This is a genomic window from Marinobacter sp. UBA3607 (assembly GCF_002375525.1).
Taxonomy (GTDB): Bacteria; Pseudomonadota; Gammaproteobacteria; order Pseudomonadales; family Oleiphilaceae; genus Marinobacter; species Marinobacter vinifirmus.
Map to the genome: position 1 here is coordinate 112359 of NZ_DFLY01000023.1, position 56017 is coordinate 168375.

The window sequence follows — 56017 nt, forward strand, 5'->3', positions numbered from 1 at the left end:
GATGGCGGAGCTCAAGCGTCACATGGACGTGCCGAAGGAGCGTGTTTTGGAAGGCCTTACCCGGTAGCAGCTCTTACTCCAAAGCAAAAAGAACGCGAACACCAAAATACAAAACGAACTCAAACGTAAAAACGGTGAGCACGAACATGACACAGAGGGTATTCATAACCGGCGGGGCCAGTGGCCTGGGCCGGGCGATTGCATTGCGGTACGCCAAAGAAGGCGCGAAAGTCTGCATCGGGGACATTAACCCGGAACAGGGCGTGGCCGTTGAAGCGGAGCTGAACAACGCCGGTGGCGAAGGCTACTTTGTTGAATGTGATGTACGCCGCCTGAGCGACTTCGAGAAAGTCCGCGATGACCTGGTACAGAAATGGGGTGGTGTGGACGTTGTCGTCAACAACGCCGGCGTTGCCTCCGCAGGCTCCATTGAAGACACCACCATGGCAGACTGGGAATGGATCCTCGACATCAACGTACTGGGCGTAGTGCGTGGCTGCAAAGCCTTCACCCCGCTGTTCAAGGAACAAGGCTCCGGCGCGTTTGTGAACGTAGCCTCCATGGCCGGACTCATGCTTGCCCCCTTGATGGACAGCTACAATGTCTCCAAGGCCGGAGTCATTGCTCTGTCTGAAACTCTCAGCCAGGAGCTGCGGGATGCCGGTATTCATGTCAGCTGCGTGTGCCCGGCGTTTTTTCAGACCAATTTGACCAGCACCATGCGTTCGGGCATTCCCGGTATCCAGCAGAACGTCAACAAGCTGATGAAGCGCTCCAGCATTACCGCTGAAGACGTGGCCGAGGATATTTTCCGTAGTGTGAAAGACAAGGATTTCTGGGTGCTGCCCCACGCCAAGGAGCGCCGTATGTGGGTGCTCAAGCGCCATGCGCCCTGGGCGTTTGACTGGCTGATGCACCAGGAAACCAAGCGCTGGATGAGCAAGATGGGTGGCAAGGCGAAAGCCTGAACACATCACAGGAGAAATTGAATGACACAGATCGACCAGGCCGTAGACATCCGCGAAGGCGAGGAGCTGGATGTTGGTGCTGTTGACCGGTTCATGAAGCAGGCCATTCCGGGCCTGGAAGGCCAGCCGAGCATCAAGCAGTACCCGGGCGGTGCGTCCAACCTGACCTATCAGGTGGATTACGGCGACCAGTCCTACGTGCTGCGCCGGCCGCCGTTCGGCAAGATTGCCAAGTCTGCCCACGACATGCTGCGGGAAGCTCGCGTGATGGAGGCCTTGAAGCCGGCGTATCCCTACGTGCCCAATATTGTCGCCATCTGCGACGATCACAGCGTTCTGGGCTGTGACTTCTATGTGATGGAACGGCTCAAGGGCATCATTCTGCGCCAGGATTTCCCCAAGGATTTCGAGCTGAGCGCTGAAGACACCCGCAAGCTGTGCCTGAACGTGATCGACAAGCTGGTAGACCTGCATACCGTGGATGCCAGGGCCGCAGGCCTGGACAAGCTGGGTAAGGGCGCCGGTTACGTGCAGCGGCAGATTGGCGGCTGGAGCGATCGGTTCCGGAAGGCTCGTACGGAAGACGTGGGTGACTTTGAAGAAGTGATGGCCTGGCTCAATAACAAGATGCCGGACGACATTGCCCAGGTGGTGATCCACAACGACTACCGTTTCGACAACGTGGTGCTTAACCCGGACAACCCGTTTGAAGTGATCGGCGTGCTGGACTGGGAAATGGCCACCATCGGCGATCCTCTGATGGATCTGGGCAACAGCCTGGCCTACTGGATTGAAGCGGACGATGAAGGCCCGTTCCAGATGCTTCGGCGCCAGCCCACCCACCGCCCTGGCATGCTGACCCGGAAGGAAGTGGTGGACTACTATATGGAGAAGTCCGGATTTCGTGCCGAAAAGTTCGATTTTTATGAAATCTATGGCCTGTTCCGGTTGGCGGTGATCATCCAACAAATTTATTACCGCTTCTACCACGGCCAGACCAAGGACAAGCGCTTTGCCGCCTTTGGCCATGCCGCCAACTACCTGGAGAAGCGCTGCCAGCGGCTGATCCGCGAGAGCACCCTGTAATGGCCACCATCTATCTGGTACGCCATGGCCAGGCCAGTTTTGGCAAGGAAAACTACGATCAGTTGTCTCCCCGCGGCTGGGAGCAGGGCAAGATCCTGGGCCGCTGGCTGGCGGACAAGGTGGAGCCCGGCGCCATTATTGGTGGCAACCTTCAGCGCCATCGTGAAACCGTGGAAGCCATCGCCACCGGCTATGGCTCGGCCTTGCCGGGGATGCAGGTGCTCGAGGGCCTGAACGAATTCGATCACCTGCAAGTGGTGGAGCGCCTGCGCCCGGAGTGGGCCGATAAACAGGTAATGGCGCGGGACCTGGCCAGCTTTCCCAAACCAGCCAAAGCGTTCCAGCAAGCGTTCGAGAAAGCTGTGGCCCGCTGGGTCAGTGGCGAGTACGACCACGAATACGCCGAAACCTGGATCGGTTTCCGGCAGCGGGTCGGTGCAGCGCTGGATGAGTTGATCGAGCTGGCCGGCGGTGCTGATGTGATCGTGTCCACCTCCGGCGGCCCCATTGCAGTGATTGCCCAGCATCTGCTGGAGCTCTCAGACCGCAAGGCGCTGGAGATGAACAACGTGATCGCCAATACCAGCGTGTCCCGCATCCTGTATTCCGGTCCCCGGCGCAGCCTGGCCGTGTTCAACAACTATAGCCACCTGGAAGCGGAGAACCCTTCCCTGGTGACATACCGATAATTCTTTACCCGAAAACCAAGAGGGAACCCTATGAGCAACCTGAACCTGTTTGATCTGAGCGGCAAAGTCGCCCTGGTAACCGGTGCCAGCCGCGGCATTGGCGAGAGCATTGCCCGCACCCTGGCTCATTACGGCGCCCATGTGATTGTCAGCAGCCGCAAGATTGACGGTTGCGAAGCCGTGGCCAGCAGCATCCGGGAAGACGGCGGCAGCGCTGAAGCCTTCGCTTGCCACATTGGTGAGATGGACCAGATTGAAGCGGTGTGGGAACACATTGCCAAAGAGCACGGCAAGCTGGATATCCTGGTCAACAACGCTGCCGCTAACCCGTACTTTGGGCCGGTGGAAGATACCGATTTAGGTGCCTTCAACAAAACCGTAGACGTGAACATCCGCGGCTACTTCTTCATGTGTGCCCGTGGCGCTCAGATGATGAAGAAGAACGGAGGCGGTTCTATTGTGAACGTGGCGTCGGTTAACGGTGTGAACCCCGGCCACTTCCAGGGCATCTACTCGGTAACCAAGGCGGCGGTGATTTCCATGACCAAGTCCTTCGCCATGGAACTAGGCCAGCAGAATGTGCGGGTGAATGCCCTGCTGCCGGGCCTGACCGACACCAAGTTCGCCAGCGCGCTGACCACCAATGAGGCCATCAAGAAACAGGCCATGGCCCACATCCCGATGAAGCGGGTAGCGGACCCGGACGAAATGGCCGGTACTGTGCTGTACCTGGTGTCCAATGCGTCCAGCTACACCACCGGCGCCTGCATAAACGCGGACGGTGGTTACCTGACCGTTTAACGATTGCATCGTAGCCAAACAAAAAGCCCGGATGACGGAAAATCATCCGGGCTTTTTGCCAGTTCTCCCGACCTTGCAGCCAGATTTCGGTTTGCCGGCCCCGCTCGGCAGACCAGGCCTCAACCAACGCCTGCTGCTGCGAATTCAGTGAACCCAGCCAGCGTTCCAGCCGCTCGCTGGTTCTTCTTCTCGCTTTATATGTCCTGCATCATGTCGCTGATGATCTCCGGCATTATCACCCTGATCAACACAGGAATGTCGGACGGGTTCTTGTCCCGGTGGATCGGCGCCTGGCTGGTGGCCTGGGCGATCGCCTTTCCGTTGGTGATTTTTATTGCGCCGCTGGCGGGCAAGATGGCCGATGCCACCGTTGCGAGGCTATCAGGCCCGAAATAACTTTCGGGCCTATTGAATAGAGGTACTGGTGGAATCTGCCCGGGACACGGCGGTACCGGTAGGCGGCCGGTAGTGCAGGGAGTGCAGAACCCGGTCGAGTACGGCTCGGCCGTTCCAGGCCGGGGAATTATTGACCATACCAACGATTGCCCAGGTGGTGTTGTTTTCATCGCGGGCAAAGCCTGCAATGGAACGTACGTCTGCCAGGGTACCGGTTTTGATGCGCCCTTCACCATCCATTCCCGTGTTGCGTAACCGCCTGGCCATGGTTCCGTCCATGGCAATGATCGGTAGCGAGGCCATCAGGTCAGAGGCATACCGGCTTTCCCAGGCATGCTGCAGAATTCGGGCACCCTGCCGGGCGGTAATGCGGCCATGGCGGGTCAGGCCGGAGCCGTTGTCGATCACCATGCCAGCGGTGTTGATGCCTTTCTGCTCGAGCCAGTCATAAATGGCCCGGATACCGGCTACCCGGTCATCGTTGTCCGAGTCTTGCCGCACTTCTGCGCCAATGGCCAGAAGCATCTGCCGGGCCATTACGTTGCTGCTCCACTTGTTGATGTCCCGCACCATGGTTACCAGGTCGGGCGAGGTGGTTCGCATGACCAGCCGCAGGTCTTCCGGAGTTTGTTCAAAACGGTCGCCGCCGCTCACGATAATACCCATTTCTGACAGTACCGTGCGAATGGTCGAGGCCGCGTAGTGATCGTGGGGTAGCAGTGACATATAGGTAGTGGTGCGGCAACCCTGAGGCAGCTCGCCGGTCACCTGCACGGTCACCCGCTGGTCGTCATGAAACACCGGTTGCCATTTGAAGTCCCGACGGGATGGGCAGGGGCCTTCCGGCACGGCTGTTACCCGGTTGTCGATGGTGACTTCGCCAAGGTTGGGGGTGGTCCAGGCCTGGGTGCCACGCTCGTCTGCCCGTACCTGGAAATGCAGCAGGTTCAGGTTGGTGAGGTAGGCCGAGGGCTCCACCAGGAAAGGCGCGTACGGGTTGTTGCCATTATCTTCAAAATGCGGGAAGCCGCCATCAACCTGAAAGTAACTGCCGTCCAGCACCAGGTCGCCGCTGATGCGGTTTATTCCCATGTCTTTGAGTTCCCTGAGCGTGCCCCACAGCCGCTCCAGGGTCAGCTTCGGGTCGCCGCCGAAGCGCACATAAAGGTTACCTTCCAGGGTATCGCCCACCATCTGGCCGTCGGTCAGAAAATCGGTATTCCAGTGGTGATTGGGGCCAAGCAGTTCCAGGGCGGCGTAGGTGGTTACCAGCTTCATGATGGAGCCGGGGTTCATCAGCTGGTCAGCGTTTACATACTGGTCGATGCCCGGGCCGTTCAGGGGCACGGCGGCAACGCTCAGGCCTTGCTCGTTGTTCAGGGATTTGGAGGCGTAGTCACGGATCTCGGAAGCCCACAGCCCGGAACTGGAGAAGCTTCTGGCCGCATCCTCCTGGCTCTGGGCCAGTGCCGGCGCGCTGAGTGAGAAGGCCGTAGCCGCAGCAATCAACAGACGGCTGGATTTTGAAAATCTCCAGAGTGAGCATGCACTCACCCTTGAACCTTGCAGTCGCATGGCCTGAGTCCCTTGTTAGCTTCTTTTCCTACCATAGCCCATCTTACGGGTTTGTACTATGCAAAAAAGTGATACATGACGTTAAAAAATGACAGTAGCCACGTTGTTTCTATTGAAGTTTTGTTTCAATTTTCCGCTGGGCTTTGTGAATCAGTGAGTTACTGTGACCCCGGGTTTGTGACCCTGCAGCCAATGGTGAGTGCAAAATATGTGGGACAATGCCTGAAATACTCAACAACAAAGGGAAACATCCATGTTTCGAGCCCTCAAGCATCAGGTTAACGTGCTGGAGTCTGTGGCCACATCTTCGTTTTCGGCCTGGCGCGGGTGTCTTGTGGTCAAGGCCGTGCCGCAACCGGAAAAGCCGCTGATTCTCTTTGATATTGAAGCCTGCCCGTTCTGCCGCAAGGTGAGGGAAGCGTTGACTGCCCTGCACCTGGATGCAGAGATTCGCCCGTGCCCGAAAGGCGGCCGGATTTTCCGGGCGGAAGCCGAGGCCGTTGGCGGCAAAAAGCAGTTTCCGTTGCTGGTGGACCAGAACACCGGTGAAACCCTGTATGAGTCAGACGCGATTGTGGAGTATCTGTTCCGTCAGTACGCCAATCGTCCTGTGCCGGGTTATTACAAAGGCAAATCCTGGCAAACCGCCCTTGGCGCGGCTGGCTCTGCCGCCAGTGAGTTGAGGGGCATGCGGGCGAGGCCTGCCAAACGCCCGGCCCAGACGCTGCATTTGTGGAGTTTTGAGGGCAGCCCGTTCTCCCGTTTGGTTCGCGAGCGCCTGTGTGAACTCGAAATTCCCTACACGCTGCATAACCTGGGTAAAGAACACTGGAGCGAAATCGGCCCGGCGGTTCAGCGCATCAAGCCCGGCCCCTACGAGCCCAAGGCTGGCGGCAAGCGTGATGCGTTCTTTCAGGCGCACGGCCGGGTACAGGTGCCGTACCTGGAAGACCCCAACACCGGTGAGAAGCTGTTTGAATCTGCCCGTATTCTGGCCTACCTGGAAAAAGAATACGCCATGTGAGGTGCAGGCTGCCCCGGGTATGGCAATCGTGCCCGGAGCAGGTATCATCGGCGCCGGTAACCTGACAGATGATTCCGGGAGAGTGCGATGTATACGGGCCAGTGTTTGTGTGGCGAGATCAAGTTTGAATACGATGGCCCGCTTGGCCCCATCGCGTTGTGCCATTGCAGCCAGTGTCGCCGAGCCCACGGCAGTGCCTTCTCGGCCAGTGCTCCGGTTCAGAAGGTGCGTTTTCACTTTACCCGGGGCGAGGACAAGGTGACCGAATTCGAGTCTCGTCCAGGCAAGTACCGGGCCTTCTGCAGCTGCTGTGGCAGCCAGTTATACAGCCGGGTAGACGCCATTCCCGGTATTCTGCGTTTGCGCATCGGCGTGCTCGACGAACCGGTCGGCAAGAAAGCGGCCCAGCATGTCTACGTGGGTTCGAAGTCTGACTGGTTCGATATTACCGATGACCTTCCGCAGTTCGAGAAAACCGAAAGAACCAACGACCCGCACTGACCGCCTACTTCGCCGGAACCATTCGGTAGACCTTGCCCCTTGGTGAATCTGTCAGTAACCAGAGGGCACCGTCTGGCCCCATGCGCACATCCCGGATGCGCTCACCCAGCTCGGTCAGTAAATCTTCCTCTTCGGTAACCTTCTCGCCATCAAGGCTCAGGCGCACCAGTTTGCGCATTTTCAGCGCACCAACAAACACATCACCTTGCCACTGGGGAAACAGCTCTCCGGTATAGAACGCCATGCCCGATGGCGCGATGGAAGGATCCCAGTAGTGCAGGGGATCGGTCACGCCCTCCATGGTGGTTCTGCTGGAAATCGGAACGCCGGAGTAATCGATGCCGTAGGTCACCTTCGGCCAGCCGTAATCGTTGCCAGCCCTGATGATGTTGATTTCATCGCCACCCCGGGGGCCGTGTTCGTGGCTCCAGACCTCACCGGTGTCCGGGTGCAGGGTCATGCCCTGAATGTTGCGGTTGCCGTAAGTGAAGAAGGTGTCGTTGATGTCCGAATTGCTGAGGAAGGGATTGTCAGGCGCCGGCTCTCCGGTAATCGTAATCCGGTGCACGCCGCCTGCATCATCCAGAGTGTCCTGGGCCCGCTCCATTTCGCCGCGGTCACCAACAGAAATGTATAGATAGCCATCCTGGCCAAACACCATGCGCCCGGCAAAGTGCCGGGTGGTGTTGCCTCGCGGCGAGGCTTCGAAAATGACCTCCGCATCACTCAACGCCTTGCCGTCAAACCTGGCCCGGGCTACCCGGGTGGTCATGCCCTCACGACTTCTGTGGGCATAGCTGAGAAACAGCATCTGGTTATCTTCAAACTCCGGATGCAGCAATACATCCAGCAGGCCGCCCTGGCCGGCAACTACTAAATCCGGCACACCGGTAACCGGCTCCTTGTGCAGCTCCCCGTCGCGAATCACCCGAAGCCGGCCGGCCCTTTCGGTGGCCAGTTGCGAGCCGTCTGGCAGGAACGCGAGGCTCCAGGGGTGCTCGAGTCCCTCGGCAACGGTTTCCAGCTGAACGCGCCCATTATCGGAATCAAAGGTCTGATCCGCGGTGGCCTGGGTTGCGGCGATAAAGACTCCCAAAGCCAGTGCCAGCGGTTGGTGAAGGAACATAAAAACCTCCTGGTGTGTGCTTCCAGTCGATGCTCTGGCTTTAACCATAGTACCTGGATGCCGTTTCTTCTGAACCTAAGCTCTCTGGGGTTTGTAAAAATAATCTACCAGCTATTTCAAATCATAATGATTCGCATTAATATAATTGTGTCAGGTTTTGACCTTTAATCCTCCCACTCTTGATTCGTTAAACTACGGAGTCGTTTGATGTACCGAAATCCGGAACCCCGTTTTCGCCGCAAGGCCCTGATCACCGCTATTGTGTGCACCAGCTTGTCCGGCATGGCCGCCGCGCAGGAGAACGAACCCACGGCATTGGATGCATTAGACGTGACAGCGCCCCGGAGCCAGGTTACTTCCGAGTCGACGGGCAGTTACATCAGCGGCACAACAACGTCTTCTACCAAAATGGAACTGACCCACCGCGAGACTCCGCAGGCCGTTACCGTGATTACCCGGGAACAAATGGACGACTTTGCCCAGAACGACATCAATGACGTTCTGGAAGGCACCACCGGTGTCACCGTCGAGTCGGTGGAAACAGACCGCACGTACTACACCTCACGCGGTTTCGACATCAACAACTTCCAGTACGACGGCGTTGGCATGCCGGCAGTATACGACAACGTTCAGGGTGAGCTGGACACCGCCTTCTTTGACCGCGTGGAGGTGGTTCGGGGCGCTAACGGTTTGATGGCCGGTTCCGGCAGCCCGGCCGCCACCGTCAACTTTATCCGCAAGCGCCCAACCGCAGACACCAATGCCTCGGTTGCGGTGACTGGTGGTTCCTGGGACAAAAAACGGATTGTCGGTGATGTCTCCGGTGCCGTGTCTGAATCCGGTGCGGTGCGAGGCCGTATGGTTGCCGGTTATGAGGACAAAGGCTCCTACCTTGACCGGTATAACAACGAAAAGCAGATGTTCTACGGGGTGCTGGAAGCAGACCTGACCGATACCACGTTGCTGACTCTTGGCCACGCCATTCAGACGTCTGATACGGACAGCCCGTTGTGGGGTGCGCTGCCTCTGTTCTACTCCGATGGCTCAGCGACAGATTTTGCGCGTTCAACCAGCACGGCTTCCGACTGGTCATACTGGGACAACACCCAGCACAACAGCTTTGTCGAGCTTCAGCAGGAACTGGCTGGCGGCTGGCGGGCCAAGGGAACCGTGTTCCGGCTGGAGAACGAAAGTGAGTCAGAACTGTTTTACCAGTACGGTACGCCGGACCGTGAAACAGGGGAGGGGCTATTTGCCTATCCGAGCCAGTATGACCTGGACGTCGAGCAGTGGGTGGTCGATGCCTACGCAACCGGTCCTTTCCAGTTGAGCAATCGCACTCATGAGCTGGTGTTGGGGGCATCCTGGTCTCGTTCTGAAACAGTCGATGAGTCCCGTTATGGTCAGGGCATCGGGACGGTATTGCCCCCGCTCAACGAATGGGATGGTAACTACCCGAAGCCGTCATTTGATAACGGTGTTCAAGGCTCTGACTGGACCGACCGCGAAACCTCAACCTATGCTGCCGCTCGCTGGACGCTGACTGATCAACTCACAGCAATCACAGGGCTCCGTCTGACCTGGCTGGATAACAAGGGGGAGAGCTACGGTGCAACCAAGGAAAGCAGCTACGATGCGGTAGAAACGCCGTATGCGGGCCTGATCTACGACATCAACGATGATCATTCGGTCTACGCCAGCTATACCGAGATTTTCACTCCGCAGACTGAGGTGGACATCAATCGCGATCGACTGGATCCGATTGACGGGGTCAACTATGAGCTGGGCCTGAAAAGTGAGTTTCAGAACGACCGTGTGAACACCACTATTGCTTTGTTCCAGACTGAGCAGAAGAACGTAGCTGAGGCAGCAGGAGTGTTACCCGGGACCAATGATTCTTACTACACCGCTGTGGATGGGTTGACCAGCCGGGGTGTGGAGGCCGAAATAGTGGGTGATCTCACCGACCGAATCCAGCTTTTCGCCGGTTATACCTATGTGGATATTGAGGGCAAGGATGGTAAAGGGGCCAAGTCCTTCGTGCCGGAGCATCTAGCCCAGTTACGTGCTACCTGGAAGGTGCCTGGGGTCGAAGGGTTCAAGCTTGGTGGCAAGGTACGCTGGCAGTCTGAGACTACCCAGGAACAGGGTGTTGCTACCACCGGCCCGAATGCTGGTGAGACCATCGTCACAGAACAGGGGAGCTATGCGGTGCTGGATCTGATGGCAAGCTATGATTTCGCCCGAGACTGGAATGCAACCCTGAACGTAAACAACGTTACCGAGGAGAAGTACATCGAGAGCCTGAAGAAATTTGGTGCCTCGGCCCAGGGTTTCTACGGTGAGCCGGCCAATGCCAGCCTGACCGTTTCCTGGGTGTATTAACGAGTGTCAGGGCAGCCGGCGGTACTGGCTGCCCTTATTGTTTCAGCCCATACGTTCTTTACGATAGATCCCACACGTCCCGCAATAGCCACCTCCTGGCAGTAAATATTTGAGGCAGCACCCTTTGCGCTGAGGGATGGCGCACCGCTGTTGGCTGAATTCCGCCGGAATCCAGTCAATATAGCGGTTGGCTTCGCATTTGAGCTGCGCCAGCCAGCTACCGGCCTGTTTACACAACTCCTCTGGATTAACCTGGTTCCACACCACCGAATAGGGCGCCCCCAACGCCAGCCCGACACTGCTCCAATAGGCCCCCGGGCTGACACCAAAATGCTGTCGGAACACACCGTACCAATCTTGCATCTGCCCACTCAGAGACTGTAAGAACGCCTCAGGCTCCAAGCGCTCCTGTGCACTGGCTGCATATTGCCAGCGGGACTGGCCCTCTGGTCCAGATGGTTCCCGGCACAGAAAAACCCGCTTGGGATTCAGGGCGACACTGCTGCCATCCCGGAACAGCCGGATCACCAGTGGTCCGATAATCTGAAGTGCCAGACTCTGATGCAGGACAGAAAGCCGCGCCTTGCGAAGCCGCGGATGATCGGCATCCGGATAATCCTCGCGGACCTGTAGTTGCAGAAGGTCTGGATTTGCCAGTAGCTGGGCAAGGGAAAACAACGCGGGTTGTTTGCGGTTGGCGGGTGTCAATGCGTTGCTCAGTAGCGCATTGCCATCAAGGCCGTGGCGGGCCAGCAGTTGGTGATAATCCGCCAGCCACTGCGTCGCTTTCTCAAGCACGACCATGACGGCTCAACCCCCAAAGGAAGTACAAACCGCCGACCAGGGCTGCCAGCAGCCCGGCGGGTAGCTGATTGGGATACACCAGAACCCGGGCCAGATAGTCTGCCAAGGAGAGCAGTAGCCCGCCGGCCAGGGCCGCGGCCAGCATTTGCCGGCCCACGGTCTGCTGTCCCAGTACCCGGGCCAGGTGCGGGGCGATCAACCCGACGAAGCTTAATGGACCGATGACCACAGTCGACGCTGCTGTAAGCACGGCAGCCAGCACCAATAGCAGAAGCCGTGCCCGCGGTACCCTCAGGCCGAGGGACGAAGCCGATGTTTCACCCAGCGGCAACAGCGTAAGCGGTCGCAGGGCAAGCAACAGCAAGGCACCGAGGCTGACCACCAGTGCCAGTAAACCGAAGGCTTCGGATTCGGAGATCAGCCAGGTTGAACCGTACATCCAGTTCAGCAGGCGAGAGGCAACGGTGCCGCCAGAGGCCATTACCAGCCTCAGGCCGGCATCCATGAATACGTACAGCGCCAGGCCGCCAAGCAACAGTTGATTGCCTGCGAAGTGGTGCTTGCGGGCCAGCAGCAGTAACAGCCCCAGGGCGCCGGCGGCACCCACCGTGGCGGCGGCCAGTTGGCCAAGACGGCCAATCTCGAGTCCGGTCAGAACCAGAACTACCATCACTAACGCTGCTCCGCCGCTGATGCCCAGCAGTTCCGGGCTGCCCATGGGGTTGCCGGTCATCCGCTGGATCAGGGTGCCAGCCATACCCAGCGCCATGCCGGCGAGGATGGCGGCCATTAATCTCGGGCCTCGCCATACCCACGCGTCTGTCCACTGTGCCACGGGCGTCCAGTTCCAGCCTTCAAGGCCCGGAGACCAGCCCATGGAGAGAATGATGGTCAGGGCCAGTAACGAGCACAGGGCTGCGGCGACCATTGCGGGATGTCGGCGGCGGGGCAGAAAGCCCGCCGGGCTGCTGTCCTGACCGGGCATATGATGGGTGTTGCGGAAGCCTTGCAGGGCCAGAAGAATGATTGGCCCACCAATGAGTGCGGTGGTCGTACCGGTGGGGACAAGAGACCCGCCATCCCAGGTGGTGGCCCATTGCGCGAGAGTATCAGCCAGCAACAGCAGGCCTCCGCCGGCCAGAGTGCTCCAAAGCAACCGTTCAGTCAGGCTTCTGGCTCCCAGCAGTCGCGCCAGTACCGGTGCAGCCAGCCCCACAAAGGCCACTACGCCCACCCGGCTGACCACCAGTGAGCTCATGATCACCACCAGAAACAGTGCAACAGCACGAAGCAGGGACACCTTCGCCCCCAGTGAGTTTGCCGATGCCTGGCCGAGCTGAAGCAGCTGTAGCGGGCGCATCAGGGCCACCATCGCAGCGGCAATAACCAATACCCGGGGGAGCAGATCAAAGAAGGGGCCCCAGTTGTTCTGTACCAGGGATCCAGCGCCCCAGATAAACAGGTTGCCGAGCCATTCACCTTTCAGTAGCAGGAATGCCATGTTGATGGCACCGAGAAAAAAGGTAACTACCAGCCCGGCCAGAATCACGGTGACCGGCGAGAAGCCGAGCCGCCAGGTCAGCAAGATGACCAGGCCGATGGCAAGCAAGCCGCCGGTCACTGCGGCAAGGTCAGGGCTGAAGGCCAGCAAGCCCGGCGCAAACAGGGTGGCAACCGTGACACCAAACTGGCCCCCGGCTTCCACTCCCAAGGTGGTGGGTGAAGCCAGTGGGTTGCCTAGTACCTGCTGGGTAACGGCTCCCGCCAGACCCAGCGCGCAGCCAATCAGTATCGCGATGGAGACCCTCGGTGCCCAGCTGAAGTGGGCCAAAACGGAGGCGTAGTTATTGCCATCAAACGTCCAGAACGCCGATATAAGTTGTGGAAGCTGTAGCTGATCGAGCCAGGGCAAGGCGCTGGTGGCCAGTGCGGCCAGCCAGAGTAGAGCGACTGCAACGGGCAGCCTGGCGGGAATTTCTGGGCGATTGGAAACGCGCAGGGTAGACTCAACGGACATTGTCGCTGCCCCCTTCCATCAGAGCGTTCGTCAGGGCAACGGCCAGGCGTTTCACCGGGTATACGCCACCGAAAGGCCAGGCAGCAGGAATCCGGTAGATCTCCTCGTCTCGCACTGGTGGCAGGTAGGTCCAGAACGGGCTGTTGGCCAGACTGTCGGCCAGCCCTGGCACCAGAGGTTCTATTACCACGATGCGGCTGTTGCTGGCATCCGCCACAGATTCCAGGCCAATGGCCGAAAAACCCCAATAGTTGCCAGGATCTGACCAAGCATTGGTAAGCCCAAGGCTTTCCACGGCTGTCTGGAACAGACCGTTGGGGGCATAGATGCGTACATGGCGGTCATCCAGAAAGTTCACCAGAGCAACCGGTTTGTCGGTGATGCCGGCTTGTTCCAGTCGCTTCCGCTGTTGGTTCAGGGTCTGTTCGATATCGGCCAGTACCGCCTCTGCGCGATCTTTTCGGCCGGTGATTTCGCCCAGGGTTGTCAGCATTTCCCGGGCCTTGTCGTACGGTCGAGCGCCTTTTTTGTACACGCTGATGACGTAGGTGGGCGCAATTCGTTCCAACAGTTCGGCCGCCGGAGCCATTTCGGTGCTGGTGACGATCAGATCGGGTTTCAGCTCTGCAATCGCCTCGAGGCTGGGAGCGACCCGTGTGCCGACATTGGCAACACCCTCAGGCAGTTCCGGCTCCTGAACCCAGGTGGCGTAGCCGGCCTTATCGGCCACGCCAACGGGGGAGATGCCCAGCAATAGCAGGGATTCGGTGGCGGCCCAGTTCAGCGCGACAATGCGCTCAGGGGGGGCGTCGAGGGTTAGCGTGCCGCCTTCGTGTTGCCAGGTCTGGGCCATTCCTGCAATTGGCAATAACAGGAGCAGAGCGCCAAGCATGATAGCTTTTGGGTTAATGGACATAGGAAACCCATTGCCCCGGTGCCCGCTCCATCACGCCCATGGGGACGCTGTAGATGGACTCCAGAATCTGGCTGTCCATGATCTCCGCCGGCGTGCCATCGGCCACCACCTGGCCCGCTTTCAGGGCTACCAACCGGTCGCAGAAGCGGGAGGCCAGATCGACATCGTGCAGTACCACAATCACGGTCAGTTCTCGCTGGCTGGCAAGTCGCTGCACAAGGCGCAACGTTTCCACCTGATGCTTCACATCCAGGGCGGAGATGGGTTCATCCAGCAGCAGGCAGCGTGTTTGCTGGGCCAGCAACATGGCAATCCAGGCGCGTTGGCGCTCACCGCCGGAGAGGGTGTCTACAGAGCGGTGTTGAAAAGGTTTTAGATCGGTATCGGCGATAGCCTGGTCAATCAGTGAGTGATCCTTCTCGCTGTATCGGCCAAGCGGGCCGCGCCAGGGGTAACGGCCCAGTGCGACCAGCTCCCTTACCGTCAGGCCATCGGTGCCGGGCGGGTGCTGGGGCAGGTAGCCGACAATCCGTGCAAAGGCGCGGGCGCCGAGGCTTTTCGCGGTTTTACCCTCAAGCCTGACTTCACCGGCACAGGCTGGAATCTGCCTGGCCAGTGATTTCAACAACGTGGATTTGCCTGAGCCGTTGTGGCCAAGCAGGGCGGTTACCTGGCCTTCGTTAAAGGCCAGGCTAATGTTTTGAAGGATAGCCGTGCTGCCAATGTGGACGGCGAGTTCGCGGACTTCGAAAAACGCGGACATTCAGATTCCCCTGTTTCTTTGGCTGGCAGGATAATCTAAATGCGAATACCTATCAATATTATCTCTGTGGCGGTGTGGCCTACTTACGCCTGCCCGGTTTGCACGCGCCATTGTGCAGCGTAGGCGCCGTTATTGTGGATCAGGCTGTTGTGGTCGCCTTCCTCGACAATCCGGCCATTCTCAACCACGGCGATGGTATCGGCATCCACAATGGTAGACAGCCGGTGGGCAATCATGATCACCGTGCGATTATGGCCGATGCGCCTGAGCGAGCGCTGGATGGCGGCTTCGGTTTCGTTATCCACGGCACTGGTTGCTTCGTCCAGCACCAGGATGGGTGGATTCTTCAGCAGCGCCCGGGCCAGAGACAGCCTTTGACGCTGGCCGCCGGACAGGCGAATGCCCCGTTCACCTACTGGTGTGTCCAGGCCTTCCGGTAGCGCCTCAATGAAGGACCAGGCTTCGGCAGTGCGAGCAGCTTCAATGATCTCTTCTTCGGCGGCATCCGGTTTGCCATAGGCGAGGTTGTCGCGGATGCTGCCCTCAAACAGGTAGACATCCTGACTGACCAGGCCAATGGCATCGCGCAGAGACTTCAGGCTCACTTCACGAATGGGTTGGCCATCAATCCGGATGTCTCCGTGGGAGGAGTCGTAGAACCGCAATAATAGCTTGATCAATGTGGACTTGCCGGAGCCGGTGGCGCCTACCAATGCCAGGGTATTGCCTGCAGGAACGTTCAGGGTAATGTCCTGTATGCCGGCGCCGCTGCCGGCGTAACGGAAGCTCACCTGATTGAATGAGACCTTTCCACGTACAGGTTGTTCGAGTGTCTTGCCGGCTTCATCCCGAACGTTTACCGGTTCGGCGAGCAGATCAAGAATCCGACGGGTACTGGCCATGGCCCGTTCAAACAGGTCGATCACTTCCGCCAGGCCGGTCAGGGGCCAGAGCAGGCGTTGGGTGAGGAACACCAGAACCCCGTAAGCGCCAACGTTCAGGCTGCCTTCCAGCGCCATCATGCCGCCAACCGTGAAGGTAGCCAGGAAACCGGCCAGAATGGCCATGCGAATCACCGGAATAAACGCCGAACTGATGCGAATGGCGCGGCGGTTCGCATCAACATAGGCTTCGCTCGCGTCCTTCAGGCGTTTTGCTTCGCGCTGTTCGGCGGTGAAGCTCTTGATCGTGGCGATGCCACCCAGATTGTTGGCCAGGCGGCTGGACAGGTCGCCTACTTTCTCCCTTACGTCTGCGTACAGCGGACCGGCTTTGCGCTGGAAATAGAAGGCGCCCCAGATAATCAGGGGAATCGGTGTGAACGCCAGCAGGGCGATCAGTGGCGACAGCACAAAGAACACGGCACCCACAGCTACTACGGTAACCGCTACCTGGATCATGGCATTGGCGCCGCCATCCAGGAAGCGTTCCAGCTGGTTCACATCGTCGTTCATGGTGGCGACCAGTTGCCCGGAGCTGGTGGCTTCAAAGAAGCTCATGTCCAGGCGCTGGGCGTGTTCGTAGGCGTCTTGCCGGAGGTCGGACTGCAGGCGTTGGGCCAGGTTGCGCCAGAGGATCTGGAACAAGTATTCGAAGATGGATTCGCCGGCCCAGATGAAGAAGGTGAGCACCGCCAGGATGGTGATCTGCTCCTGTGCGGTCTCAAAGCCCAGGCCGGCAACGAAGCTTTCCTCCTGGTTCACCACGACGTCAATGGCAACACCAATGAGAATCTCCGGAGCAATGTCGAAGAGCTTGTTGATGATCGAACAGGTAGTGGCTGCAATGATCTGCCGGCGATAGCCCCGGGCGTATCGAAGCAGTCGGCCAAGGGCGGCGACGCTGCTGGTGTGAGGGCTGTTTGACGACATATTCCGCTTCCTTCTTGCTGTGGCTGGGCTTGCCAAAGGCAGGAAGGGTAGCGGATTCTCCGTTATTTTAAAATAGAATCATTATCACTTGCGGGTGTTGCGTTGCAGCCACCGGTCCAGCTGGTCGGCGAACTCCTTTCGGTCGGCCTGGCCCAAGGGTGCGGGGCCGCCGGTGACTTGTCCGGCACTCCGCATTTCTTCCATGAAGTTACGCATGGCCAGGCGCTGGCGGATATTCTCTTTGGTAAAGGCCTGTCCCCGGGGGTTGAACACGTCGGCGCCTTTTTCGATGGCTTCAGCGGCCAGGGGAATGTCCTGGGTGATCACCAGGTCGCCTTTGCTCATCTGGTCCATGATTTCGTTATCGGCGACATCAAATCCCTGGGGTACCTGGCGGCGGCTGATGTAGGGGCTTGGCGGCAGGGTGATGGCGTGGTTGGCGATGAAGGTGGTCTGGATTTGCCAGCGGGTAGCGGCGCGGCAGATGATTTCCTTGATCGGCACGGGGCAGGCGTCGGCGTCGACCCAGATTGGCATTTAACTTTCCTTCGGTAACTTGGTGTATTGTCAGTTTAACCGTTCAGTGCGGGTGCGGGTTAGTTTTGGCCCGCTGATTCCTGGTGGTGGTATAATTCGATACTCATTCAATTAACAGGAAATGATAATGTCTCAACTTCCTCCATGCCCCCAGTGCAGCTCTGAATACACCTATGAGGACGGCGTTCAGCTGGTTTGCCCCGAATGTGGCCATGAGTGGACCGAAGCGGAACAGGCGGAGGCCGCAGCTGGCAAGGTGGTTCGCGATTCCAACGGCAACGAGCTTCAGGACGGTGATACGGTAACAGTGATCAAGGACCTGAAGGTGAAGGGTTCCAGCCTGGTGGTGAAAGTCGGCACCAAGGTGAAGAATATCCGGCTGGTAGATGGCGACCATGATATCGACTGCAAAGTGGATGGCGTGGGTGCTATGAAGCTTAAGTCAGAGTTTGTCAAAAAGGCCTGACCGCTTTGATGGCCATTGCCGCAACCACCCTGGCTTTGGGGGTTACCTGTTGGCTGTTGCGGCAAGGCCTGCCATATGAGCGGTGGGATGATTGAGTCTCAGCCCTGGCTGAAGGCCCGCACTTGTTGATCAAGCTCTTTGGCCAGGCCGGGGTCGAGGTTCAGGGCCGCGGCCAGTTGGTCCAGCCACGCTCTTTCCATGGCGTTCTGATCATCAATCATAACGGCGCTGACCACATAGATTTCCCGGCTTGCCTGGGGGGAATCCGCGTTTTTGGCAAGCGTCTGGGCGTCCAGCGGGGCATCAAACTGTTGCTGAATCCAGTTGTGTAATTCGTCGTCTGGCCCCAGTTTTTCGATTTCCTGAGTGAGCAGTGCGCGTTCGTTGGCATCTACGTGGCCATCAGCCCGGGCAGCCATGATCATGGCCTGCAGTATCTCAAGGCCACGCTTTTCCTGCTCGGCACCTTGCAGTTGTTCAAGAGGCCGGCCCTGCTGGGCTGGCGCTTGCTGAGGGACGCCCTGTGCGTTGCTCTGGTAATTCTGGTAGGCCTTCCACGCCAGCGCGCCTACACCTGCCAGAGCGCCATATTTCAGCGCCGTGCCGCCCATCTTCCTGCCGCGTTTGGAACCCAGCATCAAGCCCAGAGCACCGCCGCCCAGCAGACTCTTGACATCAATCCCGCTGCCGCCATTCCCGCCAGAGACCTGGTTGCCAAGGCTGCCCATCAGGCTGTTTATATCCATTCCACCGCTGCTTCGGGATTGGCCACCTTGAGCCTGGCCCATGATCTGATTCAGTACCGACATGACGTTCATTGTTCAGCTCCTTCGAGGGGCGTTGCCCGTGTTTGCTCATTGAGTTTAGCCACAACAAACCACAACCAACATGAATCCGGGATGAACGTATTGTCAGGCGCCTGCCCGTAAAGTTCCTTTGATCATTTCCGAACCATCGTCTAAATATTAAACAGGGTGTCCGTTAGCACCCGGAGAAATCCCGCAGCGCGTAACCCGCGCCAACAACAAGACGAACCACCCCACCGCTGCCGTTGCCCGCCACAAGCAGGCTTTAGTGCAGCCAGGCTTTTATCGCGAAGCCGGGGGACAGGAGGATGGGATGAAAGAAGTCCACGAGTTTCATGTGGATAGCACCCGCTATCTGGATGATCACGGCAAGCCCCTGAGTGAGCTGCCGCGCCAGGCCGGGAACACCGACAGGGTTCTGGCCGCCTACCGCAACATGGTGCTGACCCGCACCTTCGATTCCAAAGCCATTGCCCTGCAACGTACCGGAAAATGCGGTACCTATCCCTCTGTGCTGGGGCACGAAGTGGTGGGCACGGCCATTGGTCAGGGTATGGCGAAGTCCGATGTGTTTGTGCCTTACTACCGGGACCAGGCTGCGCATATTCTGAGGGGCGTCAGCCTCAGGGAGTTGCTGCTGTACTGGGGCGGCGACGAGCGCGGCAGCGCCTGGCAGAATTGCCCGGAAGACCTGCCAATCTCTGTACCCATTGCCACCCAGTGTTGCCATGCTGTAGGTGTGGCCTCGGCCATGAAAATTCGCGACCAGCAGCGGGCGGTGGTGTGCTGCATTGGCGATGGCGGTACCTCCAAGGGTGACTTTCTGGAAAGTATCAACCTGGCCGGTGCCTGGCACCTGCCAGTGGTGTTTATGGTGATCAACAACCAGTGGGCCATTTCCACCCCCCGCAGCCTGCAAAGCGGCGCCGAAACCATCGCCCAGAAAGCCATCAGTGCAGGATTGCCGGGCCACATTGTGGATGGCAACGACTACTTCGCGACGGTTGAAGCACTGGACGCTGCTCTGGAGCGAGCCCATGGCGGCAAGGGCGCAACCGTGATTGAAGCGGTGACCTACCGGCTGGGCGACCACACCACCGCAGATGATGCCACCCGCTACCGCACCGCCGAAGATCTCAAGCGAGCCTGGGAAAAGGATGGCATCAAGCGCCTGCAGAACTGGCTTCATGACAGCGGACACTGGAGCCCGGATAAGGAAAAAGCCTTGCAGGCGGACTGCAAGCAAGCAGTAGAAAAGGCCGTGGAGGAATACCTGGCCACCGAGGCCGAGCCACCCACCGCTATGCTGGATTATCTGTTTGAAACTCTCCCCGCGGCGCTGCAACCCCAGCGTGAGCTGATTGCCAACAAATACCGGGGAGGTGCAGCATGAGTGCGGCAGAGCGTTCAAACGAAACCCGTGACGTGACCCTGGTGGAAGCGGTCAACATGGCCCTGCACCGGGCCATGGAGGACGACGAAAACGTGGTGGTGCTGGGCGAAGACATCGCCACCAATGGCGGCGTGTTCCGCGCCACGGTGGGCCTGAAAGAAGCCTTCGGGTTCAAGCGGGTGATGGACACACCGCTGGCGGAAAACCTGATTGCGGGCACCGCCATCGGTATGGCTACCCAGGGCCTGAGGCCGGTGGCAGAGTTCCAGTTCATGGGCTTTATCTACGCCGGTATGGAGCAGATTGTCAGCCACGCTGCGCGCATGCGTAACCGCACCCGGGGCCGGCTACATTGCCCGCTGGTGTTCCGGGCCCCGTTCGGTGGCGGTATCCATGCGCCGGAACATCACTCCGAAAGCACCGAAGCCTTGTTTGCCCATATCCCTGGCCTGCGGGTGGTGATTCCCAGTTCGCCACAACGGGCCTATGGCCTGCTGCTGGCGGCCATCCGCAATCCGGACCCGGTGATTTTTCTGGAGCCCAAACGTATCTACCGGGCAGTGACCCAGAACGTGGAGGACAACGGAGAGGCGCTGCCGCTGGATACCTGCTTCACCCTGCGAGAAGGCGATGACGTGACCCTGATCACCTGGGGTGCCTGCGTGATGGAAACCCTGCAAGCGGCCGATAAACTGGCAGAGCAGGGCGTGAGTTGCGAGGTGATCGATGTAGCCACCGTCAGCCCGCTGGACCGGGAAACCCTGCTGTGCTCTGTCGCCAAAACCGGTCGGGCGGTGATTATCCATGAAGCCTGCCGAAATGGCGGAGTGGGTGCGGAGGTAGCCGCTTCCATTGCCGAAGCGGCTTTTCTGGACCTGCAGGCGCCGGTGGTGCGGGTAACCGGCTACGACACTGTGATGCCTTACTACCGGAACGAGCAGTATTACCTGCCCCAGGTGGAAGACATTGTAACTGCCGTTGAACAGGTGATCGCGCTCTAGGAGGCCAACCATGAAAAACTTCAAACTCCCGGATCTGGGCGAAGGCCTGCCGGAAGCTGAAATTGTTGAATGGCACATCAAGGTGGGCGATGCCGTAGAGGCGGACCAGGTACTGGTCAGCGTGGAAACCGCCAAAGCCATCGTGGAAGTGCCGTCGCCGCAGGCCGGCACCATCGCCAAACTCTACGGCGAACCCGGCGACATCATCCACACCGGCGAACCCCTGCTGGCCTTTGAAGGGGCGGGTGACGACACCGGTACGGTGGTGGGTGAGCTGAAATCCTCCGGCAAAGGGGATGGGCAGGGCGCGCAGAAAGACCAGTTCATCGTCGGCGCTGCTGCCTCCAGCAAACGAGCCCGCGCCAACCGGGCTACTCCCGGGGTGCGGGCGCTGGCGGAGCGACTGGGTGTCAGCTTGGAAACCATCAAAGGCAGCGGCCCCGGCGGCCTGATCACTACAGACGACGTACACAAACAGGCCAGCCACCAGAAACAACTGGGCGATGCGGAGCCTTTGCGCGGCACCCGCCGCACCATGGCGAAGAACATGGTGTTGTCTCACGCCCAGGTAGTGCCAGTCTCTATTTTTGAGGATGTGGATATCGGCGACTGGAAAAAGGGCGCCGATACCACCATGCGCTTGGTGCAGGCCATCGGGAAAGCCTGCGATGCGGTGCCGGAGCTGAACTGCTGGTTCGATGGTGACAACCTGAGCCGCCAGTTACTGAGCGAGGTACACGTAGGCATCGCCGTGGATACGCCCGACGGTTTGTTTGTGCCGGTGCTGAGAGACATTACCCACCGTAACCTCAAAGACCTGCGCAAAGGGCTGGAGAACCTGCGGGAAGCGGTGGCCACCCGCAAGATTCCGCCGAAGGAGATGCAGGGAGCCACCATCACCCTGTCCAATTTCGGCACCATGACCGGCCAGTATGCCAACCCCATTGTCAGCCCGCCCCAGGTGGCTATCGTGGGCGCCGGGCGTATTCGGGAGAAGGTGGTGCCATATGATGGCGCTGCGACCATTCGTCGCATTCTGCCCCTGTCCCTGACCTTCGACCACCGGGCTGCCACTGGCGGCGAAGCCTCGCGGTTTCTGGGCGCGCTGGTCGATGCGTTGCAGAAAACAGGCTGAACGGGCGGGCCGGTGGTCGCCGGCCTGCTGTTCCGGCCACTTGCCAACCGGCGCGTTGGCGACAACACTAAGGGCCGTCAAATGCCTGAAACCATCACCGTGCGAGACACCATGAACCGATTCAATAAACTGACCTCCGCGCTGCTGTTGGCCTGTGCCACCCTGGCAACACCGGTACTGGCGGCTGATCATGGTAACCATCATGGGCACAGCAAGGTCCAGATCGACAACCCCTGGAGCCGGCCAACACCGCCGGGCACGCCCATGGGAGTGGGTTACCTGGCCATTACCAATAACGGCGAGCAGGACATCACCCTGGTTGCGGCACAAAGCCCGAGAGCCGGCCATGTCTCCATCCACGAAACCTCCGTGCACGAAGGCGTAATGCGTATGCAGCCGGTGAAGGGTGGGTTGGCCATTCCGGCTGGCGAAACCGTGCAGCTGAAACCCCGCAGTTATCACCTGATGCTGGAGCAGTTACCCCAGCCCCTGGTTGAAGGCGAGAAAATTCCGGTGCAGCTGGACTTCGACGGTGCGGACGACATGGATATTGAGCTGGTGGTCCAGCCGCTGGATGGCATGCCTATGGACCACTCGAAGATGGAACATTCCAAAATGAAACACTGAGGCGGTCTGAGGGTGTTCTGATCCGGAAGCGCTTAACGCTTCACGCAGGCAAAGATCGCGTTTCCGGATTCTCCATCCCAGGGCACAATGCGTTCGTAGTCGTGTTCGAAGATGTGTACCTCGAACCACGGCTTCAACAGCGCTTCGAACTCGCCGAAGCTGAGTGCCACCATCGGGTGCTCATCCTGCCAGGACTCGCAAACACCGTTGGTATTGCGGTCAATACTCAGCCGCAGTGATTGCCGCTCACCAGGGCCGGCGTAGTGCCAGCCGGAACGGAAGCTGAACTCGCTGCCATCATGCTGCGCTGTGTGGCTGACATACAGGTTGTTATTGATGCGGGTTTTGTCCACCGCATTGAAGCAGAACAGCCCGTTTTCCGACAACGCCTGGTGGGCACTGCGGATGCAGCCTTTGAGTTTCTCGATGCCATCGCTTACCGAACAACTGATGCAGGCGTCGGATACCCCGGCTTTGCGCCCGGTAGTCGATATCTGCACACATCAGGTCATAGTACCCGGACAAGTCCGTGTATAAGGCATTGGTGGACACTGGAATGCCTCTGCAGGATTAACTGGATCACCTCTGGCGATCAGCAGCTGCAGGGCAGGCAAGGCGCAGCGGGCGGGCGTTTCGAGGGTGGGGTATGGTACCGAATTTGCCCGTTAGCCGGTAGCACTTCCAGAAGCGGTTTCCGACTTATATTGACGGGTGGCATAAAGTCATTGTGGTCACTCTCCTTCGCTATTACGGCATCGCCTTGCACCTCGGGGCGTTGCGGCGGTTCTGAATTGAATGCAGAATGCCGTAACGGTTTAATCTGCTATTCAACAGCCCCGAGAGTGGAGTTCAGCTATGTCGCCAAAGGATATTGTGGCGCAGTTTATTTCAGACATTCACGCCCAGCGTTTTGACGAGGCCAAGACCCTGTTGGCGGAGGATGACTTTGAATATGTGGGGCCCAACATGCGCTTCCTCAGCCGGGACGACATGCTCGCTTATCAGTTCGGTATGGCCGCGATCCAGAAAGACCTGGTGCTGCGGCAGCTAAGCGCAGACGGCGAGCACGTATTTGCGATCCTGGACTACCGGACGCATTTCGAACCCATCGGAGATGTGCGGCTTGCGGTGTGGTTTCGAGTTCGTGATGACAAAATCCATACCATGGAAACTTTCTATAACGCCGCAGTTGTAGAGAATATGTTGGGGGGTAACCTGCCAACGGCAGGCTGAACAAGGCAGGATTCCCCTGTTCAGCCTTAGCAGACTGCCTTCAGGCACACTCCCTGAAGGCAGGTTCTGATTACTGCCTTGCGCGCTTGCGGGCAGCGCCTAGGCCAAGCAGGCCCAGACCCAGAAGTGCCATGGTGCCGGGCTCCGGCACGGGCAATTCGGTGACGTTGAGGCGAGCTAGCAGATTCACGGACGTAATGGCGTTCTCTGCAGTCAGGAAGGTTTCCAGGTCGCCTTCAAAACCTAGAAGATCCAGGCTATAGAGGTTGTTACCCAGCTGGAAATCCGTGCTGGTTACGTAGTCATCGAGAATCCAGATTTGGTCGTCTACGTCGCCGATGTTTTCGACCACATCACTCCAGTAGCCTGCCCAGCAAACGAAGAACCAGGCTGTACAGGTAAAGGTTTCCCCCGTTACTACCGGCGCTGTGTTGGGCGTTTCGTCGTGGGCAAAGACGAACGTGCCCGATGAGCCGCCATTATCACCAAACCCGTCAAAGCCAAGATTGACCGCCAGGTCCACCCCGGTAATGCCATCACCGGTCACCGGCTTGTTGATGTGCGTCAGGCTGCCCAGCACAAATGCGTCGCTGTCCAGGATAGTCTGAGGGAGCGGAGACGTTCCATCGAAGTTATAGCCACTCTGGCCGTAACCAGAGCTGTACCCCCAGCGAATCTGGCTGGTGCCTTCACCGTTGACGTTGGAACCGCCAACGGCATTTTCAAAGCTTCCGGATACAGAGGTCAGGTTAACGGGAAACGCAAACGCAACGCTGGCGGTCAGTGCGGTTGCAGTTGCGACTAAGGCTTTTGCTAACATTTTCATTATTCGTTCCTTCGTTTTGAGTGAGTCCGCCCTTGTTTAGCAAGTTGGGTGCCATTTCTTTAGGTTATTGATTTGTGGCTGGTTTTATGAGGCCCTGAAAATATGTGTCAATTAACCTGACATTTGCGTTGTTCTTAGCCTGTTCCAGCGCTGCTTATCGCTGCTGGGAGCGGTAATGTGTCCACATTATTTACAGTATTTCGGTCGCGCCTGGACTGTAGTGATCTCTCGTTGCCTTACAGTAATGCTCCCGGCATGAAGAAACCGGCAAGCCGTGCTATCAATTGAGAGGGATTATTATTTTCTTCTGAAGGAATGGGCATGGCTTACTGGTTGGTGGACAGCCCGGGTTCTGGCGATGGCTCTCGCGACAGCGATTTCTGGCTGAAGCACCTGCGCGAGCAGGGCATAAATGACGTAACCCTTTGCAAGTTGGATGACGCCGAGCAGTGGATTCGCCTTGTATCGGGTGATGATTGCCTGATGGCGGCGGGTGGAGACGGTACGGTGAACGGCGTGGCGTCACTTTGTCTTCGTACCGGGGCAACCCTGGCGGTTCTGCCATCGGGCACCGCTAATGACTTCGCCCGAAACCTGGGCCTTCCTGAGGATCCTTCAGAGGTTGTTCGGCTGGTGGCAGAGGGTGGCTCGCAACGGATCGATGTGGCGGAGTTTTCAGATCGCATTTATTTGAATGTGGCTCACATCGGGCTTGGAACCTTGCCCTCCCGAAAAGCCAGTTCCCCAACCAAGCAAGCTTTGGGCAAGTTCAGCTACCTGGCCACCCTGTTTCAGCAGGTGGGTGCCAAGCGGGGCTTCCGGGCCAGGATTCAGACGGATCGCTCATCGCTCGAAGGCCGCTGGCTCTCCATTGCGGTTGCCACGGGAGCCTACTTTGGCGGCGGCCAGGAAATACCGGAAGCCTCGGCTGACGATGGACTGCTGGATATCATTGCCATACGCCCCCGCCCGCTAGCCCAGTTGTTACTGACCTTCCTGACGGTTCGGCTGAACCGAAAAACGCCCCGGAGAACCAGCACAGTTATTCAGATCAAAGGCAAGTGGTGCCAGATAGACACCCAGCAGCCCAGAACCGTAACCGTAGACGGTGATGTAGCCGGCAAAACGCCCTTTCGGGCGACTTGCCGGCCGGGCGCTATCCGAGTGATTGGCAAGAGGGTAGTGCATACCGGCGAGCAGCCGGCAACGGGTTAGACTGAGATGCCGGCTTTACGGGCCCGGGCCGCGTGCAGCTTTTTGTAGCTCTCGATCATCTTCAGGTGCCGGTCGAGGCCGCGCAGGTCCATGCCGGTTTCTTCAAGGCCATAGAAACGCACGGCGCCGTTGATGGAACCTTCGACGGCATCCATCACCTCGTTGCCGAACATGCGGCGGAAGTTGTAGAGATAGTCTTCCAGCTCCAGTTCTTCGTTCAGTGTCGCTTCCAGGGCTGCGTTCATGGCCTGGTAGAACAGGCCGCGCTCAACGGTGTTATCGTTGAACTGCAGGAACATCTCCACCAGTTCCTGGGCTTCTTCCAGTTCACCCAGCGCCAGGTAGATCAGCAGTTTCAGTTCCAGAATGGTGAGCTGGCCCCACACGGTGTTTTCATCGAACTCGATACCGGTGAGAGTGACGATGGTCATGTACACGTCCAGCTCGGCCTCTTCCAGCCGCTCCACCAGGCTGGTTAGTTCGTCTTCATCCAGGCGGTGGAGATTGAGGATGTCTTCCCGGAATGCCAACGCCATGTTGGTGTTGTCCCACACCAGGTCTTCCACCGGGTACACCTCGGAATAGCCGGGTACCAAGATGCGGCACACCGGGGCGCCCAGATAATCGAAGCCGGCTACGTAGCACTCCTTGCCCATGTCCGCGAGCATCTGGAACAGGGTGGCCGCTTCTTCTTCGTTGGTGCCGGAGAAATCCCACTCGACAAAATCGTAGTCGGATTTGGCACTGAAGAAGCGCCAGGACACCACCCCGCTGGAGTCGATAAAGTGCTCAACGTAGTTGTTAGGCTCAGTCACCGCCATGGAGTTGAAGGTGGGGGCGGGCAGGTCGTTCAGGCCCTCGAAACTGCGGCCCTGCAGCAGTTCGGTCAGGCTGCGCTCCAGCGCTACGTGGAAGCTGGGGTGGGCGCCAAAGGAGGCAAACACGCCGCCGGTTTTTGGGTTCATCAGGGTCACGCACATCACCGGGAACTGGCCGCCCAGAGAGGCATCCTTCACCAGTACCGGGAAGCCCTGTTCTTCCAGGGCCTTGATGCCTTCGACAATCCCCGGGTACTTGGCCAGCACGCTGTCCGGCACATCCGGCAGGGCGATTTCGTTTTCGATGATTTCTTTTTTCACTGCCCGTTCGAAGATCTCGGACAGGCACTGCACCTGTGCTTCCTGCATCGTGTTGCCGGCGCTCATGCCGTTGCTCAGATACAGGTTTTCGATCAGGTTGGAGGGGAAATACACGGTTTCCCCATCGGAATGGCGCACGTAGGGAATGCTGCAGATGCCCCGCTCCGGGGTGCCGGAGTTGGTGTCATACAGGTGGGTGCCCAGCAATTCGCCATCGGGGTTGTAGATGGCCAGGCAATGGTCGTCCAGGATACCTTCGGGCAGTTCTCCTTCTGGACCTGGCTGGAACCATTTCTCGTTCGGGTAATGCACGAACTCGCTGTTGGCGATGTCCTGGCCGAAGTACTGGTCGTTGTAGAAAAAGTTGCAGTTCAGGCGCTCAATGAATTCACCCAGGGCCGAGCACAACGCGGCTTCCTTGGTGGCACCCTTGCCGTTGGTGAAGCACATATGGGCGGCGGTATCGCGCACGTGTAGGGACCAAACATTGGGCACGATGTTGCGCCAGGAGGCAATCTCGATCTTCATACCGAGATCCGCCAGGATGCCACCCATGTTGGCAATGGTCTGTTCCAGCGGCAGGTCTTTGCCTTCAATGTAGGTGCTGGAGTCGCCGCCCGGGGCGGCAGTCAGCAGGGCCTGGGCATCTTCGTCCAGGTTTTCCACCACTTCAATCTGGAAATCCGGACCGGTTTGCACCACCTTTTTGACCGTGCAGCGGTCGATGGAGCGGAGGATGCCCTGGCGGTCCTTGTCGGAAATGTCTTCCGGCAGTTCCACCTGAATCTTGAAAATCTGCTTGTAGCGGTTTTCCGGGTCTACAATGTTGTTCTGCGACAGCCGGATGTTGTCTGTGGGGATATCCCGGGCATTGCAGTAAACCTTCACAAAGTAGGCTGCGCACATGGCCGATGAGGCCAGGAAGTAGTCAAACGGGCCGGGCGCCGAGCCATCGCCTTTGTAGCGGACGGGCTGATCTGAGATGACGGTAAAATCGTCAAACTTGGCCTCAAGCCTCAGGTTGTCGAGATAATTGACTTTGATTTCCATGGGCAGCTTACCGGATTCAGAAATATGAGCAGTTTACGCGGAATAGACGAGGTGATCCCCGATGCGCGGGATGGTCTCACAAAAACGGAACGGACGATACTTTACGTCCTGAGCGAGACCCAGAAGGAATTGGGCGGGCGTAATGTGCCTACCGTGATGCTCTATGGCCGGGTACTGGAATACGTGAATATTAGTGAGCAGGAGTTGCATCTTTACCTGGATCGCCTCGGTGTAAAAGGAGACGGCATGGGCGGCTGACTGTCATGGTTGGTGGGCGCGCATGTGCTCCGGGTCGATCCGGTAAAAACGACACAGGGCCTCATAGACGTCGGGTTGTTCATGCCTCAAATGGCGCGGCTGTTGGTAAAAGGCTTCGGTCAGCACTGCGAAAAACTCGGCTGGTTCGGTGGCGCCGTAGGGGTCGAGCCAGGGTTTGTGGTGGTGTTCCAGTCGGTGTTGCAGGTGGTCCCAGGCTTCGGTCATGGTTTTCTGCCAGCGTGCAGCGTCATCGCCACTCAGTGGTGGTGCGCCGTCTGCGGTGCCATCCAGGTAGTCCAACTGATGGGCGAATTCGTGAAGAATTACATTGTGCGGACCATGAGGATTGGCGATGGCTTGTTCACACTGGCTCCAGGCCAGAATCACCCGGCCATGGGACCAGGCCTCTCCGGCCCGGGTTTCGTCACTGGTGCTGACCACCAGGCCATCGCTGTCGGTGTCCTGTACCCGGTAGATGTCGGGATAGACCAGGATACTTTTCACATCATCGTATTCGTAAAATGCGCGTTCAAGCAGCAATAGGCAAGCGTGGCCGGCAATGGTCACCCGCACCCGATCATCGATTTCAAAGCCTGCACATTCGTAGAACTCTTTTTCGGAGATAAAGAGCTGAACCAAATTCTCCAGTCGGGTTTTGTGGCTGTCGGAGAGCCGATTATAGAGCGGCACGTTTTCCTGAAGGTGGTGCCTCCAGGACACAGGGAAGGGCTGTTGCAGTTCGCGCCGCCGTCGCCAGTTGCGGTAGAAGAACAAATAAAACAGTGAGCCACCAATCAGGGCGATGGCGACGATGGCAAAAACAAGCGGTGCGGACATTGGTGACTTCCCTGTGTATGTCCGGCCAGTCTACCGCAAGGCTCAGCGAACCACGAAAACCGAAATGTCGCTGTGTTTGACGATTTCTGCCCCGTTAGACCGCAGAAGATGCAGCGCGTCGCCGAGGCCCGGTGCATGGGAGGCCATGATTACCAGATCGGCGTTAGTGTCCTTGATCGCGCCCAGTAGTATTTTATCCAGCTCAACGGCGGTATCGACAGATTCCAGCACCCTGGATTCGGTCTGAATGCCATGGCTCTTACCCTGTTCCTCGGCAAACTCCGCCAGTTTGTCGGCCAGTTCCTTCGGGTTGTGGGCGGCGGCCCCTGGGGTGCTGTTGGTGACCGTCACATAGCACAGGCTGGCCTGGTAGTGTTTGGCTATGTCGATGGCGGTATTCAGGGTTTTGGGTATCTTGTCGAGATGGGCAAGATCGACGGGAACCAGTATTTTCTGATACATGTGTCCGTCTCCTGTGGTCAGAATTTGATCTGTACTCTTCAAGTCTGGACCATGACGTCAGGGTGCTGCAAATCAGGAGGATAAGATGAAGTATATTTTCGAGGTCACGGTGAAAGATGGGCACTCTGCAGAGGACTACGCCGATGCCTGGGTCAGAGCCAGTGAGCTGATTCAGCAGGCGCCCGGCGCCCGTGGTACCGAGCTACATCGAAAGATTGGTGAGCCGAACAAACTGATTGCCATCGCCAGTTGGGACAGTAAGACTGACCGGGATGCTATGGATGCCCGAAAGGACCCCAGGATCGCGGAGATTATTAAAAGCGCCGCTCCGTTTGTTGAGATCCGGCCTTTAGGCGAGTTTGAGGACCCCGAATGGGTGGTAATGCCTCCCGGGCACAAGGCAGATTGATCAGCCTTCGTTGAGTTTGTGCAGCTGGAAGTCTTTTTCGAGCCGGTAAGTGTCGAAATCCCGGGCCAGGAATAGGTAGCCCTTGTAATGCTGCAACGCCTCGGCGGCGAGCTGGTTGATATGAGGCGTGCCACCCGGGGCGGATTGGTAGCGGGAGCTGAAGTGGGTGAGTACCAGGTTGGGGAGCTTTACGCTCTGGGCAAAGCGGGCCACCTGCTGCGCCGAGCTGTGCTGAGGCCAGGGGCCGACCCGGTCGGCGACGTCCTGGGTGTAGGTCGCCTCGTGAATCAGTACTTGGGTGCCGTTGCAGGCATCTTTCAGCAGTTCCGGTGTGTCATTATCACCACCCACAATGATGCGCCGGGCGGTTCTGGGTATCTCCGTGTAGTCATCGCTCCTCAACAACCGGCCGTCATCCAGCAGCACGTCTTTGCCCTTCTGCAGATCGCCCCAGGATGGACCCGCCTCTATGCCGTCCGCCGTCAGTTTCTCCTGCCTTAGCTGGCGTTCCAGATTTCGTTCAGTAAAGACATAAGCGCGACAGGCAACCCGGTGCGAAAGCGCCACGTTGGTAACCCCCACGTTGTCATCCTGCCAGTAAAAATCGTGCGCTTCGGAATTGATGAAGTTCAGCGGGTAGCTCAGGCTGGAGTCGCTGTTATCTATCGTCGCCTCTATGAACCGACGCACCTGTGGCGGCGCAATGATGTCCAGGGGCTCGGTGCGGCCGAGCATGGAAGCGCTGGTAAGCAGGCCCGGCAGCCCGAAGGTGTGGTCACCGTGGATGTGGGTGATAAAAATTGCCCGCAGCTGCATCACCGAATAGCGGGTGCGCATCAGTTGGTGCTGGGTGCCTTCTCCGCAATCGACCAGGTACCAGGGTTTGGGACCGGACCGGCAAAGGGCCAGGCCAGTAACGTTCCGTGACCGGGTTGGTGTTCCGGCGGATGTGCCCAGGAAAGTAAATTCCATCGTGCCTCGTTTCGCGGTAATGTGCCCCCTAATGATACGAAACCCTGCTCTGAGATGATACGGAACCCATCATGTCTGAACTCGCAAACTACGAAAGCTTTAACATCGAAGTAAAAGACCACATCGCCCACGTACAGTTCAGCCGCCCTGAAGCGCTGAACTCCATGAACAAGGCGTTCTGGCTGGAGTTGCCCCGCTGCGTGCATGACATCGAAGCCAACACAGACGCCCGGGTGATTGTGGTCTCCTCTACCGGCAAGCATTTCTCCGCCGGCATGGACCTTGGTGTGTTTTCTGATCCGAAATCCGTGCCCATGAGCGGCGATCCCGGCCGTATGGCCGAGAACCTGCGTAGAGTCGTACTGCAGTTGCAAGATACCCTGAGCTCGCTGGAAAAAGTACGCCTGCCGGTGCTGGCGGCGGTTCACGGCGGCTGCATTGGTGGTGCGCTGGATCTGGTGTGTGCCGCCGACAGTCGTTACTGCACGGCGGATGCCTACTTCACCATCAAGGAAACTGAGCTGGGAATGACCGCCGATGTAGGCACCCTGCAGCGTTTGCCCAAGCTGATGCCCGAAGGCGTAGTGCGGGAACTGGCCTACACCGGCCGCAAATTCGGCGCCGAAGAGGCACAGCGACTTGGTTTCGTGAATACCGTTTACGAGAACCAGGAGGCGATGCTGGAAGGTGTGATGGCCATTGCTGCCCAGATTGCCGCCAACTCGCCGCTGGCGGTGACCGGCTGTAAGGAAATGATCAATTTCAGCCGTGATCACAGCGTGGAAGACAGCCTGAAGTACATGGCTACCTGGCAGGCCGGCATGTTCCGCCCCGGAGACATGATGAAATCCTTCCAGGCCAAGGCCCAGAAACAGGCCCCCACCTACGATGCTCTGTTCCCGGTCAAGGATCTGTTCGACAACTGATCCATGCCTGAACGCGGAAGTCCCTCCATGCCTTCAGCCACCGCCCTGATGTTTCAGGGCGGTATTGGTTTACTCGGCCTGTTTGCTGTCTGGCTGTTTGAGATCCCGCTGCTTCTTGATGGCCTGAATGCTGTTGAGGTGGTGTTGTTCGGCACAGTGGGGGCGGTTGGTACCTATCTGGTGCTGGTGTTGTTGTCCCGGGTGCCCTGGCTTTTCCCGGGTAATCTGAGCAGCCAGATGCAGGCGCTTTATAACTTCGCCGCCAGTTATCGCTGGCCGGTACTTCTGGCGCTGTCGGTATTGGCGGGAGTGGGGGAAGAGTTACTGTTTCGCGGGGCCATTCAGGGCTGGCTGCTGCAGCACACTGGCCCCTGGACAGCGGTTATTGCGGCTTCCGTGTTGTTCGGCCTGGTGCACTATGTTTCGTTCACCTATTTCGTGATGGCCACGGGCCTGGGCGCAGTATTGGGCGCTGCCTACCAATACAGCCAGAGCCTGGCGCTGGTCATGGCCTGGCATGCGCTCTATGACATGCTGGCGCTCTATTGCCTGCTTCGTTATCCCCGCTGGTTTGGTGTTCGCCGGCCCCGGCCCTGAACCAGAAGAGTTCCCACCTGTGAGGCGCGCGGGTATCCTTGCGCCAGTTTTTTCGGAGTAGTTGGAATGCTAGAGAGTTACCTGACCGGCCTGCTGGTGTGTGGCGGTATTATTGTGGCCATCGGTGCCCAGAATGCCTACATTCTGAGCCAGGCCATTCGCCGGGAGCACCACTGGTGGGCAGCCGGGTTGTGCATGGTGTCAGACGTGCTGCTGTTTACGCTCGGCATGTTCGGCGTGAGTGCGGCCCTGATGGCGGCACCCCAGGCGCTGGAAGTCTTGCGCTGGCTGGGTGTTGCCTTCCTGGGCTGGCTGGCCCTGCAGGCGTTTGTGCGCGCTGGCCGTGGCCGGGCAGCGCTGAAGGCATCTGGTGATGTGGGGCGAAGCCTGAAACGGGTTATCCTGACGACCTTGGCCGTAACCCTGCTTAATCCGCAGGTTTACCTGGACACCCTGTTGCTGATCCCGGCAGTGGGTGCCCAGCAGAGTAGTGCCGTGACTTTTGTGGCCGGCGCCAGCAGCGCGTCGATCCTCTGGTTTGGTGGTCTTGCCTGGTTCGGCTCCAGGCTGGCACCGGTTCTTTCCAAACCCGGTGCCTGGCGAGTGATTGATGGCGTTATTGGCCTGATGATGGCGGCTATCGCTTTACAGCTGGCCCTTGGCGGCCTTTGATATCTCGCCTTTCTCAACTTGTTCCAGAAATGCACGGATATCCTCGAAGGCTTCTTCGGCTTCCGGCAACAGCGGTGTGAAGATGTGCCACACATGCACCATGTTCTGCCAGGTGTGCAGTTCAACCGGTGAACCTTCAGCCCTGGCCTTGGCTGCATAGCGGGTAGAGTTGTCCAGCAGCATTTCTGTGGAGCTGGCATGGATCAGCGTTGGCGGCAGGTTGTTCAGGTTGCCGCGCAACGGCGAAGCCACCGGGTTGGTGGGGGAAATCCGGAATGCCGCCAGTGTGCCCCACCAGAGCACCGGCAAAGGAATCTTGGAAAGCCCGCCAAACACCGGCCCCAGCAGAGGGTCGGTGCGGATGTTGTCGCGGTTGCTGGGGGCCGTCAGGGTGAGGTCTGTGGACGGCGACAGTGCCACTGCGGCATCCGGCTGGCGGATACCATTGTCCCGAACCCAGGCAATCAGCGACAGGGTATGGCTGCCGCCTGCGGAATCACCGGCCACCACCATAAAATCTGCAGTTTCTTCACCGTCCGGGCCGTGGGCTAACAGCCAGGTGTAAGCCTGGCGGCAGTCACGGATGCCATCCATAAACCGGTGCTCCGGCATCAATCGGTAGTCGAGGGCGAAAACGGCGGCATTGGCCAGCTGCGAGAACCTGTCGGTAATCGCCCGGTGGCTGCGGGGGCTGCCGGCAGCCCAGGCGCCACCGTGGATATACAGAACCCGTCGTCGGGTGTCCACGCCCGGGGCGATAACCCATTCGCCCCTGGGTTGGTCGTTATGACGAATCTCTGAAGTTACTTCAACATCCTCACCCAGACTGTCCAGGTGATTCCTCAGGGCAATCAGCCTGGCTTTGCCTTTCAGTCCCTTTGATGCCCGGCCCATATCTTTAATGCGTGACAGCACCTCATCGTGAGCAGGATTGGGTGCGACTTCCTTCACCGCCCACTCGTTGCCGTCAAATTCGGACAGGTCTTTGACCCGGAACAGCAGGAAGGTGGCAGCAACAATCAGCGCGACAATGGCGAGCAAGGTCCAGAGCATGGGTGTTCCTTTTCGGGAAGCAGTGGATTTGTTCTGTGGATCACTGAAATCCTAACACGGCAACTATCACATCCGTGCGTTGTGTTGCCATTGGCCGGGCGGCCGGAGAGCAAGGCGATGTTTGGGAGGCTTGCAGGAAAGGAGGGGTAGAGAAAAAGGGCCCGGAGAACCGGGCCCAGGGGCCTTAGTGACCGTAGATACGCATAGTGGTGTCCTGAACCACGAGGTTATCCAGCATCACAGAACCAATATTGGCTCCGCCTACCAGAACCTCGCCGATGGACATATCCGCTGCGAAGGTATTCAGGTCGATGGCTAGTGCATCGCCGGAACCGCCCAGACGGGTTGCCTTGTAGACGTCCATATCAATGGTGGCGCCGAGTGTCAGCACACTTGGTGCAGCGGCGGTGCCATCCAGCTTGGTGCCCATGTAGTCGGCGCCGGTCATTTTCAGGTCACGGATGCCGAGGCCCAGGAAGTCGATGTCAACGTCCAGGTCAGAGATACCTACCTTAGTGTTCAGGTTCAGTCTGTCCGTAGCGGTGTCAACGGTGATGCCTACCTTAGTGAAGGCACCGACCATGTTGAAGTTGCTGGCCAGCAGAGTGGAATCGGTGTGGCCTTCCAGGGTCCACTCGCCGGTGCTTACGCCGAAGTCGATCGGCGCAGCGGTCAGCGGCAATACGTTGATGATTGCGTCGCCGTCAGCAGCTACATCGATCTCGATGGCAATGTTGTCGATCAGGTTAGTGGTGGCGTCCAGCCCGAGTGCATCTCGGAAATCAGTGATTTCAGAGAACAGACCAGTGGTATTCGCACCGCCAATCGAGATGTCTTTGATAGACAGGGAGCCTTCATCGGTGTATCGGAATTCGCCGATGTCCACACGGGTTTCCAGCTCGATAGTCACACCGGCCTGACCGGTGATACTGCCCATCTGGGCGTCATCAATGGGTTTCAGGTCGGCCTGGGCAGCAAACGGGAGGCCTGCCATGGCCAGCACTAACGCAGATTTTTTCAGGCTTTTCATTTCGTTGTTCCTTTTTTGGTTTTGTTTTCTCTTCTTTCCTGATTCGGGTTACAGCCGGCGGATACCGGCTGTAACCCTTTCCGGCCAAGCCGGAACTTTTAGAACTGAGGAGTCAGGTCCAGGTTGATGGTGTTGCCCGGGCCAGTCATGAACTGGTTCAGCAGGCTGGTCAGCAGGCCGCAGTTTTCCAGCGCGCCCAGCTCGTAGACACCGCTTACGGTACCGCCAGTGGCCGGTGAGAAGTTGGAGCCTTCAACCGACTTCAGCTCGATGTTGATCGGATCGCGGGTCTGACACTCGGAACCACCACCAATGCGAATTGGCAGCAAGCCGATCTTGATAGCCACCTTGGGTACTTTCACATACAGCTGGGAGTTGGCAGTCAGCTTGCCGTTTACCAGGGAGCCGGTGGTTACCGCAGCCTGCTCGAATTCCACGTTGGCGGCAGCATTGATCTTGCTGAACAGCACCTTGATGGAGAAGTTGCCGGAGGTTGGCTGAACTTCCAGGTCTGCTTCAAAGGTGCCGGCAGCCAGGTCGAGAAGGGTAGCGATTGAGCCAGTCAGGGGCAGGGAGCCGCCGGTCGCCTTGATCAGTGTGGAGCCTTCCAGGCCCAACAGCAGTTCAATGGGGTCGGGGCCGCCGGTGCTTTCTTCATAAGACTCTGCTCGCACCGGAATGGATACGGTGGCGTTTTCTTCGTCGCTGGAGTTCACGACCAGGGCCGCGCTATACACACCCGGTGCACCGGCAGCAAAGCTCAGGTCGACAGAGCAGCTGGCGCCAGCGGCAACCGTGGTGCAGTTATTGGTTTGGAGGAAGTCAGCGGCATTGGCGCCTTCCAGGGCAATGCTGTTGATTTGCAGGGCGGCATTACCGTTGTTGGCAATGGTAACCTGCGCGGATTCGCTGGTTCCGGACAGAACGCGACCCAGTTCGACCGATTCCGGAGATACCGAGATTTCCGGTGTCGGAGCCAGGGTGCCGCGGCCAGACAGGGCAACGTCGATGCTCGGGGTTTCGGCATCGGTAGACTCGATGGTCAGGGTTGCGCTTCGGGTGCCGTCAGTGCTTGGAGCAAAGGTGACATCAACCGCACAGGAAGCTTCCGGCGCAAGGCTGGAGCCACACTGGTTATTCACGTTGAAGACGTCAGCATCGTTACCACTGATGGCAATGTTGTTCAGTCCCAGGGCTGCACTGCCGGTATTGGTGATGGATACGGACTGCTGAGCGCTCAGGCCGGCCTGTACCGCACCGAAGGCCAGTTCTTCAGCGCCTACGGTGATGCGCGGTGTTTCAACCACTTCACCACCCACGGTGATGGTTTGAAGCAGGTTGTCCTGGCCCGGCAACTGAACACAGTCAGTCAGGATTTCACCGATCGGAGCGGGCGCAATGGCGCCATTGGCGGTGCGCGCAGTCAGGTCCAGTTGCAGGGCGCCAACACGGATGACCAGTTCGCCAATATCATCCTCTGTAACCAGGAATTCCGGAGACATGCCGGAGGCCGGAACATTGAATTCGCCTGACGTTTCGGGAACCGGCGTGGGCGGAATGTCCAGCTTCACAATTTGTTCAACGGTTCTGCCTGCGGTCACAACACTGTTGTAACTGGTGGCAACGCCTTCGAGTGTGGCGGACTGAACCAGTTTGAGGCCGGTGCGGGCATCGTCATTGACTACGGTGATGGCATCAACGGTGAATGCGGGGATGGTGTCACCTACAGACACTACGGAAGGAATATCCGCGCTGATGGTAGCCCGGATGGGCTGGTCGCCAATCAGCGGGAATGGGCATTCAAAGGCCAGTTCGGTAGAGACCTGTTCGGCTGCCGCATTTGATGCACCGCCGGCCATCAAGGCCGCCGCCGCAACGGCGGGACCGAGCTTGCGAACGCTCGTGTTGAGGTTCCTGAGTTTCATGAGTTCGTCCTCTGTGTATCTTCTTTGTTGTAGTTGGGGTTGCAGACAACACCGATAAGGACTGCTCGATCGGACTTGCAAAGATCCCGTGCCATACGCGTTTACGCATGAATGCAGGGTTATTAGACGGGGAGTAGGTGCCGCCGGTCATTGCTGGTGGCGGCACCATTTTTGTCTTAAACGGAAATCAGGGTGGGTTATTGTTCAAACCGTGAACGGTGTCAAAACGGCCAGGGAACGCCGGTCACTTTTTACTGCGGGTCTGCCGGCGAATGTCGCCCGGGGTCTGACCGGTCCAGGAACGGTAGGCCTTGGTGAAACCGGCCTGGTCACTGAATCCCAGTTTTTCTGCAATGGATTCCAGCGGCACATTGGTGTCTTTCAGGTACAAAGTGGCAAAGTTTTCCCGGATTTCGTTACGCAGTTCCCGGAAGGATGTGCCGGCGCTGGCAAGGTGCTGCCGCAATGTGCGGGGGCTGATCTCCAGGCGGCGGGCGATATTCTCGGTGGTGCAGGGGCGCCCGGGCTGGCTCATGATCAGTTCCCGTACCTGCATAACGGTCTCGTCTGCTTCCCGGGGTGTCTCCCGGGCACCGTGCCGGGTCCTGGCCACGAGGAATTCCAGGCTGGCGTCGTCTTTGCGAATCGGGGTGCCGTTCAGGGGCATGATCACCTGGCTGATGCCAGCATCGAATTCGAACTCGCTGTCTGGCGCCAGCAATTGCCAGTCTTTCTGGCTGGCTTTGCCCGGGAAGTCGAACTGGAAGGTGAAATGGCTGCATACCTGGGAGGAGACCCGGTGAATGCTGCCCATGTAGATCTTGGTCAGGCAGGGCCGAAGATCGCCCACTCCCCAGGTATCGATCAACCGGATGCGAATGGTGGAACCGCTGGATTCCAGCTCCATATCCATCAGTGGCAAGCCCACCCGGAGGTATTGAACAATCATGCTGACCAGGCGACGGGGATTTTCCTGGCCCAGCACGGCAAAGCCGAGCAAGCCGTGGCTGGGCAGGTCCAGCTGCTGTCCGAATTCGAAGGCGGCCCGTTCGTCGTGCATCAGCCAGTCGGCCTGGCGGAGCAGGAGCAGCGCCTGGCTCATGGTTACGCTGGCATCGGGGTTGTTCAGCAGGTCGTCGGTAATGCCGGTTTCCGCCATGATGGCGTGGCGTTTAACGCCGCGGTTTTCCATAAACCGGATAAAACGGCGGGCATAGCGGGCCGAGATAATCGGCACCTCCAGTGCAAGGTTGTTCAACGAATCCATGTTTCCGTCTCTGTGCCGAGGCTGTGTACGGGGTTAGTATAGGCGCGGTGTTACGGTGGATATTCGGCAACTGGTCACAAATTGGCCGCATGGCCGGATATGACAATAAAACTTCAGACAGGTTTGTCCCCCATGATTTCAGGTGGTGCCACAGCATCCAATACAGAGTTGTCCGAGCCCTGTTCGGTTTGTGAGAGCCGCACACTCGCACCGTTTATGGAGGTAGAGGGCAAACTTTACCTGCGTTGTGGCACTTGCCAGGCAACCCTGATGGCGCCGGGGTTCTACTTGTCTGAGCAGGAGGAACGAGCCGTCTACCAGTTGCACGATAATCAGCCAGAGGACCCCGGCTATCGAAAGTTTCTGTCAAAGCTTGTCGGGCCTCTACTGGCAAAGCTTTCCCCGGGCGCCCACGGGTTGGATTTTGGCTGTGGCCCCGGGCCCGCACTGGCTAGCATGTTTGAGGAGGCTGGCCACCCGATGTCGGTTTACGATCCGTTCTTCAGTCCAGAAAGGGAAGTGCTGAACCAGGCCTATGATTTTGTGACCTGTACCGAAGTCGTGGAACACCTGCACCAGCCTGCCCAGGTGTTCAGACAGCTCGACGCCTTGGTAAAGCCTGGAGGCTGGCTGGGTATCATGACTTGTTTCCAGAACGCGGATGACCGCTTTGCCACTTGGCATTACCGCAGAGACCCGACCCACGTGGTGTTCTATCGGGAAGAAACCTTTGCCTGGCTGGCCGCACATTTCGGCTGGGAGCTGGAGGTGCCGAGAAAGGATGTTGCGCTGTTCCGAAAGCGGGCCTGACCCGGTTCAAGGCGCCTCGGCAGGACATTGGGGAATGGCCGGGCATTGCTGCGTGGCGTTTTGGATCGGGCCGGGCAGGCTGTCTGCTTTATTTTTGAAGCGGTCAGGGGCAAGGGCGCTTGCGCAACCCCGGGCTTTCCCTGCTGTTTCAGGGCAACCATTGGCCGACAGGGCATAGGCCAGGTTGTTCCAGCCTTCAGGGGCTTGCGGGAATAGCTTCACGGCTTTCAGAAAGTGCTCGATCGCTTGTTGCGGCTGCTGTTGCGCATAGGCCAGGTTACCCAGTGCCATGATCGGGGCAGAGTGTTCGGGCCAGCGTGTTTGCGCGGTCTGGTAGGCCTCCCGTGCCGCACGGCTGTGGCCGGTGGTTTCCAGGTCATGGGCTGCTCTCAGCCAGGGTAGGGGCTCGGAGGTTGCCGGTAACGTGTCCGGTGGCAGGATTACCACGGCCCACCGTTCAGCCCGGTTCCAGGTGGCGTGAAAGGCTTTGTAGGGCATCCGGTAATGCTGGCGGGTATCGGTGTTCAGCACCAGCTCCTCCTCCCGGGCGTCGTAGCCCACCACCACGGCAAAGTGCCATTGCGGCCACCAGTTGAAGCGCAGGTTCTGCATGACCAGTACCGGGTTGCCAGCCGCAACTTCCGACAGTACGGCATCAATTTCCGGTTGCAGTGGATACACCACCATATTGTGGGAGCGCGCCCCGGCCACCATCTCCACCTGCAACGAGCCTTCCCGGCCGGGAATGTACACCAGCTCTTTCAAGATGTCCGGATCGGTGGACAGCCCCTGACTGTTGAGCATGGTGGCCAGCGAGGCCGGGCCACACTGGTACTTTTCCTGGGGATAGAAGGGCACTTTCTCAAGCAAGGTGGACGCGGGCTCCAGCAAGGCGGACGCGGGCTGTGCATCATTGTTGGTGGCTGATGGTTCGGGCCAGGGCGGGGTAGTTGCGCAGCCGGCCAGCAGGACCAGGCCCGTGAGGGCCATCAACCTGCTGAAACCGGAGAGCTTCCTGAGCATGGTTCGGTGGTTTACCGGATACAGTTAATGAACGAGAAGAGATCGGTGGCGCACAGCATGTCGGTGATGATGAACACCAGCAGGAACAGGACGATCACACCGACAACCCCTTCACCGGTGGGTGCTTCGGCCAGTTGCTGCTCGAAGTCTGCCAGTTCGGCGGGGGTCAGGTTCTGGATGCGCTCGGCCACCTGGTCTTCACTGACACCAAGCTCGGACAGCTTTTCTTTCACTTCCTGCTGTTCCAGCATCTCCAGCAGCTGTTGCCGGTCGAGCTCGGTCTGTTGTTGCTGGATCAGCTCACCGGTGCCCACCATGCCGGCGTGGGCAGAAACGGAGAAGGTGGTGGCAAAGGCCATCAGCAGGGCCATCACCAGAGAAAACTGCTTGGTGTAACGTCGCATGGCGTTCATTACAGACTCCTTTCTCAGTTGTTTACAATGACACTAGTTTGAACTGTGTCGCTGTTCAACATACAAAACGTTCACCAAGAAGAAAGGGTTCCTCAGAAAGTGGAAAGCCCTGTGGCTTCCATCACCCGGTACTGCCAGTAACGGAACCTGGACGCTTCCTGCCAACTTGCCCACGGCAGGCTGAGTACCGGATTGCTGTCCGGGCCATGGTTCCAGTGCAGCTCAAAGTAATCAGTCGCCTTAGTGGCAACGGGGTGGTCGGCCGGGAGCTGCACCCATGCGTTGGATTCCAGGTTCAGGTCGTCCAGGTTGCGCCGGGTGAAGTTGGCAGAGCCTAGTAGCATTTCCTGTTGGCTATCGCTACGGGTTCGGATCAGCAGCTTGCTGTGGCACTGCTCCCCGTGGGTGTTACACCAGCGGACGGCAACTCCTGCCTGGTTCAACTCGTTAGCCACCGGGCGGTTGGGAATGCCGTTCTTCTCGTGGCCGAAGGCGTCTTTATTGGCATCCAGCAACAGCCGGACGCTCACGCCCCGTTGCTGAGCGGCTATCAGTGCTTCGATGACAGGGCGGTGGGAGAGGTAGAACATGGCCATGTCGAGGCTTTCCCCGGGCTGGCTCTGGTCAATCATCGCCAGGGCCTTGTCCCGGATGGCGGATTCGGTGAGTACCTGAATGCTGCTGCCGGATTCCTGGTGTTCGCCGGCCATGGCCTCCAATGTGTTGATCCAACGGTCAATTGTGGCGGTATCTGCGCCGGACATCTGCATAACCGCGCGTTCGCTGCGAACCACATCGGTGACTGCCGGGCCATTGAAGGCCAGGGCGGTGTTGCTGTGCCGGCTGCTGCCATCGTGGGGGTTGGCGGAGGTGATCACAGCACGGAAGCGACCTCCCTCGTCGGCAACCAGTACCTTGCGATGGTTGGCCTTGAAGTTGGGCAGGGCCAGGTAGCTGCGAACGGTGGCGGGCTCCGTGCCCAGTGCGTTTGGCAGCCAGCCACCATCGGGGTTGTTGCCCAGCCACTGGCAGCAGAGCCGCCATAATGATGACCAGGCCGGGTTGCTGTCCCGCAGGGGGTCAAGCCGGGTGATGACCAGTTGAATGCCGGCATTTTCGAGGGCTTCGAACAGCGTCGATCGGGTGCCGCCGTAAAAGGTGTTAAGCGGGTCTGTGATGACCACAATGTCGATGCCGGGCTGCGCTTGCTTTCGGGCAATCAGTGCATCGACGGTCTGCTGTGCCAGGGGCCGTAATCCCTTGTCTTCGGGGCCGGTGCTGTTGAACAGGAACATATCCAGCAGGATGAATGTTTCGGCCTGCCCGATCAGCCGGAATATCTGGTCGAAAATTTCGTGGTCCAGCTCGGAGCGGCCGTCAGGGAAATGCAGGGTGGTGTCTGTCAGCAGTTGCGGCGCTTCGAGCGGTACAACGTCGCCCTCGTAGGCAAGGCCGGCCGGCAAGGGCTTGAAGGTGTGCCAAAGCCCGAGGCTGACCAGAATCAATAGCAGGGCTGCGGCGAGTAACTTCATTGTCATGGCAGCATCATTCCTTTGAGTATGGGGCGCCCGGCTCAGGTTTCGCTGTGCCGGAGGACCCGTTCCGAAAACAGCGTGAGCAGGCGGGCTGCGTCTTCGGCTGGTTGCACCGAGGCCAGCAAGCCATTGGCATCCAGCCCTTCGGCCTGCAGATCTGGATACTGGACTTCCAGGTATGCCTTCATGATGTGGTCGGTGAACTCGGGGTGAAACTGTACGCCCCAGGCATTGTCACCAATCCGGAAAGCCTGGTGCGGCTCAAAGTCGGACTCGCCCAGCAAAACAGCGCCAGGGGGTAGCTCCAGCACAGATTGCTTGTGAGTCAGCTGAGCCGGAAAGGTTTGCGGAAGCTGGCTGAACAGGGGATCGCTCTGTGCAGCAGCAAACAGGCGAACCAGTCGGGTGCCGGTTTCACGGCCTTTGGGATGGTAATCCACCTTGCCGCCCATGGCATGTGCCAGAAGCTGGTGGCCGTAGCAGACGCCCAGAAGCGGAACATTGGCTTCTACCGCCTGGCGCACCCAGTGGGCCGCTTGTTCGCTCCAGGGTTCCCGGTTGCTGACCATGGCCGGCGAACCGGTTATGACAATACCTTGCCAATCCGAGGGGTGGCCCGGGGGCGGTGTCTGGGTTACGTCAACGACGGTCAGTTGCAATTGGCTGGACAAGCCACGGGTAAACCAGGCTTCAAAGTCTCCGAACTGATCCTTGATTTGCGGATAGGTGCTCCCTGTTTTCAGGATAACCACCCGCGGGGCCTGTGTGTTGTCTGTACCAGCCATACTGCGCTCCGATGACAGCCAAACCGAAGAGGCTTATTCCTCTTCCGGCAGTTCCGCGTTATGGAACACGTTCTGAACGTCGTCCAGGTCGTTCAGCATGTCGAGGAATTTCTCGAACAGGGGAATGTCGTCGCCCTGAACAACCGTGGTGGTCTTCGGCAGGAACTGGATCTCATCCACATCGAACTCGATGCCTTCGAAGGCCGCTTCCAGTGCCTGTTTGGCCTTGGCGTATTCGGTGTTGGGCGTGAATACGGTGATCTTGCCGTCTTCATTTTCGATGTCGGTAACGTCAACATCGGCTTCCATCAGCGCTTCAAGAACGGCTTCTTCATCCTGGCCGCTGAATGCGAAAATAGCACAGTGGTCGAACATGTGGGCAACCACGCCGGGGGTGCCGATCTTGCACTTGGTCTTGGTGAAGGCCAGGCGAACGTCGCCGAAGGTACGGTTGGGGTTGTCGGTCAGGCAGTCGACAATCACCATGCAGTTGCCGGGGCCATAACCTTCGTAACGGGCCGGGGAGTAGTCTTCACCCGCGCCGCCCTTGGCCTTTTCGATGGCTTTTTCAATAACGTGTGTGGGAACCTGGTCTTTCTTGGCGCGCTCGATCAGGCCGCGAAGCGACAGGTTGGCCTGGGGGTCGGGGCCGCCAGACTTGGCGCTCATGTAGATTTCCCGGCCGTACTTGCTGTAAACCTTGGTTTTAGCCGCGGCCGTCTTGGCCATGGATTCTTTACGGTTCTGGTAGGCTCTGCCCATCGTTGGTGCCTCTCGGATTTACGATCAAAAGCGGGATTTTACTGAACCTGAGGGATTTGCGACAGGGGTGATTGCACAAGGAATGCAGAAGGAGGTTTCCGCATCCTTGCGGAAACCGGGGAAATCACACAAAATCGACCGGCGGACGGTAGTTGTCCTGGGTCATCAGGTCGATGCCGCAGTCCATGCTGCTGACCCAGTTCAGGAAGCGGTCAACCATGGCCGGCCCCTCAAAACGCTTGCCGTGCTGGGGCACGATCATGGCCACGTCCATATCGCGAACCATGTTGGCCCACAGCTGGCACACCTTTTTAGAGGCAATATATCGGCGGTGGAAGCCAATCATGTGCTGGATGTGGTTGTCGAAGTCTTCCACCGGTTTGTGATCGTCTTCACCCCCGAGCGATGCGCCCAGGTCGCCGGAGAACAGAATCTTCGAGACCGGATCATAGAACTGCAGGTTGCCCACGGAGTGCATGAAGTGCGCAGGCAGGCACTGAATATGGGAGTTGCCGAAACGCACTTTCGCACCCTGGTCCGGAATGCTGATGATGCGATTGTACACGCTGCCGCTAAGCTGGTTGGTCACATAGCTGGACACCAGGTGGGGCAGGAAGCGGGCCCACAGCTTGGAGGTTACGATGCTGGCCTTGGTGTGCACAATCCAGCGGTCAATTGCACCGATGATGTCCGGGTCCTGGTGGGAAGCAAATACATAGTCCATCTCACGGATGTTCATGTACTTGGAGGCAGCCACCGACAGCGGGGTATAGGTAAGGTCTCCGCCGGGGTCAAGCAGGGCTTCGTGCTTGCCGTCTACAATCAGGAACTGGTTAGACTGGACGCCTTCACCAGTGACCAGGGAATCAAACATCAGACACTTGTGGTGCCCGTTGTCGAACAGAACAATCGGCTCAGCTGCCATTAGGGTCTCCCGCACAACAATAAGTTACAGGCCATGGCAACGGTGCTCATGCACCGCCATGGCCGGATATTGCAATAAGGTTTGGAGACTACCGAACGGCGGGAAGCCGGGCCTTGCCGCAGGTCAATTATCTGATATTCATCATTTAACGGATTGTTGCTTTGGCTACGCCAGCTCCGGAATCCGGCGGATGCCGCGCTTCAGGCCCTGCTTCAGCGCTGCACTGACCACCTTGCCGGAAAACGGCACGATATCTTCGAAGGTGATGGTATAGCTGACCCGGGTTTGACCTTCCTGCGTGTCATAAAAACGGATACGCCCCTTATGATTCCGAATCGGGCTAAGGCTGGTGATGGTGTATTCAATCAGCGAGTCCGGCTCGAAAACCAGTACGGTTTCCTGCAGGGACAGAGGGCCGATACCGATTTTGCGTACCGAGCCGGTACCGTTCGGATCGGCCTGGTCACTGTCTTTGATGCGTTTTACCGGAGCACCGATCATTTTCCCGAAACGGTGATGGTCGGCAAACAGGGCGAAGACTTTTCGCCTTGGTACATCAAAAGTTTCATCAATTTCAATGGTGTAGCTCGCCATCGTCATGCTCTTGTTGTTGGTTGTGGCTGCCAGATTACCTGTTTACGGTATTAAACAAAAGTCGAATACTGTCCGGCCTGACCCCAATGTTTCTGAAGTCCGGCTTTGCGGTCAATTTATAAAGTATTTGAGTGGCTAAACTACACATAACACTAACAATGAACCTTCAGTGCGAGAGGGAAGAACCATGAGCACCAACGCCAAACTGCCACTGGATATGCTGTACCAGTGGGAAAACAACCACAAAGACCGGCTCTACATGACCCAGCCCATGGGCGACGGCACGGTGGATGAATTCACCTGGGGCCGCGCGGTGGACGAAGCCCGGCGCATGGCGGCTTACCTGAAGTCTCTCGATCTGCCGGAGAAGAGCCGGATCGGGATCATCTCCAAGAACTGCGCCCACTGGATCATGACCGACTGGGCTATCTGGCTGGCAGGGCATATTTCTGTGCCCCTGTACCCGATGCTGAATGCCGACACGGTGAACTACGTACTCAACCACGCCGGCTGTGAAGTGCTGTTTGTGGGTAAGCTGGATGACTGGCCGAGCATGAAGCCGGGTGTTCCGGAGTCTGTGCGTTGCATTTCGTACCCGCTCAGCCCGCCCAACAACTATGAAACCTGGAACACAATTGTTGCCGGCAACGAGCCGCTGCAGGGCAACCCGGTGAGGGATGCAGAAGAGCTGGCCACCATTGTTTATACCTCCGGCAGTACCGGGCGGCCCAAGGGTGTGATGCTCAGCTTCGACAACATGGCCTTTGCCGCAGAAGGTGGCATCAAAACCCTGAATGTGGGGCCGGATGAGCGCATGCTGTCTTACCTGCCCATGGCCCATGTGTTCGAGCGTACGTTTGTCGAGCTGGGTTCGCTCTATGCCGGTTTCCAGCTGTTTTTTGCCGAATCCCTGGATACCTTCGTGCAGGATCTTCAGCGGGCGCGGCCCACGCTGTTCTTGTCTGTACCCCGCTTGTGGGTGAAGTTCCAGCACGGCGTGCTGCAGAAAGTGCCCAAGCACAAGCTGGACCGCCTGCTGAAGATCCCGCTGGTGAACAAGCTGATCAAGAAGAAGGTGCTGAAGAACCTGGGCCTGGACCAGGTAAAGCTGGCTGGCTCTGGCTCCGCGCCCTTGTCCCACGATGTGCTGGACTGGTACCGCAACCTGGGGCTGGAATTGCTGGAAGGCTACGGCATGTCTGAAAACTTTGCCTATTCCCACATGAACAAGCCGGGGCGCACCCGCACCGGCTACGTGGGCGAAGCATTGCCAGGGGTAGAAACCCGCATCAGCGAGCAGGGCGAAGTCCAGGTGAAGAGCCCGGCTATCATGATGGGCTATTACAAGGATGACGAGAAAACTGCGGAAGCTTTCACCGAAGATGGCTTTCTCAGAACCGGTGACAAGGGCGAGATCGACCAGATGGGGCGTCTGAAGCTCACCGGCCGCCTGAAGGAGATCTTCAAAACCAGCAAGGGCAAATACATTGCGCCTGCCAAGCTGGAAAACCTGCTGATGGCCCACGAGTCCATCGAGGTGTGCTGTGTATCCGGTGCCAACCAGACCCAGCCCTTCGCCATGGTGATGCTCAACGAAGAGCTTCGGCCCGTGGTGCACGACGATGCAGCATTGAAAAAGGAAATCGAGGACAGCCTGAAGCAGCTCATCCAGGACATCAACAAGCAGGTTGATCCCCACGAGCAGCTGGCGTTCATTATCGTGATGCAAGACGAGTGGACCATCGAGAACAGCTTCCTGACCCCGACCCTGAAGCTCAAGCGTAACGTGGTGGAAGACACCTACCAGCAGAAGGTAGACGCCTGGTACGGGCAGAAGAAACCGGTTATCTGGCAGTAAGTCTTGCCAGCATAAGCAGTAACGAAAAGAGCCCCGGTCGGGGCTCTTTTCAGTTGAGGCGTCAGGAAGTTCAGCCGGTGGCTTTCAGGGGCAGCCTGCGCTGGCGAACGCCGGTCAGCCGGAACAGGGCGTTGCCCAGAGCAGGGATAACCGGTGGAACCCCGGGCTCGCCGACACCGGTAGGTGCCTCGTTGCTGTCCATGATATCCAGTTCAACATCTGGCAAGTTGTGCATGGCCATCACCGGGTAATCGTGGAAGTTGCTCTGCTGAACCTTGCCATCTGCCACGGTGATCTCCCCCCACAGCGCTGCTGACAGGCCGAACAGAATGCCGCCCTTGATCTGGTCGCTTACCACCGACGGGTTTACCACCTGGCCGCAATCCACGGCGCACCACACCTTGTGTACCTTGATCTCGCCGCCTTCAATGCTCGCTTCGACCACCTGGGCTACGAAGGTGCCGAAGCTCTGGAAGACTGCCACGCCCTTGGCATGCCCGGAAGCACTGGTGCTGTTCCAGCGGGACATCTCTGCCACCCGGTCGAGCACCTGCAGGTGCCTGGGCTGGTCCTGAAGCCTGGCCCGGCGGAACGCCATGGGGTCTTCACCCATTTCATGGGCGATCTCATCCATAAACGTTTCGACGGCAAAGCCGTTGTGGGAATAACCCACCGAACGCCACCAGGTAATCGGGAACCCCGGGTCGCTGTGGGTATGGCGTAGTTCCACATTAGGCACCTGATACGGATAGTCGATGGCCCCTTCAATGGCGGAGACATCTTTCGGCGTGGCTAGCCCTTCGGCAGCCAGGCCCACCCGCCCCAGGGTGTTGTAGAGCATTTTCGGAGCCCATGGGTACTGGGCTGGTGCGGCATTGGTGATATACCAGTCAAGTATCTGCGGCCCGACAATCTGGTGGTGCCAGCCTTCGAGTTTGTTGCCGCTGACCGCGGCCCGCATCCGGTGCAGCATGGCCGGGCGGCAGGCGCTGTGTTGGGTATCTTCCTCCCGAGACCAGATCACCTTTACCGGGGCCTTCATGCGATAAGACACGGCAGCGGCTTCCTCGATGTAATCGTTGGTTAGCCTCCGGCCAAAGCCGCCACCCAGAAACGTGGTGTGTATCGTGATATCGCCCGGTGAAAGATCGCAGCCCCGGGCGGCAGCAATGCGCCCGAGGTCCGGGGCCTGGGTAGATGCCCACACTTCCATGGCGTCGCCCTTGTACCAGGCTGTGGCATTCATCGGCTCCATGGCAAAGTGAGCGAGGTAGGGCTGTTCGTAGTCAGCGTGCAGAACCTTGCCGGCTTGCTCTTCGGCCTGCGCATAGTCGCCGTCTTCCCGTTCGCTGACACCGGCATCCTGTTCCGAATCCTTGTAGTAATGGTGGAACACGCTCTCCGTCGACAGGGTGATGGCGTCGTCGTTATCCCATTCGACCTGAAGGGCTCTCTGGGCCTTACGGGCACGCCAGTAGGAGGTGGCGACCACCGCCACACCCCGTTCAATCTCGAAGACATCCTTTACGCCGGAATGGACGGTGACATCCGCCTTGTTGAAAGATTTCACCTTCGCGCCATAGCGGGGCGGGCGGGTAACCACGGCATACAGCATGCCCGGCTGTTCGATATCAATGCCGTACACGGCGGTGCCGGTGGCCTTGGCTTCGGCATCCAGCCGTTTCATCTGCTTGCCGATGTACTTCCACTCGCTGCGGGGCTTCAAGGGAACCTCGATGCGGGGGATTTCACTGGCCGCCAGGGATGCCAGCCTGGCGTAGGGCAGGCTGTCGATGCCGTTGGGGTGTACCACCCGGCCATCCTGGGTGCTGCAGTTGTCGGTTTCTACCTGCCAGACCTTCGCTGCTGCCATCATCAGCATATAGCGGGCTTCTGCGCCGGCCCGGCGAAGGGGTTCCCAGGAGGTAGCGACACTGGTGCTGCCGCCGGTAATCTGCAGCTTGTAGGCAGGGTTCAGGTATTCCTTCGCTACGGGGGCAAAGCGGGGCTTGATAGAAGCCGGCTCTACATCCAGCTCTTCGGCAATCAGCGTGGTCAGGCCAGTGTAGGTGCCCTGGCCCATTTCAACGCGGGCCAGGGTGAAGTAGATGTTTCCGTTGTCCTGGATTTCCAGCCAGGCATCCGGGCGCCAGGTACCGGCGTTTTCGGAGTAGCCGGTATCAACAGTGGCACAGCCGGGCAGTGACAGTGACAACACCAGTCCACCGGATGCGCTGGTGGACACTTTCAGAAAGTCCCGTCGGTTCATCGCCATGGGTACAGCCTCGAATTCTTGTGATCAGGTGGAAGACGCCGATTTAACCGCTTCGACAATTCGGTGATAGGTGCCGCAACGGCACAGGTTGCCGGCCATCGCGTTCACAATATCGTCTTCGCTGGGGGAAGGGTTCTGCTCCAGCAGGTGGGCGGCGGTCATGATCTGGCCAGACTGGCAGTAACCGCACTGGGGCACACCATGTTCTACCCAGGCCTGCTGCAACGGGTGCAGTTCACCGTTTTTGCTGAGGCCTTCTATGGTGGTGATCTCCTGACCGTTTACGGCCTCTACCGGAGTCTGGCATGCGCGGGTGGGGGTTCCGCCCACGTGCACGGTGCAAGCACCGCAAAGCCCTGCACCACATCCAAACTTGGTGCCTTTCAGGTTCAGTTCGTCTCTGAGCACCCACAGCAGCGGGGTGTCTGAGTCTACATCCAAGGACCGTTTTTCTCCGTTTACGACAAGACTGATCATTGCGGAAAACCTTTTGTATTTGTATGTCGTTGAATCAGCATATTAGGGGCGATCATCAAATTTTGTAAACCGGCGATGCTCGCACAGTATGCTGAAAACCTTCCGGATTCGAACGCTCATTTGAATTTGGCCCGATATGACCGCCGCCTTTACGTGACGACATATTACCTTATCCGGCATGATGAATAAGTAAGTATACGCACTGCAGTACGATACAGATCACAATCAAAAACAAAAACGGGGATTACCCCGAACAGGAGGTCTGCTGTGGCTGCTGAATTCCGCCCGCGTGGTCTGGCATGTTTTGCGTTAGCCGGTTTGGTTCTGGCTTTGTCCGGTTGTGGAGGAGGCGACAGCGGCTCCGATGCGGTTGCAGATGAGAGCGGGGCGGCTGCGCAGCAACCCGCTGAAAAGGAGCCGCCCCAGGCTGGAGCCGGTTCGCAGCCTGAGGCCCGTGCCTACGCCTGGAAAGATACCCGTTACCAGTTTGCCAACGGTTGCTACAGCCTGCAGGCGGATGGCCTGTATGTATCCGAGGTAGCTGATGGCCAGTACAGCGTAACTCCGGATGCCGGAAAGGCCGCCCGTTTCACCATGCGGCCCACCGAGCTGGGCTCTTACCTGATGATGTCCGGTTTCTCCCGGGAAGACAGCCAGGTTGGCCAGTTTGAGTTGCTGGGCATCAGCGATCCGGGCGGTGAGTTCCTGGATACCGGCGGGCACTTCATTGGTGAACTCAGTTACCTGGTGTCCGGGCTGGGAGACACCGTCAACCTGGTGCTGGATCCGGTGCTGCCATTGGGCGGCATCCTTCGGGAGCTGGGTGAAAGCCTGGATTTTGCCGGCGGGCAACTGGGTAATGTAGACCTGCTGCCCCGACTGGCCGCAGTCGACCGACCCAGTGACCTGGCGGTCTGGAAACTGAACAAGCATGAAGCTGCAGACCAGTACACCATGACCTCGGCGGTCACGGGTCTTCTGTTAGGCACCTCGGAAGAGGGGTTAACACTCTCGTCGCCGTCCCTGCGCAATGCCGCCAATACCTTTACCTTCACTGAAGCCGAAGGCTGCACCGAATACCCGGAGGCCGGCCTGAACCTGGAGGTGGCCGACAGCCGTGGCCCGGCCATCTACCTGAAAGAAGTGGATCGCTTCAAAGGTATCCAGGGCATCGATAACGACGACATCTACGGCTACGTGGATACCCATTCCCATATTTCTGCCTACGAGTTCATTGGCGGGCGCATTAACTACGGCGCACCTTTCCACAAATTTGGCGTAACCCATGCGCTGGAAGACTGCGAAGTTGCCCATGGCCCCTGGGGTACCACCGGCTTTCTGGAACTGGTTACCAGCGGCACCGGCCCTCACGATACCCAGGGCTGGCCAAGCTTTAACGACTGGCCCCGGTACAACTCCCTGCAACACCACCAGAGCTACTACCGCTGGCTTGAGCGGGCCCATTATTCCGGCATGAAAATCCTGGTGAACCACCTGGTACACAACGAGATCCTGTGCCGCGTTAATCCCCAGAAGCAGAACGACTGCGACCCGATGGAGTCCATCCTCCTGCAAATCTAGCGCATGTATGAAATGCAGGACTACATCGACGCCCAGCATGGTGGCTCCGGCGAAGGCTGGTTCCAGATTGTGACCAGTTCCGGCGAAGCCCGGGAAGTCATCGACGATGGCAAGCTGGCGGTGGTTCTGGGCATTGAAATGTCCAAGGTGCTCAAGTGCGGCGAATTCCAGGATGTGGCCGAGTGTACGAAGCAGGACATCGTTGAGCGGCTGGACAAGCTGTACCAACTGGGTGTGCGCAATATCTTCCCGGTTCACAAGTTCGATAACGCCTTTGGTGGTCACTTGCCGGATCTGACCTCCGGTGTCGGCATTGGCCCGGTGCTCTATGCCGGCAACCTGCTGGAAACCGGCCACACCATCGAATTCGAGGAATGCCCCGAAGGCACTGAATTTGTTGGCGATGAAACAGACCAGAATGCTGCCATGCAGCCCTTCGGCATCATCGACCAGCTGCTGTTCCAGATGGACTACATCGGCGACCGTTTCCCGGAAACCCCAGAACAGCTGCAAGCGCTGGACCCGCGCCAGGGCACTGAACACCTGTGTAACCGCCGTGGCCTGACGGATCTGGGCGACTTCCTGGTCCAGGAGCTGATTCGCCGCAAGATGATGATCGAAACCGACCACATCAGCCGTAAGGCTGCCGCTCGCATCCTCGACATTACCGGCCGGCTGGATTACCCGGTGATTAACAGCCACGGCAGCTGGGGCGGCACCGAAGCCCTGCGCGACCGCATTGCCAGCCAGGGTGGCATCACCGCTTCCTTTGGTGGCACCCGTGAGAACTGGGTCGACAAACTGCTGCGCGACGGCAACCGCCCCCGCACGGAAAACCTCAAGGTTGGCCCCTTCGGTGGCGCCGGCTTCGCCTCGGACGTCAACGGTATCGCCCAGCTGGCGAGCAACCCCGGTACCCCGGAAGACGACGCCCGCCTGTACCCGTTCGAATCGGTTGATGGCCGAGTGATCTTTCACAAACAAAAAACTGGCGACCGCGAATTCGGCCTGTACGACGGCCGCGGCGTGGCCCATTACGGCCTCTACCCGGACCAGATCGCCGACATGATCCTCAACACCGATCGCCCGAAAGAACAGGTCGACGAAGCCGTCAACCAGCTCTTCACCTCCGCCGAGGCCTACCTCCGGATGTGGGAACGCATCGAAAACGCCCCCCTTTAAAAAGGACGCGACTGCTATGAAACTCACAACAAGAACTCACTTACCCTGGCGCACCGGCGCCACGGTGCTGGGCATCAGCGCGTTGCTTTCCCTGAGCGGCTGCTTTGGCGGCTCGGGAGGATCCTCCGGCAGTCCTGCAGCAGAGAGCGATAACCAACCGGAGCAGGAAGAAACCGTCGCCAGGTTCAGTGAAGGCCGGGTGTTCAAGGTGGAGCCCGGTGAACGGGCCACCGAAGACATGGTGGCCGCGATGATCCAGCTGCGCCCGGGGGATGCACTGGAGTTTGGTTGTGGTTACTTCGACCTGTACCACGGCCTGTTGATCCAGGCCACGGAAGATGTAGAGATCCGCGGTTGTGGCAAAGATGAAACCGTCCTCAACTTTCGCGACAGCGACAACGTAACCGGCCTGGAAGCCCTGAACGTTCGGGGTATCACCGTGAAGGATCTCACCATCCTCGACTCACCAGGCGATGCCTTCAAGCTCAAGGGTGTGAAGTGGGGTACTTTGCTGAACGTGCGTGCCATCTGGTCCGGTGGTGGTGAACCCATTACCCGGGAAAACTACGCCTCCCGCTTGCAGGTGGAATGCACCACCCCGCCGTTCAACGAAGGCGACCCGGCACCGGATTACGTGCCCAGTTCCGACAGTGGCCGTTACGGCATCTACCCGGTGGAATCCGAGAACATCCTGGTGGATAACTCCGAATCTATCGGTGCCTCGGATGCCGGCATCTACGTGGGCCAGACTAACACCGCCATCATCAGGAACAGCCGCGCGGCCTATAACGTGATGGGCTTTGAGATCGAAAACGTCCAGGGCGGCGAGTACGACAACAACCTAGCGGAATGTAACACCGGCGGCTTCCTGATCTATGACCTGGAAAACATCACCCAGTACGGAGACACCTCGGTGATGCTGAACAACGTCTCCCGCAACAACAATACCTACAATTTCGCCCACAGTGGCCTGGTGTCTGCCGTGCCCCGGGGTACCGGGTTTATCACCCTCGGGTATGACAACATCGAGGTGTACGACAACGTCTTCGAAGACAACAGCACCGCAGCGGTGATCTACACCAGCTACGAGCTGATTGATGGCAAGGGCAAAACCTCGGACAAAAAGCTGGACCCTTACACCGAAGGCCTGCACATCTACAACAACGTAATGAAGAACTCCGGCTTCGATTTGCCGGCTCCGAACCTGGAGAAAGTGATCGGTGAAGGCGAGGTGGAAACCCTGCTGCCTACGCTGATTGGCATCAAGAACATCCATAACCCGGGCAAGGGCGCCCACATTGTGTGGGATGGACTGCTGGATGACTACGATGCCGAGTGCCCGTACCCGGTGGATGCCAGTGGCCAGCCGGTGCCGAAAGATGAAAACGGCAAGCCCATCCACACCAACGAGCATCCGAACCCGGCCTGCCATTACAACGCCTATAAGTTCAACGCACAGGGCGAGCGCAAGCTGCCGGAGTGGGGTTCGTGCATCTACAACAACGAGATGTCGTCAGACAGCCAGGATTACATCAATTTCCACGGTATGCGTGGCCTGGAACTGGTATTGAATGTTGTGGATTTTGACTTGGGTGCGATCTTTTCGTGGCAAGGGCTGCAGGACACGCTTACCGGCCCGCTCGAATTCTTCGCGGACACCGAGCTGGAAGACCACGACTGTAACGCCCGTTTCGGCCGTACATTGGCCAGCCTGCCCCGTGTAACCATTCCACCGTTCGAACGCAGCGGTTCAGTAGACCCGGCACCTACCCAGGAATACATCAACCAGCTGTGTGAAGCGCCGGTGAAACCGGGCGAAATCAACCGCGAAGCCCTGGCGGTAGACTGTCCGCGCCTGGACCAGTACAACCTGTTCGCCAACGCGCAAGACCCGCGCAGCATGCCCCATGAAGGCGGCGTGCCGTTCGTGCTCAACTCCAAGCTGTTCTCTGACTATGCCACCAAGTACCGGGTTGCGTTCATCCCGCCCGGAACCAAGGCGGTGTATATGGATGGCCAGAATGGCGGCAACCTGAACGGCACCATTCACTTCCCGAATGGCACCGTGATCGCCAAAACCTTCGCCTTCACGGATGAAAGCAAAGGCACCGAAGAGCTGGTGGAAACCCGCTTGCTGATCAAGCGCACCTCCCAGAGTGGCAAGGCAGTCTGGAGCGGCCCCACCTACAGCTGGAGCACCGACGACAGTGGCAAGAAGGTAGCGAAGCTGGTGCCGGGCGGCGAAACCCGCAGCGTAAGCTGGCACTATGAAGACCAGCACACCGGCAAGTTGCTGGCCGGCTCCTCCGACAGCTACGCCATTCCAAACCAGAACCAGTGCATCACCTGCCACTCCAACGACGACCTTGAAGCGGGCGCCGCGCCCATCGGCCCGAAACCCCGCAACCTGAACCGTGCCTACGTTCCGGAATCCCGCTTCATGGGCACTGAAGGGCAGGGCGGTTTTCCGCAGGTGAACCAGCTCAAGTACTGGCAGGATCAAGGCATCCTGGCCAACGTGCCGGCCCTGGAGATAGATGGCCGCGGCATCGCCACCAACATCGAGCGCCTGCCTCACTGGAACGTACCGGGCGACAGCGGTGCCACCGCCGGCTCCGATGCCGACGTGGAAACCCGCCTGCGGGCCTACCTGGAAGTAAACTGCCAGCATTGTCACAACGACAGGGGCGCGGCCTCCAACACCGGCTACTACCTGGACCACTACCGCAAGATCGACGCCGGTTATGGTATCTGCAAGAAACCCACCGCCACCGGCGGCGGCTCCTGCGGCCGACAGCACGTGGTGGTGCCCGGCAGCCCGGACCAGTCCATCGTCTCCTGCCGCGTGGAAAACGCCGACGACCCGCAGCGCAAAATGCCGCCCATCGCCAAGAGCGTAAGCCACACCGAAGCTGTCGAACTCCTCAACAGCTGGATCGCCAACGTCGTCAACTCCGACTACGAAAACGGCGAAGCCTGCGGTGGCACCGGCATCTTTCAGTCCCTCAACCAATAACAACGGCGGGTCAGACCCCCGGT

General features: G+C 58.6%; 52 protein-coding genes and 2 pseudogenes. 25 read left to right on the forward strand and 29 right to left on the reverse strand.

What is annotated here, in order from left to right; genetic code table 11:
- Window positions 1-146: 146 nt before the first annotated feature.
- The 4 genes from B2589_RS08550 to B2589_RS08565 are packed head-to-tail and all read left to right on the forward strand — an operon-like array spanning window position 147 to window position 3544.
- The gene (locus B2589_RS08550; RefSeq protein ID WP_286816263.1) at window positions 147-968 is read left to right on the forward strand and encodes an SDR family oxidoreductase; all 822 of its coding nucleotides are present in this window, start codon (window positions 147-149) and stop codon (window positions 966-968) included.
- A gap of 21 nt (window positions 969-989) precedes the next feature.
- Complete coding sequence (locus B2589_RS08555; protein WP_286816264.1) at window positions 990-2054, forward strand: phosphotransferase family protein; 1065 nt, start codon at window positions 990-992, stop codon at window positions 2052-2054.
- A complete protein-coding gene (locus B2589_RS08560; RefSeq protein ID WP_286816265.1) occupies window positions 2054-2743 on the forward strand; it encodes a histidine phosphatase family protein in 690 nt (229 codons plus the stop codon). Before B2589_RS08555 ends, B2589_RS08560 begins: the two co-directional genes overlap by 1 nt.
- Before the next feature lie 30 nt (window positions 2744-2773).
- Window positions 2774-3544, forward strand: coding sequence for an SDR family oxidoreductase (locus tag B2589_RS08565; protein ID WP_022988613.1), 771 nt, complete (start codon window positions 2774-2776; stop codon window positions 3542-3544).
- 109 nt (window positions 3545-3653) lie between these two features.
- On the opposite strand, the pseudogene B2589_RS14320 reads toward B2589_RS08565, so the two are convergent.
- Window positions 3654-3713, reverse strand: a pseudogene (locus B2589_RS14320) (hypothetical protein); the annotation flags it as partial.
- On the opposite strand from B2589_RS14320, the gene B2589_RS08570 reads away from it, so the two are divergent.
- Window positions 3692-3940 carry a DUF2798 domain-containing protein gene (locus tag B2589_RS08570; protein WP_286816267.1) on the forward strand — a complete coding sequence of 83 codons (249 nt, stop codon included), beginning with the start codon at window positions 3692-3694 and terminating at the stop codon, window positions 3938-3940. The pseudogene B2589_RS14320 and the gene B2589_RS08570 overlap by 22 nt on opposite strands.
- Window positions 3941-3949: 9 nt before the next feature.
- Here the strand turns inward: B2589_RS08570 and dacB are convergent, their stop codons facing one another.
- Window positions 3950-5515 (reverse strand): D-alanyl-D-alanine carboxypeptidase/D-alanyl-D-alanine endopeptidase, encoded by a 1566-nt coding sequence (dacB, locus tag B2589_RS08575; RefSeq protein ID WP_286816268.1) that lies wholly within the window; start codon window positions 5513-5515, stop codon window positions 3950-3952.
- A gap of 253 nt (window positions 5516-5768) precedes the next feature.
- On the opposite strand from dacB, the gene B2589_RS08580 reads away from it, so the two are divergent.
- Both B2589_RS08580 and B2589_RS08585 read left to right on the forward strand, forming a co-directional pair.
- Entirely contained in the window at window positions 5769-6539 is a 771-nt protein-coding gene (locus B2589_RS08580; RefSeq protein ID WP_286816269.1) for a glutathione S-transferase N-terminal domain-containing protein, read from the forward strand.
- Between the two features lie 87 nt (window positions 6540-6626).
- Window positions 6627-7040 carry a GFA family protein gene (locus tag B2589_RS08585; RefSeq protein ID WP_022988618.1) on the forward strand — a complete coding sequence of 138 codons (414 nt, stop codon included), beginning with the start codon at window positions 6627-6629 and terminating at the stop codon, window positions 7038-7040.
- Between the two features lie 4 nt (window positions 7041-7044).
- On the opposite strand, the gene B2589_RS08590 is transcribed toward B2589_RS08585, so the two are convergent.
- Window positions 7045-8166 carry a PQQ-dependent sugar dehydrogenase gene (locus tag B2589_RS08590; protein ID WP_286816271.1) on the reverse strand — a complete coding sequence of 374 codons (1122 nt, stop codon included), beginning with the start codon at window positions 8164-8166 and terminating at the stop codon, window positions 7045-7047.
- Between the two features lie 207 nt (window positions 8167-8373).
- Between B2589_RS08590 and B2589_RS08595 the strand changes: the two genes are divergently transcribed.
- Complete coding sequence (locus tag B2589_RS08595) at window positions 8374-10551, forward strand: TonB-dependent siderophore receptor (protein ID WP_286816272.1); 2178 nt, start codon at window positions 8374-8376, stop codon at window positions 10549-10551.
- A 42-nt stretch (window positions 10552-10593) separates the two neighbouring features.
- Here B2589_RS08595 and B2589_RS08600 read toward each other — a convergent pair whose 3' ends face one another.
- The 6 genes from B2589_RS08600 to B2589_RS08625 all read right to left on the reverse strand — a co-directional run bounded on the left by B2589_RS08600 (window position 10594) and on the right by B2589_RS08625 (window position 17459).
- Window positions 10594-11355: a (2Fe-2S)-binding protein gene (locus B2589_RS08600; protein ID WP_286816273.1), complete on the reverse strand. Its 762-nt coding sequence runs from the start codon at window positions 11353-11355 to the stop codon at window positions 10594-10596.
- The gene (gene fhuB, locus B2589_RS08605) at window positions 11342-13372 is read right to left on the reverse strand and encodes a Fe(3+)-hydroxamate ABC transporter permease FhuB (RefSeq protein ID WP_286816275.1); all 2031 of its coding nucleotides are present in this window, start codon (window positions 13370-13372) and stop codon (window positions 11342-11344) included. Before fhuB ends, B2589_RS08600 begins: the two co-directional genes overlap by 14 nt.
- Entirely contained in the window at window positions 13362-14288 is a 927-nt protein-coding gene (locus B2589_RS08610) for an iron-siderophore ABC transporter substrate-binding protein (protein WP_286816276.1), read from the reverse strand. The genes fhuB and B2589_RS08610 overlap by 11 nt, the downstream gene beginning before the upstream one ends.
- Window positions 14278-15051 (reverse strand): ABC transporter ATP-binding protein, encoded by a 774-nt coding sequence (locus B2589_RS08615; protein WP_286816277.1) that lies wholly within the window; start codon window positions 15049-15051, stop codon window positions 14278-14280. The genes B2589_RS08610 and B2589_RS08615 overlap by 11 nt, the downstream gene beginning before the upstream one ends.
- Before the next feature lie 83 nt (window positions 15052-15134).
- Entirely contained in the window at window positions 15135-16922 is a 1788-nt protein-coding gene (locus tag B2589_RS08620; protein ID WP_286816278.1) for an ABC transporter ATP-binding protein, read from the reverse strand.
- A gap of 84 nt (window positions 16923-17006) precedes the next feature.
- Entirely contained in the window at window positions 17007-17459 is a 453-nt protein-coding gene (locus tag B2589_RS08625) for a YaiI/YqxD family protein (protein WP_286816279.1), read from the reverse strand.
- Between the two features lie 127 nt (window positions 17460-17586).
- Between B2589_RS08625 and B2589_RS08630 the strand changes: the two genes are divergently transcribed.
- On the forward strand, window positions 17587-17925 hold the full coding sequence (locus B2589_RS08630) for a zinc ribbon domain-containing protein YjdM (RefSeq protein ID WP_022988622.1): 339 nt from the start codon (window positions 17587-17589) through the stop codon (window positions 17923-17925).
- Between the two features lie 98 nt (window positions 17926-18023).
- Here B2589_RS08630 and B2589_RS08635 read toward each other — a convergent pair whose 3' ends face one another.
- On the reverse strand, window positions 18024-18743 hold the full coding sequence (locus B2589_RS08635) for a tellurite resistance TerB family protein (RefSeq protein ID WP_286816280.1): 720 nt from the start codon (window positions 18741-18743) through the stop codon (window positions 18024-18026).
- Between the two features lie 301 nt (window positions 18744-19044).
- On the opposite strand from B2589_RS08635, the gene pdhA reads away from it, so the two are divergent.
- The 4 genes from pdhA to B2589_RS08655 all read left to right on the forward strand — a co-directional run bounded on the left by pdhA (window position 19045) and on the right by B2589_RS08655 (window position 22887).
- Window positions 19045-20124 carry a pyruvate dehydrogenase (acetyl-transferring) E1 component subunit alpha gene (gene pdhA / locus B2589_RS08640; protein ID WP_286816282.1) on the forward strand — a complete coding sequence of 360 codons (1080 nt, stop codon included), beginning with the start codon at window positions 19045-19047 and terminating at the stop codon, window positions 20122-20124.
- Complete coding sequence (locus tag B2589_RS08645; protein WP_286816283.1) at window positions 20121-21125, forward strand: alpha-ketoacid dehydrogenase subunit beta; 1005 nt, start codon at window positions 20121-20123, stop codon at window positions 21123-21125. The genes pdhA and B2589_RS08645 overlap by 4 nt, the downstream gene beginning before the upstream one ends.
- Before the next feature lie 10 nt (window positions 21126-21135).
- Complete coding sequence (locus B2589_RS08650) at window positions 21136-22260, forward strand: dihydrolipoamide acetyltransferase family protein (protein ID WP_286816284.1); 1125 nt, start codon at window positions 21136-21138, stop codon at window positions 22258-22260.
- An 81-nt stretch (window positions 22261-22341) separates the two neighbouring features.
- A complete protein-coding gene (locus B2589_RS08655) occupies window positions 22342-22887 on the forward strand; it encodes a copper chaperone PCu(A)C (protein WP_286816285.1) in 546 nt (181 codons plus the stop codon).
- Window positions 22888-22919: 32 nt separating this feature from the next.
- Here B2589_RS08655 and B2589_RS08660 read toward each other — a convergent pair.
- Window positions 22920-23439 (reverse strand): annotated as a pseudogene (locus B2589_RS08660) (hypothetical protein).
- A gap of 303 nt (window positions 23440-23742) precedes the next feature.
- On the opposite strand from B2589_RS08660, the gene B2589_RS08665 reads away from it, so the two are divergent.
- A complete protein-coding gene (locus B2589_RS08665) occupies window positions 23743-24120 on the forward strand; it encodes a nuclear transport factor 2 family protein (RefSeq protein WP_022988629.1) in 378 nt (125 codons plus the stop codon).
- Between the two features lie 70 nt (window positions 24121-24190).
- Here B2589_RS08665 and B2589_RS08670 read toward each other — a convergent pair whose 3' ends face one another.
- The gene (locus B2589_RS08670; RefSeq protein ID WP_286816286.1) at window positions 24191-24946 is read right to left on the reverse strand and encodes a THxN family PEP-CTERM protein; all 756 of its coding nucleotides are present in this window, start codon (window positions 24944-24946) and stop codon (window positions 24191-24193) included.
- Window positions 24947-25267: 321 nt separating this feature from the next.
- Here B2589_RS08670 and B2589_RS08675 point away from each other — a divergent pair, with 321 nt between their 5' ends.
- The gene (locus tag B2589_RS08675; protein WP_286816287.1) at window positions 25268-26161 is read left to right on the forward strand and encodes a diacylglycerol/lipid kinase family protein; all 894 of its coding nucleotides are present in this window, start codon (window positions 25268-25270) and stop codon (window positions 26159-26161) included.
- On the opposite strand, the gene B2589_RS08680 is transcribed toward B2589_RS08675, so the two are convergent.
- The gene (locus B2589_RS08680) at window positions 26158-28350 is read right to left on the reverse strand and encodes an OsmC domain/YcaO domain-containing protein (protein ID WP_286816288.1); all 2193 of its coding nucleotides are present in this window, start codon (window positions 28348-28350) and stop codon (window positions 26158-26160) included. The two genes, B2589_RS08675 and B2589_RS08680, sit on opposite strands and share 4 nt — an antisense overlap.
- A gap of 24 nt (window positions 28351-28374) precedes the next feature.
- On the opposite strand from B2589_RS08680, the gene B2589_RS08685 reads away from it, so the two are divergent.
- The gene (locus tag B2589_RS08685) at window positions 28375-28608 is read left to right on the forward strand and encodes a hypothetical protein (RefSeq protein WP_286816289.1); all 234 of its coding nucleotides are present in this window, start codon (window positions 28375-28377) and stop codon (window positions 28606-28608) included.
- Between the two features lie 3 nt (window positions 28609-28611).
- Here B2589_RS08685 and B2589_RS08690 read toward each other — a convergent pair whose 3' ends face one another.
- Window positions 28612-29445, reverse strand: a complete 834-nt coding sequence (locus B2589_RS08690) for a zinc-dependent peptidase (protein WP_286816290.1) — start codon at window positions 29443-29445, stop codon at window positions 28612-28614.
- Between the two features lie 42 nt (window positions 29446-29487).
- The gene (locus B2589_RS08695; protein ID WP_286816291.1) at window positions 29488-29907 is read right to left on the reverse strand and encodes a universal stress protein; all 420 of its coding nucleotides are present in this window, start codon (window positions 29905-29907) and stop codon (window positions 29488-29490) included.
- A gap of 85 nt (window positions 29908-29992) precedes the next feature.
- Between B2589_RS08695 and B2589_RS08700 the strand changes: the two genes are divergently transcribed.
- Window positions 29993-30316 carry an antibiotic biosynthesis monooxygenase family protein gene (locus B2589_RS08700; protein ID WP_286816292.1) on the forward strand — a complete coding sequence of 108 codons (324 nt, stop codon included), beginning with the start codon at window positions 29993-29995 and terminating at the stop codon, window positions 30314-30316.
- Here the strand turns inward: B2589_RS08700 and B2589_RS08705 are convergent, their stop codons facing one another.
- On the reverse strand, window positions 30317-31288 hold the full coding sequence (locus B2589_RS08705) for a ribonuclease Z (RefSeq protein ID WP_286816293.1): 972 nt from the start codon (window positions 31286-31288) through the stop codon (window positions 30317-30319).
- A 71-nt stretch (window positions 31289-31359) separates the two neighbouring features.
- On the opposite strand from B2589_RS08705, the gene B2589_RS08710 reads away from it, so the two are divergent.
- The 3 genes from B2589_RS08710 to B2589_RS08720 all read left to right on the forward strand — a co-directional run bounded on the left by B2589_RS08710 (window position 31360) and on the right by B2589_RS08720 (window position 33483).
- Window positions 31360-32214 (forward strand): crotonase/enoyl-CoA hydratase family protein, encoded by an 855-nt coding sequence (locus B2589_RS08710; protein ID WP_286816294.1) that lies wholly within the window; start codon window positions 31360-31362, stop codon window positions 32212-32214.
- 27 nt (window positions 32215-32241) lie between these two features.
- On the forward strand, window positions 32242-32811 hold the full coding sequence (locus B2589_RS08715; RefSeq protein WP_286816295.1) for a CPBP family intramembrane glutamic endopeptidase: 570 nt from the start codon (window positions 32242-32244) through the stop codon (window positions 32809-32811).
- A 66-nt stretch (window positions 32812-32877) separates the two neighbouring features.
- The gene (locus B2589_RS08720; RefSeq protein WP_094624725.1) at window positions 32878-33483 is read left to right on the forward strand and encodes a LysE/ArgO family amino acid transporter; all 606 of its coding nucleotides are present in this window, start codon (window positions 32878-32880) and stop codon (window positions 33481-33483) included.
- Here the strand turns inward: B2589_RS08720 and B2589_RS08725 are convergent.
- The 4 genes from B2589_RS08725 to B2589_RS08740 all read right to left on the reverse strand — a co-directional run bounded on the left by B2589_RS08725 (window position 33457) and on the right by B2589_RS08740 (window position 38758).
- Window positions 33457-34536, reverse strand: a complete 1080-nt coding sequence (locus B2589_RS08725; RefSeq protein WP_286816296.1) for an alpha/beta hydrolase — start codon at window positions 34534-34536, stop codon at window positions 33457-33459. The two genes, B2589_RS08720 and B2589_RS08725, sit on opposite strands and share 27 nt — an antisense overlap.
- Window positions 34537-34720: 184 nt before the next feature.
- Window positions 34721-35566, reverse strand: coding sequence for a DUF6160 family protein (locus B2589_RS08730; protein ID WP_273134015.1), 846 nt, complete (start codon window positions 35564-35566; stop codon window positions 34721-34723).
- A gap of 98 nt (window positions 35567-35664) precedes the next feature.
- Complete coding sequence (locus tag B2589_RS08735; protein WP_286816297.1) at window positions 35665-37491, reverse strand: choice-of-anchor D domain-containing protein; 1827 nt, start codon at window positions 37489-37491, stop codon at window positions 35665-35667.
- 244 nt (window positions 37492-37735) lie between these two features.
- Complete coding sequence (locus B2589_RS08740) at window positions 37736-38758, reverse strand: AraC family transcriptional regulator (RefSeq protein ID WP_286816298.1); 1023 nt, start codon at window positions 38756-38758, stop codon at window positions 37736-37738.
- A gap of 132 nt (window positions 38759-38890) precedes the next feature.
- On the opposite strand from B2589_RS08740, the gene B2589_RS08745 reads away from it, so the two are divergent.
- Complete coding sequence (locus B2589_RS08745) at window positions 38891-39568, forward strand: class I SAM-dependent methyltransferase (RefSeq protein WP_058340235.1); 678 nt, start codon at window positions 38891-38893, stop codon at window positions 39566-39568.
- Between the two features lie 6 nt (window positions 39569-39574).
- Here B2589_RS08745 and B2589_RS08750 read toward each other — a convergent pair whose 3' ends face one another.
- From B2589_RS08750 to B2589_RS08780, 7 genes are all read right to left on the reverse strand, one after another.
- Window positions 39575-40591: a PA2778 family cysteine peptidase gene (locus B2589_RS08750; protein ID WP_286816299.1), complete on the reverse strand. Its 1017-nt coding sequence runs from the start codon at window positions 40589-40591 to the stop codon at window positions 39575-39577.
- Window positions 40592-40602: 11 nt separating this feature from the next.
- A complete protein-coding gene (locus B2589_RS08755; protein WP_022988645.1) occupies window positions 40603-41004 on the reverse strand; it encodes a PA2779 family protein in 402 nt (133 codons plus the stop codon).
- A gap of 92 nt (window positions 41005-41096) precedes the next feature.
- Window positions 41097-42542, reverse strand: a complete 1446-nt coding sequence (locus B2589_RS08760; RefSeq protein WP_286816300.1) for a phospholipase D family protein — start codon at window positions 42540-42542, stop codon at window positions 41097-41099.
- Window positions 42543-42577: 35 nt separating this feature from the next.
- Window positions 42578-43324: a glutamine amidotransferase gene (locus B2589_RS08765; RefSeq protein WP_286816301.1), complete on the reverse strand. Its 747-nt coding sequence runs from the start codon at window positions 43322-43324 to the stop codon at window positions 42578-42580.
- A gap of 33 nt (window positions 43325-43357) precedes the next feature.
- Window positions 43358-44086 carry a YebC/PmpR family DNA-binding transcriptional regulator gene (locus B2589_RS08770; RefSeq protein WP_286816302.1) on the reverse strand — a complete coding sequence of 243 codons (729 nt, stop codon included), beginning with the start codon at window positions 44084-44086 and terminating at the stop codon, window positions 43358-43360.
- Window positions 44087-44210: 124 nt separating this feature from the next.
- On the reverse strand, window positions 44211-45011 hold the full coding sequence (locus tag B2589_RS08775) for an MBL fold metallo-hydrolase (RefSeq protein WP_286816303.1): 801 nt from the start codon (window positions 45009-45011) through the stop codon (window positions 44211-44213).
- A gap of 165 nt (window positions 45012-45176) precedes the next feature.
- Window positions 45177-45605: an SRPBCC family protein gene (locus B2589_RS08780; protein WP_286816304.1), complete on the reverse strand. Its 429-nt coding sequence runs from the start codon at window positions 45603-45605 to the stop codon at window positions 45177-45179.
- Window positions 45606-45792: 187 nt separating this feature from the next.
- Here B2589_RS08780 and B2589_RS08785 point away from each other — a divergent pair, with 187 nt between their 5' ends.
- Window positions 45793-47463, forward strand: coding sequence for an AMP-binding protein (locus tag B2589_RS08785; protein WP_286816305.1), 1671 nt, complete (start codon window positions 45793-45795; stop codon window positions 47461-47463).
- A gap of 70 nt (window positions 47464-47533) precedes the next feature.
- Here B2589_RS08785 and B2589_RS08790 read toward each other — a convergent pair whose 3' ends face one another.
- Window positions 47534-49738 carry a xanthine dehydrogenase family protein molybdopterin-binding subunit gene (locus tag B2589_RS08790; protein WP_286816306.1) on the reverse strand — a complete coding sequence of 735 codons (2205 nt, stop codon included), beginning with the start codon at window positions 49736-49738 and terminating at the stop codon, window positions 47534-47536.
- 24 nt (window positions 49739-49762) lie between these two features.
- Window positions 49763-50215: a (2Fe-2S)-binding protein gene (locus B2589_RS08795; RefSeq protein ID WP_058340226.1), complete on the reverse strand. Its 453-nt coding sequence runs from the start codon at window positions 50213-50215 to the stop codon at window positions 49763-49765.
- 267 nt (window positions 50216-50482) lie between these two features.
- On the opposite strand from B2589_RS08795, the gene B2589_RS08800 reads away from it, so the two are divergent.
- The 3 genes from B2589_RS08800 to B2589_RS08810 are packed head-to-tail and all read left to right on the forward strand — an operon-like array spanning window position 50483 to window position 55994.
- Window positions 50483-51796, forward strand: coding sequence for a hypothetical protein (locus tag B2589_RS08800; protein ID WP_286816307.1), 1314 nt, complete (start codon window positions 50483-50485; stop codon window positions 51794-51796).
- Between the two features lie 3 nt (window positions 51797-51799).
- Window positions 51800-52978, forward strand: a complete 1179-nt coding sequence (locus B2589_RS08805; RefSeq protein ID WP_286816308.1) for a membrane dipeptidase — start codon at window positions 51800-51802, stop codon at window positions 52976-52978.
- Window positions 52979-52994: 16 nt separating this feature from the next.
- The gene (locus tag B2589_RS08810) at window positions 52995-55994 is read left to right on the forward strand and encodes a parallel beta-helix domain-containing protein (RefSeq protein ID WP_286816309.1); all 3000 of its coding nucleotides are present in this window, start codon (window positions 52995-52997) and stop codon (window positions 55992-55994) included.
- Window positions 55995-56017 lie beyond the last annotated feature (23 nt).

What these genes read in the sequence shown, in the direction of transcription:
- B2589_RS08665 (WP_022988629.1), top strand. Translation starts at nt 23,743, where the DNA reads ATGTCGCCAAAGGATATTGTGGCGCAGTTTATTTCAGACATTCACGCC.
- B2589_RS08730 (WP_273134015.1), bottom strand. Translation starts at nt 35,566, where the DNA reads ATGAAAAGCCTGAAAAAATCTGCGTTAGTGCTGGCCATGGCAGGCCTC.
- pdhA (WP_286816282.1), top strand. Translation starts at nt 19,045, where the DNA reads ATGAAAGAAGTCCACGAGTTTCATGTGGATAGCACCCGCTATCTGGAT.
- B2589_RS08700 (WP_286816292.1), top strand. Translation starts at nt 29,993, where the DNA reads ATGAAGTATATTTTCGAGGTCACGGTGAAAGATGGGCACTCTGCAGAG.
- B2589_RS08615 (WP_286816277.1), bottom strand. Translation starts at nt 15,051, where the DNA reads ATGTCCGCGTTTTTCGAAGTCCGCGAACTCGCCGTCCACATTGGCAGC.
- B2589_RS08560 (WP_286816265.1), top strand. Translation starts at nt 2,054, where the DNA reads ATGGCCACCATCTATCTGGTACGCCATGGCCAGGCCAGTTTTGGCAAG.
- B2589_RS08670 (WP_286816286.1), bottom strand. Translation starts at nt 24,946, where the DNA reads ATGAAAATGTTAGCAAAAGCCTTAGTCGCAACTGCAACCGCACTGACC.
- B2589_RS08565 (WP_022988613.1), top strand. Translation starts at nt 2,774, where the DNA reads ATGAGCAACCTGAACCTGTTTGATCTGAGCGGCAAAGTCGCCCTGGTA.
- B2589_RS08630 (WP_022988622.1), top strand. Translation starts at nt 17,587, where the DNA reads ATGTCTCAACTTCCTCCATGCCCCCAGTGCAGCTCTGAATACACCTAT.
- B2589_RS08745 (WP_058340235.1), top strand. Translation starts at nt 38,891, where the DNA reads ATGATTTCAGGTGGTGCCACAGCATCCAATACAGAGTTGTCCGAGCCC.
- B2589_RS08650 (WP_286816284.1), top strand. Translation starts at nt 21,136, where the DNA reads ATGAAAAACTTCAAACTCCCGGATCTGGGCGAAGGCCTGCCGGAAGCT.
- B2589_RS08720 (WP_094624725.1), top strand. Translation starts at nt 32,878, where the DNA reads ATGCTAGAGAGTTACCTGACCGGCCTGCTGGTGTGTGGCGGTATTATT.
- B2589_RS08710 (WP_286816294.1), top strand. Translation starts at nt 31,360, where the DNA reads ATGTCTGAACTCGCAAACTACGAAAGCTTTAACATCGAAGTAAAAGAC.
- B2589_RS08770 (WP_286816302.1), bottom strand. Translation starts at nt 44,086, where the DNA reads ATGGGCAGAGCCTACCAGAACCGTAAAGAATCCATGGCCAAGACGGCC.
- B2589_RS08635 (WP_286816280.1), bottom strand. Translation starts at nt 18,743, where the DNA reads ATGAACGTCATGTCGGTACTGAATCAGATCATGGGCCAGGCTCAAGGT.
- B2589_RS08610 (WP_286816276.1), bottom strand. Translation starts at nt 14,288, where the DNA reads ATGTCCATTAACCCAAAAGCTATCATGCTTGGCGCTCTGCTCCTGTTA.
- fhuB (WP_286816275.1), bottom strand. Translation starts at nt 13,372, where the DNA reads ATGTCCGTTGAGTCTACCCTGCGCGTTTCCAATCGCCCAGAAATTCCC.
- B2589_RS08780 (WP_286816304.1), bottom strand. Translation starts at nt 45,605, where the DNA reads ATGGCGAGCTACACCATTGAAATTGATGAAACTTTTGATGTACCAAGG.
- B2589_RS08715 (WP_286816295.1), top strand. Translation starts at nt 32,242, where the DNA reads ATGCCTTCAGCCACCGCCCTGATGTTTCAGGGCGGTATTGGTTTACTC.
- B2589_RS08585 (WP_022988618.1), top strand. Translation starts at nt 6,627, where the DNA reads ATGTATACGGGCCAGTGTTTGTGTGGCGAGATCAAGTTTGAATACGAT.
- B2589_RS08790 (WP_286816306.1), bottom strand. Translation starts at nt 49,738, where the DNA reads ATGGCGATGAACCGACGGGACTTTCTGAAAGTGTCCACCAGCGCATCC.
- B2589_RS08810 (WP_286816309.1), top strand. Translation starts at nt 52,995, where the DNA reads ATGAAACTCACAACAAGAACTCACTTACCCTGGCGCACCGGCGCCACG.
- B2589_RS08600 (WP_286816273.1), bottom strand. Translation starts at nt 11,355, where the DNA reads ATGGTCGTGCTTGAGAAAGCGACGCAGTGGCTGGCGGATTATCACCAA.
- B2589_RS08760 (WP_286816300.1), bottom strand. Translation starts at nt 42,542, where the DNA reads ATGACAATGAAGTTACTCGCCGCAGCCCTGCTATTGATTCTGGTCAGC.
- B2589_RS08740 (WP_286816298.1), bottom strand. Translation starts at nt 38,758, where the DNA reads ATGGATTCGTTGAACAACCTTGCACTGGAGGTGCCGATTATCTCGGCC.
- B2589_RS08775 (WP_286816303.1), bottom strand. Translation starts at nt 45,011, where the DNA reads ATGGCAGCTGAGCCGATTGTTCTGTTCGACAACGGGCACCACAAGTGT.
- B2589_RS08590 (WP_286816271.1), bottom strand. Translation starts at nt 8,166, where the DNA reads ATGTTCCTTCACCAACCGCTGGCACTGGCTTTGGGAGTCTTTATCGCC.
- B2589_RS08695 (WP_286816291.1), bottom strand. Translation starts at nt 29,907, where the DNA reads ATGTATCAGAAAATACTGGTTCCCGTCGATCTTGCCCATCTCGACAAG.
- B2589_RS08755 (WP_022988645.1), bottom strand. Translation starts at nt 41,004, where the DNA reads ATGAACGCCATGCGACGTTACACCAAGCAGTTTTCTCTGGTGATGGCC.
- B2589_RS08725 (WP_286816296.1), bottom strand. Translation starts at nt 34,536, where the DNA reads ATGCTCTGGACCTTGCTCGCCATTGTCGCGCTGATTGTTGCTGCCACC.
- B2589_RS08685 (WP_286816289.1), top strand. Translation starts at nt 28,375, where the DNA reads ATGAGCAGTTTACGCGGAATAGACGAGGTGATCCCCGATGCGCGGGAT.
- dacB (WP_286816268.1), bottom strand. Translation starts at nt 5,515, where the DNA reads ATGCGACTGCAAGGTTCAAGGGTGAGTGCATGCTCACTCTGGAGATTT.
- B2589_RS08580 (WP_286816269.1), top strand. Translation starts at nt 5,769, where the DNA reads ATGTTTCGAGCCCTCAAGCATCAGGTTAACGTGCTGGAGTCTGTGGCC.
- B2589_RS08785 (WP_286816305.1), top strand. Translation starts at nt 45,793, where the DNA reads ATGAGCACCAACGCCAAACTGCCACTGGATATGCTGTACCAGTGGGAA.
- B2589_RS08675 (WP_286816287.1), top strand. Translation starts at nt 25,268, where the DNA reads ATGGCTTACTGGTTGGTGGACAGCCCGGGTTCTGGCGATGGCTCTCGC.
- B2589_RS08555 (WP_286816264.1), top strand. Translation starts at nt 990, where the DNA reads ATGACACAGATCGACCAGGCCGTAGACATCCGCGAAGGCGAGGAGCTG.
- B2589_RS08620 (WP_286816278.1), bottom strand. Translation starts at nt 16,922, where the DNA reads ATGTCGTCAAACAGCCCTCACACCAGCAGCGTCGCCGCCCTTGGCCGA.
- B2589_RS08705 (WP_286816293.1), bottom strand. Translation starts at nt 31,288, where the DNA reads ATGGAATTTACTTTCCTGGGCACATCCGCCGGAACACCAACCCGGTCA.
- B2589_RS08805 (WP_286816308.1), top strand. Translation starts at nt 51,800, where the DNA reads ATGTATGAAATGCAGGACTACATCGACGCCCAGCATGGTGGCTCCGGC.
- B2589_RS08655 (WP_286816285.1), top strand. Translation starts at nt 22,342, where the DNA reads ATGCCTGAAACCATCACCGTGCGAGACACCATGAACCGATTCAATAAA.
- B2589_RS08680 (WP_286816288.1), bottom strand. Translation starts at nt 28,350, where the DNA reads ATGGAAATCAAAGTCAATTATCTCGACAACCTGAGGCTTGAGGCCAAG.
- B2589_RS08765 (WP_286816301.1), bottom strand. Translation starts at nt 43,324, where the DNA reads ATGGCTGGTACAGACAACACACAGGCCCCGCGGGTGGTTATCCTGAAA.
- B2589_RS08750 (WP_286816299.1), bottom strand. Translation starts at nt 40,591, where the DNA reads ATGCTCAGGAAGCTCTCCGGTTTCAGCAGGTTGATGGCCCTCACGGGC.
- B2589_RS08550 (WP_286816263.1), top strand. Translation starts at nt 147, where the DNA reads ATGACACAGAGGGTATTCATAACCGGCGGGGCCAGTGGCCTGGGCCGG.
- B2589_RS08645 (WP_286816283.1), top strand. Translation starts at nt 20,121, where the DNA reads ATGAGTGCGGCAGAGCGTTCAAACGAAACCCGTGACGTGACCCTGGTG.
- B2589_RS08690 (WP_286816290.1), bottom strand. Translation starts at nt 29,445, where the DNA reads ATGTCCGCACCGCTTGTTTTTGCCATCGTCGCCATCGCCCTGATTGGT.
- B2589_RS08795 (WP_058340226.1), bottom strand. Translation starts at nt 50,215, where the DNA reads ATGATCAGTCTTGTCGTAAACGGAGAAAAACGGTCCTTGGATGTAGAC.
- B2589_RS08735 (WP_286816297.1), bottom strand. Translation starts at nt 37,491, where the DNA reads ATGAAACTCAGGAACCTCAACACGAGCGTTCGCAAGCTCGGTCCCGCC.
- B2589_RS08625 (WP_286816279.1), bottom strand. Translation starts at nt 17,459, where the DNA reads ATGCCAATCTGGGTCGACGCCGACGCCTGCCCCGTGCCGATCAAGGAA.
- B2589_RS08595 (WP_286816272.1), top strand. Translation starts at nt 8,374, where the DNA reads ATGTACCGAAATCCGGAACCCCGTTTTCGCCGCAAGGCCCTGATCACC.